Origin of the sequence: Bacillus sp. 105MF, assembly GCF_000374885.1 — a bacterium.
Classification (GTDB): Bacteria; Bacillota; Bacilli; order Bacillales; family Bacillaceae_G; genus Bacillus_A; species Bacillus_A pseudomycoides.
On the sequence record NZ_KB895591.1, the window covers coordinates 1 to 49164 of the forward strand.

The 49164-nt window shown below is 36.5% G+C and carries 50 protein-coding genes, 2 tRNA genes and 3 rRNA genes; 1 reads left to right on the forward strand and 54 read right to left on the reverse strand.

The features are described from left to right. The 43 genes from C564_RS0125350 to metG form a co-directional block, all read right to left on the reverse strand. A 16S ribosomal RNA gene (locus C564_RS0125350) occupies window positions 1-132 on the reverse strand; the annotation flags it as partial. A 383-nt stretch (window positions 133-515) separates the two neighbouring features. Next, on the reverse strand, window positions 516-2009 hold the full coding sequence (gene lysS / locus C564_RS0125355; protein WP_003194294.1) for a lysine--tRNA ligase: 1494 nt from the start codon (window positions 2007-2009) through the stop codon (window positions 516-518). Between the two features lie 163 nt (window positions 2010-2172). Then, window positions 2173-3171 (reverse strand): tRNA dihydrouridine synthase DusB, encoded by a 999-nt coding sequence (gene dusB / locus C564_RS0125360; protein ID WP_018767313.1) that lies wholly within the window; start codon window positions 3169-3171, stop codon window positions 2173-2175. A 23-nt stretch (window positions 3172-3194) separates the two neighbouring features. Continuing rightward, on the reverse strand, window positions 3195-3398 hold the full coding sequence (locus C564_RS0125365; RefSeq protein ID WP_000387032.1) for a helix-turn-helix domain-containing protein: 204 nt from the start codon (window positions 3396-3398) through the stop codon (window positions 3195-3197). Then, the gene (folK, locus tag C564_RS0125370) at window positions 3350-3865 is read right to left on the reverse strand and encodes a 2-amino-4-hydroxy-6-hydroxymethyldihydropteridine diphosphokinase (RefSeq protein WP_018767315.1); all 516 of its coding nucleotides are present in this window, start codon (window positions 3863-3865) and stop codon (window positions 3350-3352) included. Before folK ends, C564_RS0125365 begins: the two co-directional genes overlap by 49 nt. After that, window positions 3862-4224 carry a dihydroneopterin aldolase gene (gene folB / locus C564_RS0125375; RefSeq protein ID WP_003194288.1) on the reverse strand — a complete coding sequence of 121 codons (363 nt, stop codon included), beginning with the start codon at window positions 4222-4224 and terminating at the stop codon, window positions 3862-3864. The genes folK and folB overlap by 4 nt, the downstream gene beginning before the upstream one ends. Beyond that, a complete protein-coding gene (folP, locus tag C564_RS0125380; RefSeq protein ID WP_026008711.1) occupies window positions 4225-5085 on the reverse strand; it encodes a dihydropteroate synthase in 861 nt (286 codons plus the stop codon). Then, entirely contained in the window at window positions 5060-5932 is an 873-nt protein-coding gene (gene pabC, locus C564_RS0125385) for an aminodeoxychorismate lyase (protein ID WP_018767316.1), read from the reverse strand. The genes folP and pabC overlap by 26 nt, the downstream gene beginning before the upstream one ends. After that, a complete protein-coding gene (pabA, locus tag C564_RS0125390) occupies window positions 5926-6513 on the reverse strand; it encodes an aminodeoxychorismate/anthranilate synthase component II (protein ID WP_018767317.1) in 588 nt (195 codons plus the stop codon). Before pabA ends, pabC begins: the two co-directional genes overlap by 7 nt. 5 nt (window positions 6514-6518) lie before the next feature. After that, window positions 6519-7916: an anthranilate synthase component I gene (gene trpE / locus C564_RS0125395; RefSeq protein ID WP_018767318.1), complete on the reverse strand. Its 1398-nt coding sequence runs from the start codon at window positions 7914-7916 to the stop codon at window positions 6519-6521. Between the two features lie 211 nt (window positions 7917-8127). After that, window positions 8128-9051, reverse strand: coding sequence for a cysteine synthase A (gene cysK / locus C564_RS0125400; RefSeq protein WP_018767319.1), 924 nt, complete (start codon window positions 9049-9051; stop codon window positions 8128-8130). Window positions 9052-9170: 119 nt separating this feature from the next. Then, the gene (hslO, locus tag C564_RS0125405; RefSeq protein ID WP_003194276.1) at window positions 9171-10046 is read right to left on the reverse strand and encodes a redox-regulated molecular chaperone HslO; all 876 of its coding nucleotides are present in this window, start codon (window positions 10044-10046) and stop codon (window positions 9171-9173) included. A gap of 6 nt (window positions 10047-10052) precedes the next feature. Continuing rightward, on the reverse strand, window positions 10053-10841 hold the full coding sequence (locus C564_RS0125410; RefSeq protein ID WP_003194273.1) for a type III pantothenate kinase: 789 nt from the start codon (window positions 10839-10841) through the stop codon (window positions 10053-10055). A 225-nt stretch (window positions 10842-11066) separates the two neighbouring features. Continuing rightward, window positions 11067-12968 carry an ATP-dependent zinc metalloprotease FtsH gene (gene ftsH / locus C564_RS0125415; protein ID WP_018767320.1) on the reverse strand — a complete coding sequence of 634 codons (1902 nt, stop codon included), beginning with the start codon at window positions 12966-12968 and terminating at the stop codon, window positions 11067-11069. A gap of 85 nt (window positions 12969-13053) precedes the next feature. Beyond that, a complete protein-coding gene (gene hpt / locus C564_RS0125420; protein WP_000981837.1) occupies window positions 13054-13596 on the reverse strand; it encodes a hypoxanthine phosphoribosyltransferase in 543 nt (180 codons plus the stop codon). Further along, a complete protein-coding gene (tilS, locus tag C564_RS0125425; RefSeq protein ID WP_018767321.1) occupies window positions 13593-15023 on the reverse strand; it encodes a tRNA lysidine(34) synthetase TilS in 1431 nt (476 codons plus the stop codon). The genes hpt and tilS overlap by 4 nt, the downstream gene beginning before the upstream one ends. 227 nt (window positions 15024-15250) lie before the next feature. Then, entirely contained in the window at window positions 15251-17722 is a 2472-nt protein-coding gene (gene spoIIE, locus C564_RS0125430) for a stage II sporulation protein E (protein ID WP_006093081.1), read from the reverse strand. A 262-nt stretch (window positions 17723-17984) separates the two neighbouring features. Then, a tRNA-Glu gene (locus C564_RS0125435) sits at window positions 17985-18056 on the reverse strand. A gap of 13 nt (window positions 18057-18069) precedes the next feature. Beyond that, a tRNA-Met gene (locus C564_RS0125440) sits at window positions 18070-18143 on the reverse strand. Between the two features lie 169 nt (window positions 18144-18312). Then, window positions 18313-18813: a S1 domain-containing RNA-binding protein gene (locus C564_RS0125445; protein ID WP_003194257.1), complete on the reverse strand. Its 501-nt coding sequence runs from the start codon at window positions 18811-18813 to the stop codon at window positions 18313-18315. An 87-nt stretch (window positions 18814-18900) separates the two neighbouring features. Beyond that, the gene (divIC, locus tag C564_RS0125450; RefSeq protein WP_018767322.1) at window positions 18901-19260 is read right to left on the reverse strand and encodes a cell division protein DivIC; all 360 of its coding nucleotides are present in this window, start codon (window positions 19258-19260) and stop codon (window positions 18901-18903) included. After that, window positions 19257-19910 (reverse strand): spore cortex biosynthesis protein YabQ, encoded by a 654-nt coding sequence (yabQ, locus tag C564_RS0125455; RefSeq protein WP_018767323.1) that lies wholly within the window; start codon window positions 19908-19910, stop codon window positions 19257-19259. The genes divIC and yabQ overlap by 4 nt, the downstream gene beginning before the upstream one ends. Then, a complete protein-coding gene (gene yabP / locus C564_RS0125460; protein WP_003194251.1) occupies window positions 19907-20215 on the reverse strand; it encodes a sporulation protein YabP in 309 nt (102 codons plus the stop codon). Before yabP ends, yabQ begins: the two co-directional genes overlap by 4 nt. A 59-nt stretch (window positions 20216-20274) precedes the next feature. Then, complete coding sequence (locus tag C564_RS0125465; RefSeq protein WP_003194249.1) at window positions 20275-20550, reverse strand: RNA-binding S4 domain-containing protein; 276 nt, start codon at window positions 20548-20550, stop codon at window positions 20275-20277. A gap of 12 nt (window positions 20551-20562) precedes the next feature. Further along, window positions 20563-22026, reverse strand: a complete 1464-nt coding sequence (gene mazG / locus C564_RS0125470) for a nucleoside triphosphate pyrophosphohydrolase (protein WP_018767324.1) — start codon at window positions 22024-22026, stop codon at window positions 20563-20565. Window positions 22027-22038: 12 nt separating this feature from the next. Next, window positions 22039-23640: a putative polysaccharide biosynthesis protein gene (locus C564_RS0125475; protein WP_018767325.1), complete on the reverse strand. Its 1602-nt coding sequence runs from the start codon at window positions 23638-23640 to the stop codon at window positions 22039-22041. Between the two features lie 172 nt (window positions 23641-23812). After that, window positions 23813-24349 carry a stage V sporulation protein T gene (gene spoVT / locus C564_RS0125480; protein WP_006093076.1) on the reverse strand — a complete coding sequence of 179 codons (537 nt, stop codon included), beginning with the start codon at window positions 24347-24349 and terminating at the stop codon, window positions 23813-23815. 135 nt (window positions 24350-24484) lie between these two features. After that, entirely contained in the window at window positions 24485-28015 is a 3531-nt protein-coding gene (gene mfd, locus C564_RS0125485) for a transcription-repair coupling factor (protein ID WP_018767326.1), read from the reverse strand. A 106-nt stretch (window positions 28016-28121) separates the two neighbouring features. Continuing rightward, entirely contained in the window at window positions 28122-28346 is a 225-nt protein-coding gene (locus C564_RS0125490) for an anti-sigma-F factor Fin family protein (protein ID WP_003194238.1), read from the reverse strand. Window positions 28347-28416: 70 nt separating this feature from the next. After that, on the reverse strand, window positions 28417-28977 hold the full coding sequence (pth, locus tag C564_RS0125495; protein ID WP_018767327.1) for an aminoacyl-tRNA hydrolase: 561 nt from the start codon (window positions 28975-28977) through the stop codon (window positions 28417-28419). A gap of 72 nt (window positions 28978-29049) precedes the next feature. Further along, window positions 29050-30003, reverse strand: coding sequence for a ribose-phosphate diphosphokinase (locus tag C564_RS0125500; RefSeq protein WP_000107420.1), 954 nt, complete (start codon window positions 30001-30003; stop codon window positions 29050-29052). Between the two features lie 18 nt (window positions 30004-30021). Continuing rightward, entirely contained in the window at window positions 30022-31401 is a 1380-nt protein-coding gene (gene glmU / locus C564_RS0125505; protein WP_018767328.1) for a bifunctional UDP-N-acetylglucosamine diphosphorylase/glucosamine-1-phosphate N-acetyltransferase GlmU, read from the reverse strand. Window positions 31402-31910: 509 nt separating this feature from the next. Further along, window positions 31911-32204: a septation regulator SpoVG gene (gene spoVG / locus C564_RS0125510; protein WP_002174553.1), complete on the reverse strand. Its 294-nt coding sequence runs from the start codon at window positions 32202-32204 to the stop codon at window positions 31911-31913. A 152-nt stretch (window positions 32205-32356) separates the two neighbouring features. After that, window positions 32357-32731 carry a RidA family protein gene (locus C564_RS0125515; protein ID WP_018767329.1) on the reverse strand — a complete coding sequence of 125 codons (375 nt, stop codon included), beginning with the start codon at window positions 32729-32731 and terminating at the stop codon, window positions 32357-32359. A 204-nt stretch (window positions 32732-32935) separates the two neighbouring features. Next, window positions 32936-33784, reverse strand: coding sequence for a pur operon repressor (gene purR, locus C564_RS0125520; RefSeq protein WP_018767330.1), 849 nt, complete (start codon window positions 33782-33784; stop codon window positions 32936-32938). Between the two features lie 54 nt (window positions 33785-33838). Then, window positions 33839-34708 (reverse strand): 4-(cytidine 5'-diphospho)-2-C-methyl-D-erythritol kinase, encoded by an 870-nt coding sequence (gene ispE / locus C564_RS0125525; RefSeq protein WP_018767331.1) that lies wholly within the window; start codon window positions 34706-34708, stop codon window positions 33839-33841. Between the two features lie 196 nt (window positions 34709-34904). Then, window positions 34905-35084, reverse strand: a complete 180-nt coding sequence (sspF, locus tag C564_RS0125530; RefSeq protein ID WP_016116903.1) for an acid-soluble spore protein SspF — start codon at window positions 35082-35084, stop codon at window positions 34905-34907. 90 nt (window positions 35085-35174) lie between these two features. After that, window positions 35175-35438: a biofilm formation stimulator Veg gene (gene veg / locus C564_RS0125535; protein WP_018767332.1), complete on the reverse strand. Its 264-nt coding sequence runs from the start codon at window positions 35436-35438 to the stop codon at window positions 35175-35177. Window positions 35439-35715: 277 nt separating this feature from the next. After that, on the reverse strand, window positions 35716-36579 hold the full coding sequence (yabG, locus tag C564_RS0125540; RefSeq protein ID WP_003205440.1) for a sporulation peptidase YabG: 864 nt from the start codon (window positions 36577-36579) through the stop codon (window positions 35716-35718). 239 nt (window positions 36580-36818) lie between these two features. Then, window positions 36819-37700 (reverse strand): 16S rRNA (adenine(1518)-N(6)/adenine(1519)-N(6))-dimethyltransferase RsmA, encoded by an 882-nt coding sequence (rsmA, locus tag C564_RS0125545; RefSeq protein WP_016116901.1) that lies wholly within the window; start codon window positions 37698-37700, stop codon window positions 36819-36821. After that, window positions 37697-38254, reverse strand: a complete 558-nt coding sequence (gene rnmV, locus C564_RS0125550) for a ribonuclease M5 (RefSeq protein WP_018767333.1) — start codon at window positions 38252-38254, stop codon at window positions 37697-37699. The genes rsmA and rnmV overlap by 4 nt, the downstream gene beginning before the upstream one ends. Before the next feature lie 280 nt (window positions 38255-38534). Continuing rightward, on the reverse strand, window positions 38535-39302 hold the full coding sequence (locus C564_RS0125555; protein WP_018767334.1) for a TatD family hydrolase: 768 nt from the start codon (window positions 39300-39302) through the stop codon (window positions 38535-38537). A 177-nt stretch (window positions 39303-39479) separates the two neighbouring features. Beyond that, window positions 39480-41462: a methionine--tRNA ligase gene (metG, locus tag C564_RS0125560; RefSeq protein ID WP_018767335.1), complete on the reverse strand. Its 1983-nt coding sequence runs from the start codon at window positions 41460-41462 to the stop codon at window positions 39480-39482. 363 nt (window positions 41463-41825) lie between these two features. Here metG and C564_RS0125565 point away from each other — a divergent pair, with 363 nt between their 5' ends. After that, window positions 41826-42110, forward strand: coding sequence for an AbrB/MazE/SpoVT family DNA-binding domain-containing protein (locus tag C564_RS0125565; protein ID WP_003194210.1), 285 nt, complete (start codon window positions 41826-41828; stop codon window positions 42108-42110). Window positions 42111-42130: 20 nt separating this feature from the next. On the opposite strand, the gene rsmI is transcribed toward C564_RS0125565, so the two are convergent. The 11 genes from rsmI to C564_RS0125620 form a co-directional block, all read right to left on the reverse strand. Beyond that, the gene (gene rsmI / locus C564_RS0125570; RefSeq protein WP_018767336.1) at window positions 42131-43006 is read right to left on the reverse strand and encodes a 16S rRNA (cytidine(1402)-2'-O)-methyltransferase; all 876 of its coding nucleotides are present in this window, start codon (window positions 43004-43006) and stop codon (window positions 42131-42133) included. Beyond that, a complete protein-coding gene (locus tag C564_RS0125575; protein ID WP_018767337.1) occupies window positions 42975-43265 on the reverse strand; it encodes a GIY-YIG nuclease family protein in 291 nt (96 codons plus the stop codon). The genes rsmI and C564_RS0125575 overlap by 32 nt, the downstream gene beginning before the upstream one ends. Further along, the gene (locus C564_RS0125580) at window positions 43252-43992 is read right to left on the reverse strand and encodes a tRNA1(Val) (adenine(37)-N6)-methyltransferase (RefSeq protein ID WP_018767338.1); all 741 of its coding nucleotides are present in this window, start codon (window positions 43990-43992) and stop codon (window positions 43252-43254) included. The genes C564_RS0125575 and C564_RS0125580 overlap by 14 nt, the downstream gene beginning before the upstream one ends. Window positions 43993-44112: 120 nt before the next feature. After that, on the reverse strand, window positions 44113-44463 hold the full coding sequence (yabA, locus tag C564_RS0125585) for a DNA replication initiation control protein YabA (protein WP_016116893.1): 351 nt from the start codon (window positions 44461-44463) through the stop codon (window positions 44113-44115). 14 nt (window positions 44464-44477) lie between these two features. Continuing rightward, complete coding sequence (locus C564_RS0125590; RefSeq protein ID WP_003194202.1) at window positions 44478-45305, reverse strand: PSP1 domain-containing protein; 828 nt, start codon at window positions 45303-45305, stop codon at window positions 44478-44480. 5 nt (window positions 45306-45310) lie between these two features. Next, window positions 45311-46294 (reverse strand): DNA polymerase III subunit delta', encoded by a 984-nt coding sequence (holB, locus tag C564_RS0125595; protein ID WP_018767339.1) that lies wholly within the window; start codon window positions 46292-46294, stop codon window positions 45311-45313. A gap of 35 nt (window positions 46295-46329) precedes the next feature. After that, the gene (gene tmk / locus C564_RS0125600; RefSeq protein ID WP_018767340.1) at window positions 46330-46956 is read right to left on the reverse strand and encodes a dTMP kinase; all 627 of its coding nucleotides are present in this window, start codon (window positions 46954-46956) and stop codon (window positions 46330-46332) included. Window positions 46957-46964: 8 nt separating this feature from the next. Next, window positions 46965-48383 carry an aminotransferase class I/II-fold pyridoxal phosphate-dependent enzyme gene (locus C564_RS0125605; RefSeq protein ID WP_018767341.1) on the reverse strand — a complete coding sequence of 473 codons (1419 nt, stop codon included), beginning with the start codon at window positions 48381-48383 and terminating at the stop codon, window positions 46965-46967. Between the two features lie 82 nt (window positions 48384-48465). Continuing rightward, a complete protein-coding gene (locus tag C564_RS35435) occupies window positions 48466-48645 on the reverse strand; it encodes a sigma factor G inhibitor Gin (RefSeq protein WP_016116889.1) in 180 nt (59 codons plus the stop codon). 265 nt (window positions 48646-48910) lie between these two features. Further along, window positions 48911-49026 (reverse strand): 5S ribosomal RNA (gene rrf / locus C564_RS0125615). A 50-nt stretch (window positions 49027-49076) separates the two neighbouring features. After that, window positions 49077-49164, reverse strand: a 23S ribosomal RNA gene (locus tag C564_RS0125620); the annotation flags it as partial.

Below are 49164 nucleotides of genomic sequence, written 5' to 3' on the forward strand. Positions count from 1 at the left end.
AGGTTACCCACGTGTTACTCACCCGTCCGCCGCTAACTTCATAAGAGCAAGCTCTTAATCCATTCGCTCGACTTGCATGTATTAGGCACGCCGCCAGCGTTCATCCTGAGCCAGGATCAAACTCTCCAATAAAGTTAGTTTGTCTAGCATCTAAAATAAAAATTGACGTTTCACGTTGTTTGTTTCGTTCAGTTTTCAAAGAACTCATTTCCGCCGAAGCGACTTTATCAATATAACATTTTGTTATATTTTCGTCAACAACTTTTTTATCTTAAAAGTTGTTTTCGTTCGTTTTCTTTGTTGTCTTTCGTGACAACAGATACAAATATACCAGTTCATTTATTAAAATGCAATAGTTTTTTCAATAAAATTTTTAACCTAATCAAAAAGTATAAAAACAGTATCAATCCCCCTACATAAAGACACCTTTCTTCTATATAGTAAATGAATCATTTTAACTTCATTATATGACAAAAAGAAAAGCTTTGGAGAAATCTCCAAAGCTTAGATTAGTCTTACTTATGACGCATCGCTGGGAATAACAGCACGTCGCGAATAGATGGCGCATTTGTTAATAGCATAACAAGACGATCAATACCAATTCCAAGTCCACCTGTAGGAGGCATACCGTACTCAAGTGCTTCAATATAATCATCGTCCATCATATGCGCTTCATCATTACCTTGCTCACGCTCTTTTAATTGCGCTTCAAAACGTTCTTTTTGATCGATTGGATCATTTAATTCCGTAAATGCATTCGCATGCTCACGAGCAACAATGAATAACTCGAAACGATCTGTAAAGCGTGGATCTTCATCATTCTTTTTCGCAAGCGGAGAAATTTCCACTGGGTGTCCATAGATAAATGTAGGTTGAATTAACTTTTCTTCTACTTTTTGTTCGAAGAATTCATTGATAATATGACCAACTTCCATTGTATCTTTAATTTCCACACCATGTTCTTTCGCCAATGCACGTGCTTCTTCCACGCTCATCGGGCTCCAGAAATCTGCTCCAGAATATTGTTTAATTGCATCTACCATGTGGAGACGTGTCCATTCTGGCTCTAAATTAATTTCTTGCTCACCATACTGGATTGTTGTTGTACCTAGTACTTGTTTTGCGATATGAGCAATCATGTTTTCTGTTAGTTTCATAATATCTTTATAGTCAGCATATGCTTCATATAATTCGATCATTGTAAATTCAGGATTATGACGCGTTGACACACCTTCATTACGGAATACACGGCCGATTTCGTATACCTTCTCTAAGCCACCTACAATAAGGCGTTTTAAGTGTAACTCAATTGCAATACGCATATATAATTCCATATCTAACGCATTATGATGCGTAATGAATGGACGAGCAGAAGCACCACCCGCAATCGCGTGCATCATTGGTGTTTCCACTTCAAGGTAGCCATTATCATCTAAGTATCTTCTCATTTCACGAATGATTTTACTACGAGTAACAAATGTTTCACGACTCTCCATGCTCGTAATTAAATCTAGGTAACGTTGACGGTAACGTTGTTCAACATCTTTCAATCCATGGTATTTATCTGGAAGTGGACGAAGAGCTTTCGTTAATAACGTAAATCCTGTTGCTTTCACTGAAAGCTCACCTACGTTCGTTTTGAAAACTTTCCCTTCAATTCCTACTAAATCACCTAAGTCAGCTGTATTAAATAATTCATATTGCTCATCTCCAACAGCATCTTTACGAACATAGATTTGAACTTGTCCGTGTAAATCTTGGATATGTGCAAAGCCTGCTTTCCCTTTACCGCGCTTCGTCATAATACGGCCAGCAATAGAAACAGAGATTCCTTTCTCTTCTAATTCTTCTTTAGAGAACTCTCCATACAAGTTTAATAATTCTTCTGTTGAATTCGTACGTTCAAAACGTTTACCAAACGGATCGATCCCTTGTTCACGTAAGTTATGTAACTTCTCACGACGAACAAGCAATTGGTCATTTAATTCTTCGTGGTTCATGTTATCCATGGTATTGATATCACTCCAGCTCTATTAAATTTTACAATATATACAGTATATCATTTTCTACTCAACTAGAAAAACTGCCAGTAGCATACTGGCAGTTCTTCTTTCTTTCACGTAATTATAGGTAGTGAGAGAAGGAATGTCAAACGTTCTCTCTTTCCTCCTTTTAACCAACGTGAATTGTTTGTTGTTTTGCTTCTACTTCTTCTACAAATGCACCTAATAAAGAGGCAAGATCTTCACGAGTATCACAAGTATTAATTGCATTACGTACTCTCGCATTACCACGAACACCTTTTAAATACCAAGCTGCATGCTTTCTCATCTCTCTTACTGCAATATCTTCATTCTTTAAGTCAATAAGACGATCTAAGTGCAACATACATACATCCATTTTCTCACGCACTGTTGGTTCCGGCATTAATTCCCCTGTTTCTAAATATTTTACCGTACGATAAATCATCCATGGATCCCCAAGAGCTGCACGTCCAATCATAACGCCATCTACCCCTACTTCATCAAGCATACGTTTCGCATCTTGAGGAGTTTCTATGTCACCATTTCCAATAACAGGAATATTCACAGATTGTTTTACCTGTTTAATAATATCCCAATCCGCTTTCCCTTCATACATTTGAACACGTGTACGTCCATGAACCGCTACCGCTTGACCGCCTGCACGTTCCACAGCTCTAGCATTTTCAATTGCGAAAATGTGGTCTTCATCCCAGCCAATACGCATTTTAACTGTAACTGGTTTTTCAACAGCATCTACAACGGCCACTACCATTTCATATACTTTATCTGGATCTAATAACCACTTTGCACCAGCATCACACTTCGTAATTTTCGGAACTGGGCAACCCATATTGATATCGATAATATCCGCCGTTGTGTTTTTATCTACATATTTCGCAGCACCAACAAGCGTTTCTTTCTCACCGCCAAAAATTTGTAAACTTAGCGGCTTCTCTCTCTCATCGATATATAACATATCTAATGTTTTTTGGTTATTAAATAAAATCGCCTTATCACTTACCATTTCAGCACATACTAAACCTGCACCAAATTCTTTTACTGTTAAACGGAATGCAGAGTTACACACTCCCGCCATCGGTGCTAGTACAACTGGATTCTTCATCTCAATGTTTGCAATCTTTAACACTCTACTGTCTCCTTTCTTTACCCTCACTTTGGCATTAATTCATCTATTGAAATATTTAATGTCTTAGCAACTTCTACTACGAAATCTTGAGAAGGGGTTCTATTCCCTCTCTCTACTTCTCCTAAAACAGATACAGATACCCCTAATTCCTTTGCAAAACCTTCTTGCGTATAACCTTTCAACTTCCGAAAAGCACGAATGCGTCTTCCCCATTTTTCTGCTTCCATACCGTTACTCCCTCTCGCCTTTTCATTTCATCTACTTGCGAACGTGAAATGTTTTGTTTTATATCTTGATTGATCTCTAACAACGGAACGATAACAAAAGCTCTTTCGAACATCCGCGGATGCGGCACAATAAGATTCTCTGCTTCAATATTTTCTTGATTATAGAGCAAAATGTCAATGTCAATGGTTCGCGGACCCCATCTAATTTCCCTTTTTCTTCCTAAATCTATCTCAACCTTTTGCGTTACTTTCAACAATTCTTGCGGCAGTAAATTGGTAGAAATTTTTATAACTAAATTTAAAAAACGATTTTGATCTGTATATCCCACTGGATCTGTTTCATATACAGAAGAGACATCCTCCACTTGAATATGAGGATTTTTATTTAACAGCTCAATCGCTTGCAATAAATAAACATAACGATCACCAATATTTGATCCTAACGCAACGTATACTACATTTTTCATGGTCGGCCTCTCGTAATTTCTACCGCCACAGCACGATAGTGCCCTGGTATTGGTGGATCCGGTTTAACAACCTTTACTGTACATCGCAAAATACTTACGTACTGATTCAATATATTCGCCGCTATATTTTCCGCAATACTTTCTACAAGCTTATATGTTCGATCCTCTACCACTTGTCTACAAAGTTCAAAGAGCTCCCCGTAGTTTACCGAATGCTCTAAGTTATCACTTTCGCCCGCTTGTTTTAAATCCAGTTCCACTGTTAAATCCACTTTAAACCTTTGCCCCAATTTATTCTCTTCTGGAAATACGCCATGATAGCCATAAAACTCCATATCATGAATATAAATTTTATCCAATCATTTTACCCCCTTGCCAATCATTGCATCCATCATCTTTGCCATACGTGCCATTTCCTTCACATCATGAACACGAATCATTTCACAGCCTTTATCAATACCAAGACAAATCGATGCTCCCGTGCCCTCTACACGTTCCTCTACCGGCAAATCTAAAACATGACCGATAAACGATTTTCTCGAAGTTGCAAGAAGGACTGGATACCCTAACACATGTAATTTTTCTAGATTGCGCATGGCTTCTAAATTTTGTTCTGGCGTCTTCGCGAAACCGATACCCGGATCTAAAACGATATTCTCATCAGGTACACCTGCACCTTTTGCAATTTTAACACTCTCATATAGATCCGCAATCATATCCGCAATAAGATTACGGTAATTTGTGTTATCACGATTATGCATTAAAATTATCGGCACATTATAATGTGCCGCAACTTCTGCAATTTTCGGTTCTGCCTTCGCTCCCCAGATATCATTAATAATATGAGCACCCGCTTCAATTGCTTGCTTGGCTACTTCAGCTTTATACGTATCAATAGAAATAGGCACTTTCACTTCTTTCGAAACCGCTTGAATCATCGGGATTACGCGCCCTAATTCTTCTTCCACCGAAACTTTCGCGAAACCAGGACGAGTTGATTCTCCACCGATATCAATAATATCAGCTCCATTACTCACCATTTCTCTCGCATGACTTACAGCTGCGTTCATCTCATCGTAGTTTCCACCATCTGAGAATGAATCTGGTGTAACATTTAAAATCCCCATGATTAATGTCTTTGTATTTAAATCCAATGTATATTCGCCGCAGCGCAAATCATAATTCCACTTCACACTACACATCTCCTCTTCGCAGTTCATTTCGGCTCCAAAGATTTTCTCTATGCATTTCATATACATACATTAGAGACTTTGTAACCTTTCCTTCTTTACCAGAGAAATTAAATTCTCCAATCTGATTAAGCGGGACAATTTCTTGAATAGAATTCGTTACAAACACCTCATCAGCGGAAAGTAACTCCTTTTGTGTAAAGAAACCTTCTTCCACATGTACATCTAATATTTCAGCAATCCTTATAATAAACGCACGAGTGATTCCATTTAAAATCCCAGTTTCAAGTGAAGGTGTATATAAGATACCCTCCTTTACAAAAAAGAGATTCGAAACAATCCCCTCCGCTACGTGGCCTGCTTCAGTAAAAAAAATCCCTTCTTTGTTCACAACATTTCCAATTTCACGTTTTCCTAAAATGTTATTTAAATAATGATGGGACTTTAAACGAAATGCTCCTTCCGGCGTATTTCGTATTTGCTTCAAAATAACGCCTTCCTTTTCCATCACTACACCAGGGACCGCCAAAGGCTTTATAAACACAATAACAGAGGGCTCTTCATAAACCTCTGTTTGTAAACCTATTTCATCTATACCAGCCGATACATTAAAGCGCACATACGCATGGTCTATCCTATTCCTTACAAGTAACTCCTGTAAAATGCACAGCACATCATCTTTCGTCATCGTCCATTTGATTTGCAACGTAGAAAGAGCATCCATTAAACGTTCATAGTGGTCATCTAATAAAAACGGATGACCATTATAAATACGAAACGTCTCAAAAACACCTAACCCATATAAATACCCATGATCATATGGAGAGATTTTCGCTTCATCCGCTTCCACATACGTGCCATTCACATAAATTAACATGATGATATACTTGGACTATAATTCCGAATAAAGTTCTGCAGCAATTCTTTCCCATGTGAAGTCATAATGGATTCTGGATGAAACTGCACTCCTTCAATTGGCAATGTTTTATGACGAAGCGCCATAATCTCTCCCTCTTCTGTCCAAGATGTCACTTCTAAACATTCTGGCAATGTTTCTTTTTTTACAATAAGAGAATGATAACGCGTTGCTGTAAATGGATTTGGAATGTCTGCAAAAATCATTTTTCCATCATGATACATAAGAGAAGTTTTTCCATGCATTAAACGATCCGCACGAACAACATTGCCTCCGAAAACCTGTGCAATCGATTGATGACCTAGACACACACCAAAAATAGGAATCTTTCCTGCAAAATATTTAATGACATCCATACTTATACCAGCTTCATTCGGACTACAAGGACCTGGTGAAATCATAAGAAAGTCAGGTTTCATTTGTTCAATATCTGAAATTGTAATTTCATCATTGCGCTTGACGATAAGCTCTTGTCCAAGTTCTCCAAGAAATTGCACTAAATTAAATGTAAAAGAATCATAATTATCAATCATCAATATCATTTCTCTCACCTAACCGTTTCTTCGCTACTTTCTTTCGCACGCCACAGGGCGATTGCCTTTTTTAACGACTCTTTATATTCATTTTTCGGATTTGAGTCAATTACAATTCCCGCTCCAGCCTGCACATACGCTTGACCATCTTTTGCAAGAAGCGTCCGAATCACAATATTTAATTCCATATCTCCTGAGTAACCAATCCATCCAATTGAACCTGTATAAATCCCACGGCGAACAGGTTCTAATTCTTCTATAATTTCCATCGTACGTATTTTGGGTGCACCCGTAATCGTTCCACCTGGAAATACAGCTCGCACTAAATCGAAAGCATCCTTATCTCGTCCGACCTCACCACGAATGTTTGAAACGATATGCATAACATGCGAATATTTTTCGATAACCATAAATTCATCTACTTCTACAGTTCCATACTTACAAACTCGCCCTAAGTCATTACGCTCTAAATCCACAAGCATGACGTGCTCTGCACGTTCTTTTTCATTTCCAATTAATTCTTCCGCCAAACTCTCATCTTCTTGTTCATTTTTTCCACGAGAACGTGTACCAGCAATCGGACGGGTACTCACTTCATTCCCTTGCTTTTTAATTAACAATTCAGGTGAACCGCTAACAATTTGAAAATCTCCAAACTCTAAATATCCCATATATGGTGATGGATTAATTTCACGAAGACTCGTATAAATCTCCAGTGGGTGTGTTTGTAATGTTTTCTCTTGTCTTGTAGACAAATTCACTTGAAACACATCTCCAGCCCCAATATATTCTTGAATACGCTGAACAGCTTTCATAAATCCTTCTTCTGTAAAAGCTACCGCTTCATTTCTATTTTCAGGAAATTCTAATGGCACTTTAACTTCAGGAACTTCCTTCATCCAAAGGCTCTTCCATTCATTTAAACGACTTTCCGCTTCCTCACGTTCATCTATATAATGCGTAATAATCCACAACACTTTTTCTTGTTGATCATACACAAACACGTCATCAAATAATAAAAAGAATATGTCAGGTATATCCACATCATCCTCCGCAAGGGAAGGAAGTTTTTCAATATAACGGATACAGTCATAACTAAAATATCCGATTGCACCACCTTGAAATGGCGGATAGTCTGGATTATGATTCGTTCTCCATCGTTCCATATACCTTTGCATTAAATCTAACGGATTGCCTTTCTCTATTGTTTCCTTACCGCTTTCACTTATATGTAACGTTTCATCTTTCCCCTGAATCACCGCTACCGGATCGAGCCCCGCAATACTATAACGACCCCCACGTCCACTTTCTAACAAAATATGTTGACTCTTATTCTGAGAAAGAAACTTATATTGCTTAAAAAAATCTAAATGATATGGAACAGAAAGCGCTAAAGATTTTCTTCGCTGCATACCAACACCCCGTCTTCTTTTATCCCACTCCCTTAGACTAATCACCCCAAATTACAGATGGTTAATATGAAATAATCGTCCCTGAGAGCTAGTGAAAATATTTTAACTTTACTACTACTTATTTTACATGAAGTTTTCTAGTCATTCACTATTTTCAAACGAAAAAAGAAAAAGCATTCCTTTTCAGGAATGCTTTTTCTGGCCATACTAATTATGATTCAAATTGATAAAGCGGTGTACTTAAATAACGTTCACCATTACTTGGAATAATTACAAGAACCTTTTTCCCTTTACCAAGTTTTTTCGCAACTTCTGTCGCGGCATAAATGACAGCACCTGAAGAAATACCAACTAAAATACCTTCTTCACGAGCCACTCTTCTCGCATATTCAAATGCCTGTTCTGTCTTCACTTGAATAATTTCATCATATACTTCTACATCCAATGTTTCAGGAACGAATCCAGCCCCAATACCTTGAATCTTATGCGGACCTGGTTTCCCACCAGATAACACTGGAGAATCTGCAGGTTCTACTGCGTAAATTCTAATATCTTTATATATTTCTTTTAACACTTCACCAGCACCTGTAATTGTTCCACCAGTACCGATACCAGCGATAAATGCATCTAATTCATTACCCATTTGTTCAACAATTTCTGGCCCTGTCGTCAAACGGTGAATTTCTGGATTCGCCGGGTTTTGGAATTGTTGTGGTATAAAGTAACCATGCTCTTTCGCTAATTCAGTTGCCTTACGAATTGCGCCGCCCATTCCTTCTGGACCCGGAGTTAATACTAATTCAGCTCCATAAGCACGTAATAAGTTACGACGTTCAATACTCATTGTCTCCGGCATTACTAAAATTGCCTTATAGCCCTTTGCAGCCGCTACCATCGCTAAACCAATTCCTGTGTTACCACTCGTTGGTTCAATAATTGTATCGCCTTCTTGTAATAATCCCTTTTTTTCAGCAGCTTCGATCATAGATAATGCAATACGATCTTTTACGCTACTTCCAGGGTTCATGAATTCTAATTTTAAGTAAATGTCTGCACTGTCTTGCTCTACGATGCGGTTCAACTTAACGATCGGCGTTTTCCCGATTAATTCTGAAACTGATTGTGCCACTCGCATTCCTGTCACTCCTAACACCGAGTATTTTTATTGGTTTTATATACATTTCAATTTTGACAGAATTTTTCTTACTTGTCAATTTATTTAGATGATTTACAATTGCTAGAAAACCTTTCTGTTTACAAGCTTTCAATCAAGTTTGTAATATCTTCTTTAGAGAAATTATATCGCTCATTACAGAAATGACAATGCACTTCCGTTTCATCTTCTTCCTCACGAACTTGTTCTAATTCTTTTTTACCGAGACTAATTAATACACTCTCAATACGCTCACGAGAACATGTACAATTAAATTGAACGTCCATTGTTTCTAATACCTTCACTTTTTCTTTTCCTAGTACTTCGTATAATAATTCCTCTGGCGAAAGTCCTTGTTCAATTAATTTTGAAACAGGTGGGATTTTTTGCAGACGCTCTTCAATAAAGGAGATTGTCTCTTCCTGTGCTCCTGGCATAATTTGCAGGATAAATCCACCTGCAGCAAGTATGCTATCATCCCCATTTACAAGAACACCAATACCAACAGAAGAAGGTGTTTGCTCAGAAACAGCAAAATAATACGTGAAATCTTCCCCTAATTCTCCCGAAACAATTGGAGATTGCCCGATAAACGGTTCACGCATACCGATATCTTTAATTACTGTTAGAAACCCTTCTGTACCTACTGCTTGATATACACGCAATTTCCCTTGCTCTGTTGCTTCAAAATCAACGTGGGGATTCGTTACATATCCACGTACATCTCCATTCGCATGAGCATCCACTAAGATTGGGCCAAGTGGGCCATTTCCTTCCACCTTAATCGTCAGCTTCTGATCACCTTTTAACATAGCCCCCATCATTGCACCAGCTGTTAACGAACGCCCAAGTGCCGCTGAAGCGGTTCTCCATGTATCATGACGTCTTTGCGCCTCACTTACCATATTTGTTGTACGTACACTATACGCACGAACTTCTCCATCAAACGCTAACGCTTTTACTAAATAATCTTTCATACTTATTTATTCACCCTTCTCATGTTGTAAATTTGCATTACGTTCATATAGCATATGCAAGCCTTTTAATGTTAAAAACGGATCTACAACATCAATTACATTAGATTCTTCTGCAATTAATTTTGCTAATCCTCCAGTTGCAATAACTTTCGGTTCTTGTTTAGCTTCTTCTTTCATACGCTTCACAATACCTTCCACTTGTCCAACATACCCATAAAGAATGCCAGCTTGCATTGCACTTACTGTATTTTTCCCAACAATACTACTTGGTTTTGTAATTTCAATACGAGGAAGTTTAGCCGCTCTACTGTATAAAGCTTCTGCCGAAATCATAATACCTGGTGTAATTACCCCGCCCATATAATGCTTATTTTCGTTAATATAACAATATGTAGTAGCTGTTCCAAAATCGACAATAATAAGCGGGCTTCCGTATAATTGGATACCAGCTACAGCATTTACAATACGATCCGCTCCAACCTCACGCGGATTCTCATATTTAATATTTAAACCTGTTTTTATTCCTGGTCCCACTACAAGTGGTTTAATTTTGAAATATTTCTCACACATACGCTCTAAGGCAAACATAATTGGTGGTACAACCGAAGAAACAATAATTCCTTTCACATCTTGAAAAGAAAGGCCTTCATGTTCAAGTAACTGTTTCACTAACATACCATATTCATCTTCTGTTTTATGACGATCAGTCTCCATGCGCCAATGCTGACGAAGTTTCCCATCTTCAAATACACCAAGCACCGCATTTGTATTCCCTACATCCAATACAAAAATCATATTCTCACCACTTATCTTATTTAATCTATATTTGTGCAGTATGTACAAAACTGATAATGCCATCATATCATACATACCTATATAATCAGTTTTTCCATCTTCACCATTTTACAAAAAGATCGTTCACTATTTCAATTTTTAAAGCAAAGAAGCTTCAAATTTATATACAAGTACACAATTTTCTCAGCATAAAAAAAGGAGTGACTATTGTCACTCCTTCATTTCTTATTTATCTTCTGCGTTCTCGTCATCTTTTTTCATTGTGATATTCACTTTCACATCTTCAGAGGACTTTTTACGCTCAGGTAAAACTCCATAATCATATAAATGATTAATTTGCTCTGCATCTAACGTCTCCACTTCAAGTAACGTTTTTGCGATAATATCAAGCTTATCACGTTTTTCAGTAAGAATTTGTTTTGCACGAGCATAACATTCTTTCATAATCGTTTGCATTTCTACATCGATGTCATGTGCAATTGCATCACTGTAGTTTTGTTCTGAATGGAAATCTCTTCCTAAGAACACCTGACCACCTTGTGAGCTTCCAAACTGCATCGGTCCAAGCTTATCACTCATACCAAATTCCGTTACCATACGTCTTGCAATGCCAGTCGCACGTTGGAAGTCGTTATGAGCTCCTGTACTCACTTCACCAAATACAATTTCCTCAGCCACTCGGCCACCAAGTAAACCAGTGATTTTATCAAGTAATTCTGGTTTTGTCATGAAGTAACGATCTTCTTTTGGAAGCATTACCGCATACCCACCAGCTTGACCGCGAGGAACAATTGTTACTTTATGAACGATATCCGCCTCATCAAGCACGACACCAATTACAGTATGGCCCGCTTCATGGAATGCGACAATATTACGTTCTTTTTCAGAAATAACACGACTTTTCTTCGCAGGACCTGCAATAACACGATCCGTCGCTTCATCGATATCAGACATGTCAATTTTCTTTTTATCTTGACGCGCAGCTACTAATGCAGCTTCGTTTAATAAGTTCTCAAGATCTGCACCAGAGAATCCTGGTGTGCGAGTCGCAATTGCTCTTAAGTTAATATCATCATCAAGTGGTTTGTTACGAGCATGTACTTTTAGTACCGCTTCACGTCCATTTACATCTGGACGATCCACTGTGATTTGACGGTCAAAACGCCCTGGACGTAATAACGCTGGGTCAAGAATATCAGGACGGTTTGTTGCAGCGATGATAATAATACCTTCGTTTGCACCGAATCCATCCATTTCAACAAGAAGTTGGTTTAGCGTTTGTTCACGTTCATCGTGACCACCACCAAGACCTGCCCCACGTTGACGACCTACTGCATCAATCTCATCGATAAAGATGATACAAGGAGCATTTTTCTTCGCATTTTCAAACAAATCACGTACACGGGAAGCACCGACACCAACGAACATCTCTACGAAATCAGAACCACTAATAGAGAAGAAAGGAACGCCAGCTTCACCTGCAACAGCACGTGCAAGCAATGTTTTACCTGTACCTGGAGGTCCAACTAGCAGAACACCCTTAGGAATACGGGCACCAACTTCAGCAAACTTGCGAGGATCTTTTAAGAATTCTACTACCTCAACAAGTTCTTGTTTCTCTTCGTCTGCTCCAGCTACATCTCTGAAGCGCACTTTTTTCTTTTCATCATTGTATAACTTCGCCTTACTTTTCCCGAAATTCATAACACGGCTACCGCCGCCCTGAGCTTGGTTTAGTAAGAAGAAGAATAAGATGAAGATAATCACAAACGGAATGATAGAAGTAAAGAATGTCACCCAAGCACTCGTTTCCTCTGCTGGTTGATACTTCACTTCAGCACCTTGCGCTTTGTCATTAATTTTCTTTTGTAATTCTTCAGTATTTGGTGCATAAGTAACAAATTGTTCTTCCTGACTAGCATTGCTAAATTGTCCTTTTACCTCAAACACACCATTTTTTGGTTGAAGCTGCACATTACGCACTTCACCTTTTTCAAGTTTAGTAATGAATTTATCGTAGCTAACTGATGTTGTTTTTTGTGTTGAACCATTAAAATAGCTCACGATTCCAATCACTACTAAGAATATCAGTAAATAAAAGATGGTATTACGGAAGATACGATTCATTCCTAACCTCCTCTCACGGCATAAACACTATAGTAAATCGTAACATAGAAAAACTTTCCTATCCAATTTTAACGCCTGTATTTAATTAATTTGAGTAAACGCTTGGTTTCAATACTCCAACATAAGGAAGATTACGATATTGCTCCTTATAATCTAAGCCATATCCTACAACAAATTCATGAGGAACAGTAAATCCAACATAATCCGCTTTCAGATCGACTTTGCGACCAGTTGGCTTATCTAGTAGCGTAACAATCTTTACAGATTTCGCCTTACGATATTTGAATAGGTCCACTAAGTAACTTAATGTAAGGCCGCTATCAATAATATCTTCAACGATTAAAATATCGCGACCTTCTACAGAAGTATCAAGGTCTTTTAAAATTTTCACTTCACCTGTTGAAACTGTAGAATGACCGTAGCTAGAAACAGCCATAAAATCCATTTCAAGATATGTATCTGTTCTTTTCAATAAATCTGCCATAAATGGCATTGCACCCTTTAATACACCGATTGCAAGAGGTACTGTATTTTTGTAATCCTCTGCAATAATTGCACCTAGCTCATGCACCTTTTCTTGTATTTGTTCTTCGGAAATTAATACTTTTTCGATATCTTGATTCATCATTTCATTATCCTCCTGGAAGACTCCTTGCTTTTGTAGTGAATAATCATATATTTATCCTTATCTGCTGTTCCATGTGAAATAGCAACTGCAGATTGTTTCAACAACGGAACCCAAATAATGTTCCCGCTTGCATCACAAACAATCGGCCACTCTTCTCTCTTTTCTTTTGGTACTTTTTCCTCAATAAAAATAGCTTTTATCTTTTTCGTACCACTCATACCTTTTATTGACATGCGATCTCCATTTTCTCTAGAGCGGATAAGAAGAGGATATGATATATCATTATACTTAGCAACAAATACTGTTTCATTCATGTTACTTGGTAATTCCTCATTTACTTCTGCTACAAGTTCATCACCGTTTGCTAAAGTAACAGCACCCGGTACTGATAAAACTTGTGAAAAAGGGAAAACAATTTCTTGCTTAAATCGGAAACTACATTCTTCATATGTACGAACAATTTTTAGGCCACCAGGAAAATCAAGTGAGCCTGAAGGGTGTGTCCGCTTAAAAAATGCAATAACTTTGTCAATATGTATAGAAGAAAGCGAAGACGGAATCTTGTATTCATAAAGATAGTTTAATATTAGTTGAATCCCTCTCCTTTGTAAAGGCATAGACATGGATTCAAAGGCAGGAATTGATAAGACGATGTGTTTATCACTTTTTTTTGTAATTACTTTATTCATCTTTTCAAAAGCTAATTCCTGCAAATACGCCTCATCCTCTTGCATAAGCATACTAAAATTTTGAAATCGCTCATGCACATGCGGATTTTCCTCTTTTAAATAAGGTAGAACATACTTACGTAATCGATTCCTCGTATATACTTCCTTTTCGTTACTCGGATCCATACGTGGTGTAACCCCTAACCTTTTACAATAAGCATTAATCTCTTCCTTTGTTACCGCTAACAAAGGCCTAATTACATATCCACTATGGAAAGGGCGTTTCACAGCAATTCCAGCATAACCCTTCGGAGTGCTCCCGCGGACGAGACGCATTAAAATCGTCTCCATCTGATCATCTCCATGATGCCCAAGAGCTACATATCGCGCATCATATTTCTTCATTATTCTTTCCAAAAATGCATATCGGCATTCCCTAGCAGCCACCTGTGCATTCATTCCATATTGCTGTTGATATTGCGATACATTAATTCTTATCGTTTCGCAAATAACCCCAATCTTCCGGCAAAGATTTTCTACAAATTGTAAGTCTTCATAGGATTCATCTCCTCTAAACATGTGATCCACATGCGCGACTACAATCTTCAATTTCTTCTCTTCCCTTTTCTCTAATAAATAATATAAAAGAGCTAAAGAATCAGGGCCTCCAGAAACTCCTACAACAATTGTCGAATGTTCCTCTAATACATCATGCTGCTTTGCAAACTCATCTACTTTTTCAACAAATGTATCTTTCAACTCCGCAATCACCTTTCGTTAAAACCAAACAATAACATACTTTTTACCTTACCTATAATGGTACAACTTTTACAAACTTTGTGCAAAAAAAAGATGTACAAAATTCACATTTTTATCTTACATCCCTTCCCTATCTTCATAGAAATAATACAGCTACTTTCTCCTATAAAAAAAGGCCTAGGTATCAACCTAGACCTCATAACCAAACTGAAGAGATTTCCGCTCCCCTATTGCGCTTGTTTACCCATAATTGGAATCGTAGCCCACTTTGGCATATTCTTCTTTACCTTCGCAACGACAATCGTCATATCATCATTGATATATCCATCACTAGATCGAATGACCTCTTCCATAATAATATCAGCAATTTCTTGTGGATCATCGGTTTGTAGTTCTTTAATTTTACGTTTCATCCACAATTCATGGTTTTCCACATGCTGCGCCCCTTCAAAAATCCCATCACTCATCATAATTAGAATGTCCTCTGTTTTTAATTGTTCACCAACAACATCCACCTCAACATCCTCAATGATTCCCATTGGCAAGTTGCTTGCTTCTATTTGTAAAACGTTATTTCCACGTTTTACAAAACTTGGGGTTGAACCAATTTTTAAAAACTTAGCACTTGCATCACGTAAATCTACCATAGCTAAATCAAGCGTTGTAAACATTTCTTCTGTCGTCCTCAATGAAAGAATTGAATTAATAGACTTAATAGCAATTTCTTCATCAATACCGGATTGCAATATTTTTTGTAACAATTTTACCGTTTCCTTACTTTCCATATGTGCCCTTTGTCCATTGCCCATTCCGTCACTAATGGCAAGAGCATATTTCCCAACACTTAAATCCATCATCGCATACGAATCTCCTGATACAAATCCGCCTCCTTTTGCCGCTGTAGCAAGCCCTGTATCAAGAGAAAATGTTTTCGCTGATCCAAAAGATATCATGCTATGACCATTTGGATAAGCAGAAGGTTCTTCATGTTTAACGATAATATTTTCTTTTAAAACATCCGAAAGCATCGGCGCAACTAATTTGTCACATTCCCCATGTTGATTAGATGCTGCTGGAATCATCATTTCAATATCAATATTCCCTCTATCTAAACAATAGATATCAACATGTTCCACCTCGACACCAAAGTCACGAAACGCTTGTAAAATTTGTTCTTCCTGTACCTGATGATTTTCCCGTTCACGCTGAATTTCTTTCGCAAAATCTTCCATTACTTTTGAAACACCTAATAATTGTTCTGCAACAATTCTACGATTCTCCTTCATTTGTTTTCGTAACTTTTGCCCCTCATAGAAATGACTTAATTCTCCTGCCATTAAATCTGTTACCTTTTTTCCTCTTACGCAGTGCTTTTCCCATTCACGAACCAACTTACGGTTATGCTGAAGCGTTCCTTCTTCTGTTTCATTCATAATTTGTTTCATATAGTCATATGTTTTATCAAAATTCACTACCCAGCATTGATCCTTTTTAAAACACGATTGACACGTCTTTGCTGTAATTGTACTTAAAAATAAATCAGCTTCTGTTTCCTCATCCTCTTCCTCCACATATCCATATACCGAAAAGCTATTAGATAATGCAGAGAATACATTTGCAAATTGATTAATTTTATTCGCTGTCACATCACGCATTCTTCGTAAATATTGTTGTTGATCCTGAGAATGTTCTTGTGTTCCTGGCATAAATTTAGCAAGCCGATCGATAATTGCCTGTGGTGTTAGTAAAAAGAATCCTATCGCCACTCCAGATTCTATTAAAGTTGTTATAATATTTACTTGTTTGTCGACGTATAATGTGATTAGACTTGTACCAATTAGCAACCCTAAACTAACGCCCAAACGCTTCCCTTCTTTTAATAATCCACCAAGTAACCCCGAAAAAGCCAATAGACTAAGTTGAGATAAGCTACCTACATTCGCTAAACTCAATATCAATCCTGTAACAACCCCTACTGTTGAACCAGTAGCTGCCCCTGCAACAAAAGCAAATAATAACACTAAATATCTCGTGAAAATATGTTGAACTGAAGCGTCGTAAATAAACCAATCTGTTGTACCCGTTAACACAGATGCAAGTAGTATAATTAAACAAACAATTTCTTCCGTTTCTAACGCTTGTTGCTTTCCCTTTCTTTCTGTCAATAACGGTACACTTTGTAGAAAAATCATTGTTAAAACAAAACTAAGCCCTGCTTCAATAGTACTTACAAGTAAATCATACATAGTGACGGTTTGCTGCGCGAAGTAAACAACAGCGAGATGTGCGGTTAATGCGGAGATAAATACTTGAAATGGTACAAGTCCAACAATTTTACGTGTAAATCGACTAAAGAAGATATTGTAAATGAAGAAAGTAAAAATAGATGCAAAGGCAAAAAGTAAATTATCTAGTGAAACGGAAAGCGCACCACCCATAAGAGCAAGAAATGCGAGTGCCATCTTATCACGCTTCATTACATAAACAGCAGCAAAAAACGGTAGTGCAAACGGTAAAATGTTCGTTAATATATATGCTCTTCCTAAAAGAAAACCGATTACAGCAATAACGAATCCCCATCTAAAGAAAACTTGCTCCAACTTCACTTTCAACTTGCTTGTCCATGTTATTGATCTGAGTTGTCCATCATTCATAGCCAGTGTACTTGTGTTCACAGTATTCCTTCCTGCTTTTGGCATATTTTTAACACCACCTGCATAGTTTAATTACTGTCATTATAAAAGATGATTATTGGGATTTTTGTCAAAACAACAGTTCACACTTACATAATCGTTCGACTTTTTATTCGAAATAAACCTATATATATACAAGTTGTTAAAAATAAGCACCTTAAAAGAACAGAAAATTCAAAAAATATAGGGTGTTTTTGTAGAAGCTTTGCACTTATTTATAATTTCTTAATAAAAAAAAGATCATGCTATCTGCATGATCTTTTCTAGATGACCCGTACGGGATTCGAACCCGTGTTACCGCCGTGAAAGGGCGGTGTCTTAACCACTTGACCAACGGGCCGTTAAAATAAATATAGCGGCGGAGGGGATCGAACCCCCGACCTCACGGGTATGAACCGTACGCTCTAGCCAGCTGAGCTACACCGCCATGTCGTCTTATTTAACGGACAATTAGTATCTTATATCAGATTCACTTTAAAGTCAACATGTTTCAAAAAGTTTTTTATTCTTTTTTTAATATACTCATTTACATAAAAAAGCACCCCGAGTGACTTACTCCGGGCACCTCTCTATATGTTAAGAATAAAACGTTCGTTTTATCCGCGACGAGCGCCACGGCCACCACGTTTAGATTCTGTATTACGCTTTAAAGAAGTTAGACGATCTTCACTGTCTTTTAAAAAGCGTGCCATCTTTTGCTCAAACGTTTCCTTTTGATTGCCACCATTATCACGGCCACCACGGTTATCTCTGTTAAAAGAACGATTGCGTTGTGGACGCCCAGAACGTTGTTGATCACCACCACGTTGATCACCACCACGTTGATATTCACTGCGTGGACGATCTCCTTCTGGTTTTACACGTTCTTTCGCTTTTTTAATAGATAGACCGATTTTTCCATCTTTTTCAACATTAATAACTTTTACTTCTACTTGGTCGCCTACTTTTAAGTGATCATTAATATCCTTCACATAATTATCAGCAACTTCACTAATATGAACAAGACCCGTTAAGCCTTCTGGCAGCTCCACAAAAGCCCCAAAATTTGTAATACCTGTTACTTTACCTTGTAACTTGCTGCCTACCTCGATTGACATAAAAAAAATGCTCCTCCTTAGTGGTTAAAAAGTCAAATTTTACTTTATTATATATAATCCTAAAATATAGTGTCAATAAGACACGACCTACTTAGAAACAGGAAAAATTATCTCCCCTTTTCCAGAGAAGAAATAATCCCTCCTAGCAATCTTTAAAACATACTCTTCATCATTCAACTTTTGAACATCATCTTGTAATTTTTTTTCTTTCTTTGTTAATGAACCCAATTCTTTTTTCATCTCTTCAACCTTTACTTCTTTTGCTTTAATGGAACTATTTTGTTGATAAAACGTTACACTAATGCTCGCAATAATTGTAAAAGCAAAGACAAGAAAAACTGCTAAACGGCGATATAATCGCCTCCTGTTTTCATTTGTTTGTATTATATGTTCTCTTACAGAATTTGGATTCTGCTCTTCAATCAATCTTTGCCTCAGTTCCCTCATTTCCGAGGTCCCCCTAACTTCTTTTTTATACGCTCCCAAATTTGAAAGATATATTTCTTCAATTTCCTTGTATGTTGCAGTAATTCCACATATCTCTTTATAAAAAGTTTAACACGGTTAGGGAGAAGTTTCCATATGAGCAAAGTAAGAAATCGAACAGGCCAGAAAAAAACTTTCCATACAAAAAGTAATATCCATACGGTACACTTCCACAACACATGCCCAATTGAAAATAGTATACGAAATAAAAATAAAATAAAAGCAATAATAAGCTGCGCTATAATAATAACAGGTTTTATCATAAGTAGCTGTACAATTTGGATAAAAAATTGTATCGTTTGTACAAAAATATAAATGAGAAAATTCAATACTCGCATATACACTGCTTTCAATAAGCTTTGATATGCAGCAAAACCACAAAACAAAGCTACAAAAACATATATACGTAATTCAGCTTCATTTACAAGCAGCAATACGTAAAAGACAAACAGTGCTTGGACAATCCAAAACAGTATATCATATATAAATACAATCCAACGCTTACGCCGCGGTCGCTGTAAAAAGCGTTGGTATGTATCTAACGCCGCTCCAATCCAAGCACCCATTCCAATCATAGAAAGCATTGTATACAGTTGAATCGTTAAACTCATTTAAACAACTTACTAAAGAATCCTTTAGCTTTCTCCCCTTGATTTTCATCAATGTACAACATCTCATGAATTTTCCCTTTAATGGATACAATACCTTTTTCTACATCTAAATTTTTCATCTGTAAGTTTTGACCGCGAATTGTTAAAAAACCCATTACAGTTTCTAATAAAAACTCTTCACTATCAAAACTCTCTACTTGCTTTACGCCAGTAATATCTATTACACGTCTACCACGCATAATAATATCATGCTCTACAGAAACATTCTGTTGATTAGAAGACGCAACTGAGTAGCCCTTATTCACGTCAATCCCCCCATAGCTTTATACTATCTAGTAAATAATGTATGAGGAGAGAAAATAATTTAGAACAAGCCTTCTTCTGCTTTCACTTTCTCTTCACGAACTACCGTATACATATTAGCTGCATCTTCTTTTTTCGTTGTTTCTTTTAATTCATTTACTTTTACAGTTACTACCTTTTGTCCAAAACGAATTGTTAGTTCATCTTCTACTTTCACAACAGAGCTCGCCTTTGCAGCTTGCCCATTAATCGCAATTCTTCCTTGATCAGCTACTTCCTTTGCTAATGTTCTCCTTTTAATTAGACGCGATACTTTCAAAAATTTATCTAAGCGCATCTCATTTCCCCCCTATCGATTCTCTATCTGCTTCGCTTCTTCCCATAAAGCATCCATTTGCTCTAACGTTAACTCCTGCATTTCCTTATTCATTTCAGCTACTTTGGCTTCCATGTATATAAATCGGCGCATGAATTTCTCATTTGTGGTACGAAGTGCCTCTTCTGGATCCAATTTATAGTAGCGAGCAATATTAACAAAGGCGAATAGTAAATCCCCAAATTCACCTAACATTTTTTCTTTATCCATCTTTGCAACTTCCTGCTCAAACTCTTTCAATTCTTCAAAAGCTTTATCCATCATTGGCTGTACATCATCCCAATCAAAACCAACTTTTCCTGCTTTTTTCTGAATTTCATACGCACGCATTAATTGTGGTAAACTTTTTGGAATTCCCGTTAAAGCAGACTCCCTTACATGCCCTTTTTCTTGTTTTTTAATTTCTTCCCAGTTTAAAACAACTTCTTCCGCGCTCTCTACATCTATATCTCCGAACACATGTGGATGACGACGTACCATTTTTTCAGATAGCGTTCGGATGATATCATCAACTGAGAACCAGCCCTCATCTTCTCCAATTTGAGCATGAAGCATAACTTGTAACAACACATCACCAAGTTCTTCAATCAAGTGGTCATCATCTTCTTCATCAATTGCCTCTAACACTTCATATGCCTCTTCAATTAAATATTTCTTTAAAGACTGATGTGTTTGCTTTTTATCCCATGGACAGCCATTTGGTCCACGAAGCTCAGCAATAATTTCTCGGAGCACATCAAATTGTTGATATAAAGAAGCTCGCTCAGTAACAGGCGGTACATATACGCTTGTTAAATTGTTCAACTCTGTTTCATGATCCAACATATAGAGCGGCACTTTTTTCACTTGCTCAAAAGATGTTCCTGCAGCTGTTACAATATATACTTCATACTCATCAGGCAACATTTCCATTAATGTCAACTTAACCTCAGATGCAACAAACGCATCATATACTTGGCAAAAAATTAAGTGTTGGCGTAATTCTAATTGACTTCTTTCAAATGAAGTTGCATCAATAAGTTGGAATCCTTCAATTGGATCTATTTTTAAACTAGCAAACATCGGATCCAAAAAGCTTTGTCCACCTTCAATTCGCACCTCAATCTGCTTCGTTTCCCCTTTTTGCAAGAGTAATTGAACAGTTCGTTCCGCAACAAGCGGATGACCTGGTACAGCATATATAATATCCGCACCTTGCGCTTGTTCTATTAACGTATTCGCAATTGTTTCATACACGATTTCAAATGTATCGTGCGACTCATATACATCATCAAAAGCCGTGTACTTTACACCTTCCTTTTCTAACTCTTCAATAACAGGATGCTCTTTCGTACGCACATACATATGATCTGCTTCTTTTATTTTTCGGTATACACCCATTGTCAGCTGATCTAATTCACCAGCACCTAATCCTAAAATCGTGATTACTCTACTCACAACCATTCACCTCTATCCACTCTTCTTCAATGAAGCTTGTACCTTCTCTTGCTTCATAACAGTCCCTAATTCTTTTTTTGTAAAAACACTTAACTTCGTAATTAAAAACAGATATACCAATCCGCCAATCGCTACGCCTAGCAACGCTTCAATTACAGCTAATCCTCTATACCCTTCATCACTTGCTAGTCCCAATCCTTCATAAATACGCATAAATAACATTAATATAACGACCATTCCTAATCCGCTGATCGTTACTCCAAATATGCCTTGTTTATGAATGAGTGGTTCTTCTACAATTCGAATAAGGAAAGCACTATTTAACAAAGCGATAACCATGAGCGAAATTAACGTTGCGACTGCCGCCCCAGTTACACCAAATTGCGGCATTAACATATAATTAAGCAATAATTTTAGACACCCTCCAAATATAACAAACAATGCCGGCTTTACAGTTTGACCAAGCCCTTGCAGAATAGAAGCCGTTGTAATGGATAAGGAACTAAATAAAATAGAAACAGCTAAAATAGCTAATACACCTGAGCCCTCACTATTTTCAAACAACATAATATTTATCGGCTTAATAATACACGCTAATCCTAATGCTGCCGCAACTCCAATCACAAAAGTTATCTTCATCGCTAACTGCACCTTTTGTTGAATAAACAGACGATCTCCTCGTTCTTTTGCTGAAGTAATAATTGGAATAAGCGAAAGTGAAAATGAAGTCGTCACAACTGTACCAAGCTGCATAAGCGGGATACTTCTGTCATAAACACCCTTTAATACTTTTGCAATTTCCGCCGGTTCTCCTGCCTGAATAAGCAATGTGTAAAACGAAACTGAATCTGCCATTTGTATAAAAATTAACACTAAATTACTAACACAAATAGCCATTCCTTGCCAAAAAAGGATTCGAATGATTTTCTTTTTATTGTGTATCCTCTTCCATCCTTGTAAGAAAATAGAGCGAAAGTTATGCCGCATATAAAATAAAAGTACGAGTATACCAATAAACCCGCCTGCAATCGACCCCAACATCGCTCCTGCTCCAACTGTATATAAATCAAATTCATGTGCGATGAGGAACAACGATAAGAACACAATAATTGACACACGAACCGTTTGTTCAATCACTTGCGATATAGCTGTCGGTATCATATTGTTAAACCCTTGAAAGTGCCCTCGTGCAACAGATAAAAAGGGCATTAACAAGAATGAAAATGAAATAACTCTTATCAGTTTATCTAAATTTGCATCGCCCATGACTGATGCAATCGTGTGAGCTCCTAAAAACAACGTAAAGAAACCTATACAACCGATTCCTAATAAAAACCAAAAAGAAACACAAATAATTCCCTCTGCCTCTTCCTGTTTTCCTTGTTCTAAACACTCTGCTACCATCTTAGAAATAATGATAGGAAAACCATAAGTAGCTAAAATTAAACAAAATCCATAAAACGGATAAATTTGTTGATAAATATAAAAACCAACATCCCCCGCTATATTTTGATATGGAATACGGTAAAAAGCGCTTAATACTTTCGTAACAAAACTTGCAATCGTTAATATAATAGCCCCGCGCCAAAAAGCTTGATACTTCTTCGCTTCCATACGAGAAAACTCCTTTTCCTATTCTCATCCCTCGTATTATATCACAAAGAAAAAACAGGATTCCTTTTAGATTTATACAATAAAAAAGGTAGCAAGACGCTACCTTTAAATGAAATACAATCCTACTTTCCGAAAAAAACCTTTTATAAAGAAATATTATGATTAAGAAGAATTACTGTTCCATTTGTTTTGCTAAAAAACTTGCAGCAGTATTTACTGCCTTATGCTCTACCTCACTTATAATTGCTTCTTTTGAAAAGATGATAACAGCTCCAATCGGATCTCCATTTGCAACGATTGGGCCAACTGTATAAGAGCTAACCTTTTCAGTTACACCATCGATAATCGAAATTTCACTTTCATCTGTCATAACAACAGATTTTCGATCTTCCATCGTTTTTTCGATTAAATCGCCAACACTTTTATTTAAGTATTCTTTTTTAGATACCCCCGCTACGGCGATAATGGAATCGCGATCACATACGAGTACGTTATGTCCTAAACTATCGTATAAAGCTTCTGCATATTCTTTTGCAAAATCACCTAATTCACTAATTGGAGAATATTTTTTCAAAATCACTTCTCCATCGCGATCCACAAAAATTTCTAGCGGATCTCCTTCTCGGATACGAAGGGTTCTACGAATTTCTTTCGGAATTACTACCCTACCTAAATCATCAATTCGACGTACAATTCCAGTTGCTTTCATTCTAATGCTGCCTCACTTTCTACTGATGATGAAAGTGGTGAATTTACCTGTTCATGTAAAAATCACCAACTGTTAGACATAGTATTTTACACATTAGTTCTTCTATGCACGTCGAATTGCATTTTTTATTTTGTTTTAGGCATTTATTACTTCTTTTTTCACGTCAGACAAACCTTTTAATAAATTTTCGGCGATTGTTAACCATTTTGATGTCTCTAATCCATTCGTTTTCATAACAATTTTCAAACGAGAACCTTCCATACCAAGACCAATCATACGACCAAAACTATTACCAAGCATAAATAATTTTCCACCATCAATATTTTGGCTTGATTGCTCTGAGAATAAAAACGTCACTTCAAATTTTGTTTGCTTAATTAGCTCAATCTGTTCTTTCGTTGCTAATACTTTAATATTTGCAATTTGTAATAAATATCCAACTTCTTGCGGATAATCTCCAAAACGATCAATCATTTCTTCTTGTAATTCCTCAATATCTTCTATCGCAGAGACACCTCTAAATTGTTTATACATCATAATTTTTTGTTTACTATCTGAAATATAAGCGTCTGGCAAGTAAGCATCCACTTCTAAATCAATTTCAACATCAATCGTATTTTCAATTCCTTGTGTTCCTTGACGTTGTTCAATCGCATCTTTTAACATTTGAGAATATAGATCAAATCCGACAGAATCGATGAATCCATGCTGCTCAGCCCCTAACAAGTTACCAGCACCACGAATGGATAAATCTCGCATTGCAATTTTAAATCCTGATCCAAGTTCTGTGAATTCTTTAATTGCTTGTAAACGCTTCTCAGCGACTTCTGACAACACTTTATCACGCTTATATGCAAAGTATGCATAAGCAACACGGTTTGAACGACCAACGCGCCCACGAAGCTGATAAAGCTGTGATAATCCCATACGATCTGCATCAAATACAATTAATGTATTTACATTAGGAATATCAACACCTGTTTCAATAATCGTTGTACTTACAAGAACATCATGCTGCCCATCTAAAAATGATAGCATGACAGACTCTAGTTCACTCTCGTTCATTTTCCCATGTGCATACGTCACACGCGCCTCTGGGACTAACATGGAGATTTCATCTGCTTTTCTTTCAATATCTTCAACACGGTTATACAAGAAATAAATTTGACCGCCCCTTGCAAGTTCCCGTTCTATCGCCTCTCGAATTAACCCTGGATTATACTCAACCACATATGTTTGTACCGGGAAACGATTTTCTGGTGGCGTCTCAATAACAGATAAATCTCGTACACCGAGCATAGACATATGGAGCGTACGCGGAATTGGCGTTGCCGTTAATGTTAATACATCAACATTCGCTTTCAATTGTTTAATCTTTTCTTTATGCGTAACACCAAATCTTTGTTCTTCATCGATAATTAGTAAGCCTAAATCTTTATAGGTTACATCTTTAGATAAAATGCGATGTGTTCCAATAACAATATCAACTGTCCCATCTTTTAAACCTTTAATTGTTTCATTTTGTTGTTTTCTAGTACGGAATCTACTTAACAATCCAATATTAATTGGGTAGTCTTGAAAACGTTCTCGAATCGTTTCATAGTGTTGTTGTGCAAGAATCGTTGTCGGTACTAAAATTGCAACTTGCTTTTCATCCATAATTGCTTTAAACGCTGCACGAATTGCAACTTCCGTTTTACCATATCCAACATCACCACATAGAAGTCGATCCATCGGACGCCCACGTTCCATATCTTTCTTAATTTCTTCAATAGAACGCAACTGATCTTCTGTCTCCTGGTACGGGAAAGATGATTCAAATTCCTGCTGCTCTGCAGTGTCCGGCGTATACGCATATCCCTTTGAAGCCTCACGCTCTGCATACAATTTAATTAAGTCATCTGCAATATCTTGTACAGATTTTTCCACCTTCGTTTTGACCTTTTTCCAATCGTTTCCGCCTAGTTTGTAAACTTTCGGATTCTTACCTTCTGATCCTACATACTTTTGTACTTGATCAATTTGTTCGATTGGCACATATAACTTATCATTACCTTGATATTTAATGTTCAAATAATCTTTATGGACACCATTAATTTCTAACGTTTCAATTCCTAAAAATTTACCGATACCATGATTTACATGAACAACATAGTCGTCAACTTTTAACTCTGAATAACTTTTAATACGCTCTGCATTCGATAGTTTTTGCTTACGTTGTGATTTTTTCACTTTTTTATGGAACAGTTCTTTTTCTGTAATCACAACAAGCTTTTGTATTGGCATTTCAAATCCTGCATGTAAATCACCTACAGCAATTTGAAGGCGACCAGGAAGCAATATATCTGTAGATTCTATAATGTCTGCTTCAATATCATAATCACTTAAAATATATTGTAATTTTTTTGCGCGTTCTTCATCTGTTCCTAATACAACAGTCGTGAAGTCCCCTTCAGTCCATCTATCAATTTCTGTTTTTAACAATTGCATTTGCCCATGAAAGTCCTGCATTGTTTTACACGTTACATTAACAATATTTTGCGGGTGCGTATGTGCAATATGGCGTAAAAATAATGTTAAATATACAAAGTTTCTCTTTTTATGGTGTAGAAATTCTTCAAATTGGTGTGAGAACACCAAATCTTGAATAATTGCCCCTTCACTTAGAAGCGATGTATACCATTCTGCTTCTTCTGTCTCAAGATGTGATGCCGTTTCTTGAATACGCGAAATTTCATCTAAGATAACGACACCATTCTCAGGTAAATAGTCTATTAGACTAGCATGTTCTTTGTAAAAAATAGATAAATATTTAAACATTTGCTCTATAGTCTGTCCGTTTTTCAATATTTCTATCTCGTGACTAACTGTTTCAAGTACTGCTGTCTTGATTTTATCATCAGAGAGCTTCTGCATCGTCTTCATTAAACCTTCCTCAAGACGCTCCACTCCTAATTTCAGTTCATCTTTTGAAAATAAAAATTCTGTCGCAGGACCGAATTTCACGCTTTCTCTTTTATCTTGAGAGCGTTGTTCTTCTACATCAAATGAGCGGATAGAATCTACTTCCGTATCAAAGAACTCTATACGAAACGGTAATTCTTCAGTTAACGGATAAATATCCAGTATACCCCCGCGCAAACTAAATTCTCCAGGTGCCTCTACCATTGACTTACGTTCATATCCAATATGATGCAATGTATGAAGCAATACATCTAAATCAATCTCTTGCCCTAGACTAATTTCGATTTGCTTTTGCTTCCATAATTCTTTTATTGGTAAAAATCTACGTAATCCAGCAACTGGAACAACAATAATGCCCTGCTCGCCCATCGCTAAACGATTTAATACTTCAATACGCTGCGCTTTCAGTTCTGGGCTTGCAACCCCTATTTCTGACGCAATTAATTCATTAACCGGATATAACCATACATCCTGCTCACCAAGTAGTGATACTAAATCCTCATATACTTTTTGCGCTTGAAATAAGTTGTGTGTAACAACAAGTTGTGACTGCTTTGTTTTTTTATATAAAGCAGCCATTAATAAAGAACGAGAAGAAGTTGCCATACCTGATACAAGCTGTTCTTTCAATCCTTCTTCTAGTCCATTAATAATGGATTGTATTTCTTTATTTTTATAAAATTGCTCTAATAACCCTATCATTTTCAAAACTCCTCTCAACATAAAGAGCAAGTTAATATATTTTTATGCAAATATTTTGGAAAAAGAAAACAGAAAAATGCTTTGGACACGCCAAAGCGACAACATTTTATTGCAAAAATTTTTCATACTCATAATACTCCGGATAAGATGAGAGCGTTTCTTGGCACGACTCACAGATTGTTTTTATATATATATTTCCATTTTCATGAAAATGAATCATATCCAATCGTTCTTGCTCTGTTAGTTGAAATAAAACTTTGTTGTATACCTTTTCTGCGGTAATGGAACCTACGTTACAACCACAATGTCTACAGTAATAATGTCCTTCCATACTATCCTCCTAAGTGTACAATTACTACTAGTATGGATAAAAACATTATAAAATATTCCAATTCAGAACATTAACCGTTAAAAGTATTCATAATTTGAAGAAATGGTTTCTTCAACCACTCTTCACATGCGTCCGTAGCTTTTTCAATAGATTGATTTACCTCTGGTAGTTCTTCTGCTGTGAAACGCCCCAATACATAATCCACAACTTTTATGCCATTTTTTGGACGATCAATCCCCATACGAATACGTTGGAACTCTTGCGTTCCTAAATGAGAAATTGTCGATTTCACACCGTTATGACCGCCTGCACTACCTTTCATACGAAGACGCAATTTACCCACTGGAATATCTAAATCGTCATACATGACAACAAAATCTTCTACATCAATTTTATAGTAATCCATAAGTGGACGAATGCTTTCTCCAGATAAATTCATATACGTAAGCGGCTTTAATAAAATTACTTTTTCACCATTAACAAAACCTGAACCATACATGCCTTTAAACTTTTGTTCACTTAAAGAAATGCCCCATCGTTTCGCAAGCTCATCAATTCCCATAAATCCGATATTATGCCTTGTTAATTCATATTCTCTACCCGGGTTCCCAAGTCCTACTATTAATTTCACTCTTGTACCACTACTTTCTTTTTACGATACGAAAAGACGTAACCAAATTTGGTTACGTCTCATTCTATCCAATTAATTGAATAATACACTCACTGATTCTTCTTCATAAACACGAATGATCGCTTCTCCGATTAATGGAGCAACAGAAAGCTCGTGTACTTTATCAATTTTCTTCTCTTCCGGTAATACAATAGAGTTTGTTACAACTAACTCTTTAATATTTGAGTTTTGGATACGCTCAATTGCTGGACCAGATAAAACTGGGTGTGTACAGCAAGCATATACTTCAGAAGCACCGTTCTCAACAAGAGCGTTTGCTGCTAATGTAATTGTACCAGCTGTATCAATGATGTCATCAATTAAGATTGCTGTCTTACCTTCGATGTTACCGATGATATTCATAACTTCCGACACATTCGGACGTGGGCGACGTTTATCAATAATAGCAATTGGCGCTTTTAGGCGGTCTGCCATTTTTCTTGCACGTGTTACACCACCGTGGTCAGGAGATACGATTACGATATCTTTAAGACCTTTTGTCTCAAAGTAATCAGAAAGAATCGGTACACCCATTAAGTGGTCGATTGGGATATCAAAGAACCCTTGAATTTGTGGAGCATGTAAATCTAGAGTGATTACACGAGTTGCACCTGCTGTTTCAAGTAAGTTTGCTACAAGTTTCGATGTAATTGGTTCACGAGAACGCGCTTTACGGTCTTGACGCGCATAACCATAATAAGGAATAACGATATTAATTGTTTTTGCAGATGCACGTTTTAATGCATCAATCATAATAAGTAATTCCATGATATGTTCATTTACTGGGAAGCTTGTAGATTGAATAATGAATACATCGCAACCACGAATACTTTCTTCAATGTTAATTTGAACTTCTCCATCACTAAAACGGTCAACAGAACATTTCCCTAACCCTACTCCAATATGCTTTGCAATTTGCTCAGCAAGTTCCTTATTAGAGTTTAAAGAGAATACTTTCAAATTAGAATTTAGATATTGAGTCGACATCTAGATTAACCCTCCACATTATGATTTTTTCTTATTCAGCAATTGATCAACATAGTCTTCTTTGTTAACTTGACGTGCACGTGCAATTGATAATGCTTTTGATGGAACACTCTCTGTAATTGTAGAGCCTGCCGCAACATAAGCACCATCTTCAACTGTTACAGGAGCAACAAGGTTTGAATTACAACCAATAAATACGCCGTTTCCAATAACTGTTTTAAATTTATTCTTGCCATCATAGTTCACCGTAATTGAACCACAACCAAGATTCACGTCTTCTCCAACTTGTGCATCCCCGATATAACTTAAGTGTGAAGCTTTACTTCTATTACCAAAAACAGTCTTTTTGATTTCCACGAAGTTTCCAACGCGTACTTCGTCACCAATAACTGAATCTGGACGGATATGTGCAAATGGACCGACTGAAACTTCCATACCAATCTTACTGTCATGTACAGTAGATTGACGAATTGTCGTACGATCTCCAATTTCACTATCACGTACTACTGTATGTGGACCAATTTCACAATCAGAACCAATTACAGTTTTGCCTTCAATAACTGTTCCCGGATAAAGAACTGTATCACTACCAATGATTGCATCAGCAGAAATGTATGTGTTATTTGGATCAATAATTGTAACACCATTTACCATGTTCTTTTGGTTAATACGCTTTTTCATAATAATTTCCGCTTGCGATAGAGCGACTCTGTCATTAACACCTAATGTTTCATCGAAATGCTCTGTTTGATAAGCTGATACAATATGACCTTCACTTTTCAAAATCTCAATAACATCTGGAAGGTAATATTCACCTTGAACATTATCGTTTGAAACTTTAGAAAGTGAAGCAAATAGTGCCTTATTATCAAAACAATACGTACCTGTATTAATTTCTTTAATAGCTCGCTCTACTTCATTTGCATCTTTATGCTCAACGATTTTTTCAACATGACCACTTTCATTACGAACAATGCGTCCATATCCAGCAGGCTCTTCTATGTACGCTGTTAACACCGTCGCTTTCGCTCCTGCTTCTTCATGATGCTTTAACAATGCTTCCATTGTTCCTGCAGTTATAAGGGGCGTATCACCACAAATAACTAAAGTTGTTCCCTCTTCATTTGCAAGTACATCGGCAGCTTGATCAACAGCATGTGCTGTACCAAGTTGTTCTGCTTGCAATGCAAACTCACTTACGTTCCCTAGTTGTTCTTGTACTTTTTCAGCACCATGTCCAACTACCGTTACAAGTTTCTGCAATCCTAATTGAGATACTTGATCAACTACATGCTGTACCATTGGTTTTCCGCATACAGGATGAAGCACTTTGTATAGCTTGGACTTCATACGTGTGCCTTTACCTGCAGCTAAAATCACTGCAAATCTGTTTGACATATAGACCCTCCATCGCAACCTATTTATCCATTAAAGATATTATCCTAAATCATTATATATTTCAAGAAACACAGCATAACTATTAAATTTTACCATACTTCTTATAAGATGTTTTATTCTTTAATATCTTTTTTTAGGAAATGAGATATACTATTTCGAATGATTTTAAAGAAATTAGAAGTTTACATATAACGAGGACAATAAAGTGAGGCTTTAATTAGCGGAAAATTTCATTCAAAATAAATACTTTATAAGTACAAAACCGTTCTTTTTAGGCGGGAGAGAGCGCCCGGCCTCGCACAGAAGCGGTCAGGGCTTTTTTGCCTCCATGCCAAGGGAAGACAAAAGGAGATAACGAGTTCAGATCTTCTTTTATTTTCATAGCCGGAACTTAGGTGCCAATAAATCAAAATGGATTTACAAATTAAAAAACAAACCCCTGTAAGGGTTTACAGGAGTTTGTTACAAAATTATAGAGCTCCTTTATTAGAGCCCTTTTTATTCGAATTTTACGAAGCTCCCGCTTCTTCAAACTCAACTTCTTCTAACTCGCCTAAACGGTGATACTCAGCTAAAACCGCATCTTGAATTTTTGAGCGTGTGTTAGAATTAATTGGATGCGCAATATCACGGAACTCCCCATCTGGAGTACGTTTACTTGGCATTGCTACAAATAATCCATTATTGCCATCAATTACACGAATATCATGAACAACAAACTCATGGTCTAATGTAATAGAGGCAATCGCTCTCATACGGCCTTCTGTGTTTACGCGGCGTAATCTTACGTCAGTCACTTCCATCTTGTGTTCACCACCCTTTTCTAAATAAGCGATATGTTTGTATAAATTCCACAAATTTTCTATTTTCCCTTTAATTTTTTAAAAATTTTTAAGATAAAAATTTTTATTTTAACGGAATATAAGAATTAATGGACGTTATCGCTTACAAATTTTCATTTTACAAGGGCAATAACTTCAATTTCGATGGAAACATCTTTCGGTAATTTTGCAACTTGTACACAAGAACGAGCTGGTTTATGTGCAGAAAAATATGTTCCATATACTTCGTTTACATCATTAAAATCATCCATATCTTTTAAAAATACAGTTGTTTTTACAACCGTATCAAATGATGCTCCTGCCTCTTCTAACACAGCTTGTAAATTTCGAAATACTTGTTCGGTTTGTATTTTCACATCACCTGTTACAAGTTCTCCACCTGCCGTTAATGGCATTTGTCCTGAGCTATAAAACATGTTATTTACGATAATTCCTTGTGAATATGGACCAATCGCTTGTGGTGCTTGATTTGTTTGAACTACTTTCATATTTTCTCACCCTTTTATTATTTTATTTTCCTTAAATAAAAACTCCTAGAAAACTTTCTTCCCATATAAACTCAGTTCATCCTATCTAAAATAATTAGGATACCCTGTGCTAGCGGGCGGTAAGACTTTCACAATACAAGAAAAGACTTAACGCCCACTAGCACTTTCATTTACAAAAAAAGATAAAGCTTCTGCTTTACCTTTTTATTCAGCTTCTACAAGCCCTTCGTCAAATGGCACAAGTGAATAATTCCCTTTTTCCACTTGAATTGTTTTCTCTTTAATATCTACTTCTGATAAGCGGATTAAAGAAACAAAGTTATTAATAAGTCTTTCTTCAATATCTGTCGATTCTACTAATACGCCGATTCCAACAACATTGGCATTAAACTCTTCTAGCATGCTAATCATGCCTTGAATTGTTCCTCCAGCCTTCATAAAATCATCAACGATTAAAACATTGGCACCTTCCGGAAGACTACGTTTTGCTAAAGTCATTGTTTGAATACGCTTAGATGAACCTGATACATAGTTAATACTAACTGTTGGTCCTTCTGTTACCTTATTATCTTTTCTTGCAATTACCACAGGTACATCTAAATAATTCGCTACCGCATATGCAAGCGGAATCCCTTTTGTTGCTACCGTCATAACCGCATCAATCGGCTGCCTCGCAAATACAGAAGCAAATAGGCGACCTGCCCCGTTGATATAGCGTGGATTACTCAAAAGATCCGTCATATATAAGTATCCACCTGGAAGAATACGATCTGGATTCTCAAATAAGCCACAAAGCTCATTAATGATCAGATTTGCTTCCTCTTCACTTATATATGGAATATATTTCACTCCTCCTGCTGCCCCTGGTATCGTTTGCAATGTGCCGACCCCTTGTTGTTCAAACGTTTGCTTAATAATAACTAAATCTTCACTAATGGAAGACTTAGCTGATTGATACCGTTCAGCAAAAAAAGTGAGAGAAACTAACTGACGAGGATTTTGCAATAAATAGTAAGTCATATCAACTAGTCTTGTACTCCGTCTAATTTTCACATTCTCACCCCAAATCACGAATATTCTAAACAAATCATAACTTATTATACGTCTTTATTCAAGCGTTTCTCGCTCTCCTAATAGACGGACTGCGTATACTTGTTCACAAAATCCTTTTAAACCATTATAAATACGGTGCATACGCGAATCATGATGCACAAGCCCAAACACAGTTGGACCACTGCCACTCATTAAAACTGCATCTGCGCCAAAGCGCTTCATCTGTGCTTTAATACGTGCAACTTCAGGATGCATCGCAAATGTCACATCTTCTAATACATTTCCAACTGCATTGCATATTCCTTTATAGTCACCTTGATTGATAACTTCAACCATTTTATCTACGTCTGGATGTGTAACACGATTTAATTGTAAATTTCCATATACGTCAGCAGTAGATACACCGATATGAGGCTTCGCTAAAATAACCCAACAAGAAGGAGGTGTCTTTATATGCTCAACCTTTTCTCCTCTTCCTGTCGCAATCGCTGTTCCGCCATATACACAAAAGGATACGTCAGATCCAATTTCTGCTCCAAGTTCCGCTAATTCACCTATTGTAAGACCTAAATTCCATAGCTTATTAAGACCACGTAATGTAGCAGCCGCATCACTGCTTCCACCTGCTAATCCTGCTGCTACTGGAATTGTTTTTTCAATAGCAATAGATACACCTTGTTTTACCTTAAATTTCTCTTTTAATAATTTCGCTGCTTGATAAGCTAAATTACGCTGGTCGTCTGGGACATACCGATTATGGGATACAATTTCAATACGGTCTTCTGATAACTCCGTTAACTCTAAACGATCTGCTAAATCGATTGTTGTCATAATCATTTTCACTTCATGATAACCGTCTTGTCTTTTCCCTAGTACATCTAACGACAGATTAATCTTTGCTGGTGCTTTCACTAGTAGCTTCAATCTATTCACCCACTCTATGTACTCAATCTTTTATCGTTTATTTTACCATAAATTTATAGTAAGACGATGACACTTCCCTAATTATAACGAAAAGCATTCAGAATGAAACTACTTATGCAAAATGATGATACCTTTTGGCGTGCAAAAAGCCGAGGAATTTCTCCTCGGCTACCGTAGCATAGAAGTTATTTTGCAACTACTGGTTTTGTTTCATTAATTGCTGCTGTGCAATTTCAATAGCACGTTTCACCATATTACCAGCATCTTTCGCACGAATTCCGCCCCATCCTTCTTTCTGAACAACATCATAAAATCCAAGCTCTTTTGCAAGCTCTTCTTTAAACTGATTTGACATGACTCCTCTTCGTCTACTCAATGCAGGTCCCTCCTTATTTTGCTACGGTATAATTAGTATGCAAAAAAATGTCTTTTTTATTTATGGGAATATATGTAACAAATTAGACAATTACCCTAAAATAACCTCGTTCTGAGGATCATCATAAAACGTTAATTCCACCGTTTCTGTTAAAACATCTGCATAGCTATAGGAAACACGCTGCAATGTATCTTCTTGTTGATCTAACTGTACAACAAAAACAGAACGATAAGTTTCTGCTAGTACGCCTGATTGCTCCACTGTTTTTCTTCTTCCACTATTCGCCTTTAACATAAGGCGCTTCCCAAGATGATGATCTAATTCACTTTTAATTTCATCTAAACGTTTTGACATATACTTTGCTACACCTCGCTGTAATTTAGAGTGAATACATAAATACATGATATATCTATCCCAATCATTGCCTATACATAACAAGCAATATCTTCGCAAGAACCTAATGCGTTCGAATAGATAGAAGAATTACTATATTGTAAAAGTATTATTGTATAGTCTGTACGTTCTTATCTTTTTTTATCCAAGCACCTACAAATCCTTGTTTATGGTACATCTTTCACCAAACAAACTGATACTTTTCCCATAAGAAAAACAAGGTACATATATACCTTGCTTACTCTTCATAATATTGAAAAGGTAATCCTGTTCGTAAAAGTCCTCGGGTCTCAATACCACCAAGGCCTTTTTGCCCAGTAATAGTATTTCGAACAACATCCCATACATTTACGCGTTCCATAAATGAAGTAAAACTAATCTTCCCCACTACATATACTGGATCCAATGCATGAATATTAATACGCGATGGTGAACTAGCAAAATTAGCACCAGCTCGAATTAATGCTTCAAAATGGGACTGACATGCCCCTGCAAAAATAACAAGTTGATCTAAAGAAGGGTATTTTTTTCGTACTTCCCGAACGGCCTGTACAAAGTGCCGAGAATGACGATAAGCTGCTAAGTCTCCCATAACTCCTTTAGATTTTGTATATGCATCATGACCTGTAATGACCAAAATGTCTGGACGAAAATGATCGATTAAATCAACTACCTTTTCATGCATTTCTGTTTCTTTACAATGTACCCCTTGAACTGGAACACCTATCTTTGTATATAAATCTAAACATTTCCGTAAATATAATGGGTCTCCATCTATATGCAAAACCCTACCTGGCATTTGAAAATAATTGACTTCACTCGTATATCCTCCTGTAGAATTATGCTCGTGACGTTGCTTCATCAAAACATAGTCTTGTTGAAATAGGCGATATGTTCGCTCCATCGTTTCCTTCTCACGCTTTTCCCTTTTCTTATACTCTCTCTGATCAATGCTAATTAAATCTTCAAGCGGTGCATCTGCCACAAGTCTGACTTCTTCTCCAAATAATATTGCAATTTCACCTTTTATTTCTGTAATGCGAAAAAGAATGTCTCGGTTATAAGACTGTCGTTCCACTAAATCTCCAACATGTACAGCCATTATCCTACCTCCAAATTCATTAGGCCATCTCACTAACCATGTTCTGTTTTTAACGTATGAATTTAGAGTGAAAAGGGTGACAAAAAGGACAGCTCGAATTGAGCTGTCCTTTTATTGTTTATCCCGCTATTTGCGACCAGTAAGATCCCCACCTCAAAATTCAGCGAAAGTAAAGAAGTTAGGTAGGGGATTAACTGCCCATAAAAGCCCGATTGGTTCAACTAATAATCAGTGGGGGATTAAAGTTTCACTTTATGAGAGACTAATGCATTACTCAGTGCTGCAAATTCTTCGATTGATAATGTTTCGCCTCTTCGCTTTGGATCAATGCCTACTTCCGTTAAAATACGATCTAATAACTCTTTATCTTTCGGGAAACCATTTAGATTATTTGATAAGTTATTCATCAACGTTTTACGACGTTGTGCAAAGCTTGCTCGTACTACTTCGAAGAAAAACTTCTCATCTTTCACTTCAACAATTGGTTTTGGACGTTTTAAAAGACGAATAACTGCGGAATCTACATTTGGTTGTGGGACAAATACGGTGCGCGGAACAGTCATAACTGTTTCTACCTCCGTATAATATTGAATTGCAATAGATAGAGAACCGTAGTCTTTCGTTCCGGGTTTAGCCGCTAAGCGATCTCCCACTTCTTTTTGCATCATAACAACAAACCCACGAACTGGTAATTGTTCTTCTAGCAATTTAAATAAAATTGGTGTTGTAACGTAGTATGGTAAATTTGCTACTACCATTACGTCTTGTCCTTTTTCGAACTGCTCTCCGAATACTTCATGTACATCTGCTTTTAAAATATCTTTATTAATTACAGTTACGTTGCTATAAGGAGCTAATGTTTCATCTAGAATTGGTAATAGTCGTTGATCGATTTCAAAAGCGACTACTTTCTTAGCACGTTTTGCTAACTGCTCCGTTAACGCTCCAATACCAGGACCAATTTCAATTGCTCCGCTCTCTGGGCCGATTTCTGCATAATCCACAATACGATTTAATACGTTTGTATCAATTAAGAAATTTTGACCTAAACTCTTTTTGAATGAAAACCCGTACTTTTCAACAATGTCTTTCGTACGATTCGGTGTTGCGATATCCTTCATTTCTTTTCCTCCTGTAATACTTGTTTATATGCTTCCGCAAATGCTTCTTTTGAAACTTGAAACATTTGTAAACGTTTATGTAGCTGCTTCGCATTTGTATAACCAATCTTTAATAGTTTACCCATTTTTTCTCTACGACTTTTTGCCTGTTCTCCGCCTACTAGTCCAGCATCTACTAAGTCACTCCAACTAATTTCGCTCGTATAGGCTTCCATTTCTTCGTGAACATTTTCTAAAGCACGGCGAATGGATTCATTGGAAGCATGTTCAATTCCGACTCCTTTTTTTCTCTTGGCAAGTGCCTCTTCTTTCGGTAAGAAAGCATGCTTACAACCCGGAACCTTCTCAGAAATAATTTTCCGAATACGCTCTCCCGGGTAATCAGGATCCGTCAAAATAATAACGCCTCGTTTTTGCTGTGCCAATTTTACTTGCTCAATGACATGTTCACCGATTGCTGAACCGTTCGTTTCAATTGTATCTGCATCAACAGCACGCTTAATTGCAACTGTATCATCTTTACCTTCTACAACGATAATCTCTTTAATTTTCATGACTGCCTCCACACTGATTTCGTCTCTACTTAGTAAAACAAAAAAACGAATACTTTTCCATTATTATTTTCCCACTGATACAATTTAAAAAGCAGAGGAGAAAAAATCCTCTGCCTACTCTTCTTATTGTAACACTTTAACCTCACTTGTTTTCTTCCCTACAAATATATCCGTTAGTTAGCTAGCTTGTATTGCCTTCTGGGTATTGTTGGTGTCTCTTCATTGGGAGGTAACAATAGAGGCAGGATAAAAGAAAAAGAATGGAATTCACCATTCTTTCTTATTCAACACCAAATAAAGCTTTTGCATTTTCTGTAGTTACCTTTGCGACCTCTTCGTATGAAATACCTTTTAAGTTAGCAATTTCTTCTGCCACAAGTTTCACATAACTTGGCTCATTTCGTTTACCACGAAATGGATGTGGCGTTAAGTATGGACAATCCGTTTCTATTAGCAGCCTTTCCATTGGAATTTCCATTGCAACTTCTTTCGGTTTCTTTGCATTTTTGAAAGTTACTGGCCCACCCAATGAAATTAAAAAATTCATATCAATACATTGTTTTGCCACCTCTACACTACCACTAAAGCAATGCATAATGCCGCCTACTTCAGCTGCATTTTCTTCTTCTAGAATATCTACAATATCTTGCGTTGCATCACGGTTATGTATAATAATAGGCAATTTCACTTTCTTTGCTAACTGAATTTGTTTACGAAATACTTCTTTCTGTACTTCCTTCGGAGACTTGTCCCAATGATAGTCCAACCCCATTTCACCAAGAGCAACTACTTTTGGGTGTGCAGCTAACTCTTCTAACCAAACTAAATGTCCTTCTGTCATATCAATGGCATCAACGGGATGCCAACCAACCGCTGCATAAATAAAGTCATACGTTTCTGCGAGCTCAATTGCTTTTTTTATTGTTACCTCATCAAAACCAACAACAACTGTATACGAAACCCTAGCTTCTTTCATTCTTGCAATAACTTCCTGTAAATCTTCTTCAAATTGCTCTGCATTTAAATGTGAATGTGTATCAAACAACATAACAAATAACTCCTTTTATTTGAAATAAATTCTATCATAGTAAAAAATCTCTTCCCTAAAAACGTAATAACAGTAGTACAATCTTAATACAAAAAAGGAATTTTTAAAAAGATTCCTAACAAGAAAAAAAGATGCTCCACGAATGTTACACGTGAAACATCTCTTATTTTGTCAAGATTACTTGATTTTTGTACCATTTGATAAATTTTGATCAATTGTTGCTAAAGACAATACTCCGTTTTCTTCGCCTGCTAAAATCATACCTTGTGATAATTCACCACGTAATTTCACTGGTTTTAAATTTGTTACACAAATAACTTTTTTCCCTTTTAATTCTTCTGGTGTGTAAAATTTAGCAATTCCAGAAACAACTTGTCGCTTTTCTGTGCCTAAATCAAGTTGAATCTTTAACAGTTTGTCTGCTTTTTTTACAGGCTCTGCTTCTATTACTTCCGCTACACGCAATTCAACTTTAAAGAAATCATCAATTGTAATTTCTTCTGCCTTCGGTTCCTCTTCCTTTTTCTCTTCTACTTTAGGAGCAGAACCTTTCATTTGTTCTTTGATATATTCAACTTCAACTTCTACCTCTAAGCGTGGGAAAATTGGTTGTCCTTTGACTACCTTCGTGCTAGCTGGAATACAACCAATCGTAGAAAGGCTATCCCAAGATTGATAAGCTTCATCAGTAAGGCCAAGTTGTGTAAAGATTTTACTTGGTGTTGCTGTCAAGAATGGCATAAGCATAATACCCATTTGGCGAAGCATTTCTGCAAGGTGTGCCATTACGGACGCAAGTTTATCACGATCATTCTCATCTTTCGCTAATACCCAAGGTTGTGTTTCATCAATATATTTATTAGTACGGCTAACCAGTTGCCAAATAGAACTCAATGCTACTGAAAACTCCATGTTTTCCATTGCTTCCTCTACTTTTTTCAATGTATCCTGTGCAAACGTTACTAATGTTTCATCAAACTCAGTTACATTTTCTTTAAAAGCAGGAATTTCTCCATTAAAGTACTTATCAATCATCGCTACTGTACGATTTAATAAGTTTCCTAAGTCATTTGCAAGGTCAAAATTAATTCGCTCAACAAAACCTTCTGGCGTAAATACACCGTCTGATCCAAATGGAACCTCACGAAGTAAATAGTAACGCAGTGCATCCAATCCATAACGATCAATTAACGTAACTGGATCAACTACATTACCTTTTGATTTACTCATTTTTCCGTCTTTCATTAAGATCCAACCATGAGCAAATACCTTTTTCGGCAGTGGTAAATCTAGTGCCATTAAAATAATCGGCCAATAAATTGTATGGAAACGAACAATTTCTTTTCCTACTAAGTGAACATCTGCTGGCCAATACTTTTTATATTTCTCTTCATTACCTGTTCCATATCCTAGTGCTGTAATGTAATTAGATAATGCATCTACCCATACGTAAATAACGTGTTTGGGGTTACCTGGCACACGAATTCCCCAGTCAAAAGAAGTACGAGAAACTGCTAAATCTTCTAGACCTGGTTTAATGAAGTTATTAATCATTTCATTTTTACGAGATTCAGGTTGAATGAAGTGTGGATTTTCTTCATAAAATTGTAGTAGTCGATCTACATATTTACCCATTCTAAAGAAGTAAGATTCTTCGCGAACAAGTTCTACAGCATGGCCACTATCTGGACTTTTTCCTCCGACTACTTTATCGTCTTCCATAATCGGATCAACAAGTTGATGTTCTGTGTAGAATGTTTCATCCTGTACAGAATACCATCCTTCATATTCATCAAGATAAATATCACCTTGATCAACAAGTTGTTTAAAAATCTTTTCAACAACTTCTTTATGACGATCTTCGGTTGTCCGAATAAAGTCATCGTAAGAAATGTCCATTTTCTCCCACAATTCTTTAATTCCTGCTACAATGTTATCAACATATGCTTGTGGTGTAACTTGTAGTTCTTCTGCTTTCTTTTGAATCTTTTGTCCATGCTCATCAGTACCTGTTAAATAATGAACATCATATCCTTGCATGCGCTTGTAGCGTGCCATTGCATCTCCTGCTACCGTTGTATAAGCATGTCCAATATGAAGCTTTCCGCTTGGATAATAAATTGGAGTAGTGATATAAAAGGTCTTATTTTCCTCTGTCATTGTTTTGAACCTCCCAAATGACCTCATATGTATTTATAAACAGTATATCAAAAACTGACGCATAAAAACGAATTAATGCTCGATTATCTTTATCATCTATTACTCATATTCAAAAAAAATATACAGTAATTTATCTGAAATATTGATAAAATTTAAAAATACAGTAAAATACTTGTGTAATTCTTTCATTTTCTATTATATATAAGAAGTATAAAAATCTACAATTCTTTCATAAAATATAAAATTTATGAATTGACGGAAATGTAAATGATTGGTATCATATGTTCATAGGGTATTTTGTCGAAAAATGACGAATTAAAATATAGACTCGCAAACTTACAGAATATGAGGAGGATAACGAATATGAAATCTACTGGTATCGTTCGTAAAGTTGATGAATTAGGCCGTGTTGTAATTCCGATTGAATTACGTCGTACATTAGGTATTGCTGAAAAGGATGCTCTTGAAATTTACGTTGATGACGAAAAAATCATCCTAAAAAAATATAAGCCTAACATGACTTGCCAAGTAACTGGTGAAGTGTCTGATGGTAACCTTTCTTTAGCTGAAGGTAAAATTATCTTAAGCAAAGAAGGCGCTGAACAGATCTTAAACGAACTTCAACAATATATTCAAGCAGTAAAATAAGCTTCTCAATTATGAGAAGCTTATTTTTTATCAACATGATAGATTTGATAGACGTCTCGTTTCGACAAATCTCGATCTTTGGCCGCCTTTTTAATTGCATCCTTTGAAGACATTCCTTGCTCGTTTATGTAATGTTCGATATGATCGTATACTGATATAGCTTCCCACCACTGTTCCTCTGAAGCAGCTTCCTCTTTTGACCCGGATACTAATATACAAAATTCACCACGAACCTCATTTTGCTTTGTCCATTCAATCGCTTCTTCTACCGAACCACGAATAAATTCTTCAAATTTTTTCGTTAGTTCTCGGCACAATACAATTTCTCTATTTCCAAGTACTTCTTTCATAGAAATTAGTGTATCATCTAACCGATGCGGCGCTTCATAGAACATCATCGTAGTTGGAACATAACGAAGCTTTTCTAATTCCGCCTTACGTTCTTTTTTATTTCTGTGCAAAAATCCGTAAAAATAAAAATGTCTCGTTTCTAACCCTGATGCAATTAGCGCTGTAAGAGCAGCATTTGCCCCTGGAAGTGGAATAACATGATATTGTTTCTCTACAGCTTCTACAACAATGTCGTAGCCTGGATCAGAAATACAAGGCATACCTGCATCACTTACAAGAGCTACTGTTTTTCCATCTTCTAGCTTATCTAAAATTTTCTGTCCACTTACTTCCTTATTATGCTCATGATAACTCATAACTGGTGTTTCAATTTCAAAATAGTTACAAAGCTTTTTCGTCTGCCGCGTATCTTCAGCAGCAATGATATCAGCCTCTTTCAATATCCGAATCGAACGAAACGTCATATCTTCTAAATTACCAATCGGCGTTGGGACTAAATATAAGGCTCCCTTTTCATTTGCTTGAAAACTTTTTTGCTGCCACATAGTGTTCTCCTTTTTGCATATATTCTTCTTTTTCTTTTCGCTTTAACTGTTTAAAATGATATTCAGCTTGCATCGCTGTAGTTTTATCTCCATGAACCTCTACGTATTTTAAAACAACAGGAAGCCTAGCACGAGTATAACGTGCTCCCTTCCCACTATTATGAGTTTGAATTCGTTTCTCTAAATTATTTGTATACCCTGCATAATAACTCCTATCTGAACATTCTACTACATAAAAATAATGTTTATTCTTCTCCATATAAGATTGAACGAAGCTCCTTTGTATACTCATTATTTTCCTCATATACAAAAAGGGGTGGCAAAATTTTCAAATCTGCATTTCCATCTTTAATTCCTTCTATTAGTAGCGTATTTGCTTCTTTACCCGCCTTTGGATATACAAACTGCACACGTTTTGGTTCAATCTTATACTTTCTCATTAGTGTTACAATATCAAGTAATCGACCTGGACGATGAACAAATGCTACCTTACCACCTTGCTTTACAAGCTGACTACTAGCATATACGACATCCTCTAATGTACACATAATTTCATGACGAGCTATAGCTAAATGCTCGTTAATGTTTTTCTCAGATGCCTTTGGCGTTTGAAAATACGGCGGATTACATGTTACAACATCGTATTGATGACGCCCAAGCTGCTCTGGCATATCCTTTAAGTCTCCATGAATTAACTGGATTCTTTCTTCTAACTTGTTATACTGGATGCTTCTTACTCCCATATCATACAAGCGTTCTTGAATTTCTACCCCTGTAATATTCCCTTTCGTTCTCGTGCTTAACAAAAGCGGAATAACAGCATTTCCTGTACATAAATCAAGCAAATTTCCCTTTTGAATCGGAACCCATGCAAAATTCGCAAGTAACACTGCGTCTAAAGAAAAATTAAACACAGATGGACTTTGAATAATTTCCATTTCTTCCGCTAGTAAATAATCTAAACGTTCATCTTCATATAAGTGCATATACGATTTCCTTTCTTATACTTAGCCTACCCTATTTGAACGTAAAACTAAGACCTATTTCATCTTATCTTTACTCTCATGTATAAAAAATTACCTTTCCAATATATTGGAAAGGTAATTTCATTTTTTATTTAAAAATGACAGACAGAATAAACAATCCCCTTCTTTACGTACACTTCCATAATGTAAATTACAGATATGGAAACCTTCTTGATATAGGCGTGCTAGGTTATCGTAGCCTTCACCAATATCCGTTTTAGGCTTCATTTCTTTTCGTTTTTGAGTTTTTTGTTTTTCCTTATTCTGTATTTCTTCAAAACGACGTCGCAAATTTTCATTTTCCATTTTAATATGTTGGTTTTCTTCAAGTAACTCTGCAAGATGTTGCTTTAATTCTCCCAACTGCTTATATAAATGTCCAATTTGCTCTTCCATACTGGAAACCGCTGCAAAAATATCCTTTTTCTCCACAAGCACCCACCTCATTAATCTGTGGTTTGACTCGAAACGACCCCTTCATTAATTAATTCATCTAACGTATATTCTACTATCCGTTCCTTGTCTACTAATTCCACTTGAATTAATCTTTCTAAAATATTTAATCCGATAACGCGTCCAAGACCATGCGGTGTTTGTATACGTTGATCTAAATCAGGAAGTTGCTCTTTTGCCGCTTCATACTCGTCATTCTCATATTTTAAGCAACACATTAATCGGCCACATAAGCCAGAAATTTTCGCAGGATTTAATGATAAATTTTGATCCTTTGCCATTTTAATGGATACAGGTTCAAAATCACCTAAAAATGTAGAACAACAAAGCATACGGCCGCATGGACCAATACCACCAAGCATTTTTGCTTCATCGCGAACACCAATTTGTCTTAGCTCAATTCTTGTCCGAAAAATTGCAGCTAAGTCTTTTACAAGTTCACGAAAGTCAATACGACCATCCGCTGTAAAATAGAAAATAATCTTATTACGATCAAACGTATATTCTACGTCTACAAGCTTCATATCAAGTTTATGTTCCCCTACCTTTTGTTGACAAACTTGATATGCTTCTTTTGCAGCATGTTTGTTCTCTTCAACAATTGTCCGATCATTTTCATTTGCAATGCGAATGACTTTCTTTAGCGGTAGTACCACATCATTTTCATCAACTTGCTTTTTTGTAATAACTACTTTCCCATATTCAATACCTCGTACAGTTTCCACGATCACAAATTCATTTTCCGAGATATCGAATTGATTCGGGTCAAAGTAATACACTTTTCCGGCCTTCTTAAAGCGAACACCTACTACATCATACAAAACGGTCATCCCTCCTGCAACCGCAACACTAACTGTTCGAACACAAGCTGCGCATTTACATTAGCGTTGATTCTATTTTTTGCTTCTAATATATTAAAAAGAGCTGATACAATGCGCTTCTGAGCGTAAGAGAAAGAATGAAACATCTCCTTTTGATCTTGAAAGATAAGACGATCTTCCTCTCCTAATTGAACATATAATAAATCCCTATAAATAAGGAGTAAAATATCTAAACCTTGTTGTAATTGTTCCTTCTCTCCAAAGTGTTTCCCCCACTTTTCTTGTACAAAAAAAAGAGAGGTTGTATCTTTTTCGAGCGCTTCACATAATTTTATCACTAAAGCTCGTGCTTGTGCAAACCATTCATCATTACACAGTAATAACGCTTCCTCAAAACTATTCGTAAGCTGTGCAGCAAGGGTAGATAAAGAAACTGCAATTCCATCCCCCTGCAGTCTCTCAATTAAAGATTCTGTAGACAAAGGTCTAAATGTCACAACTTGGCAACGAGATAAAATAGTATTTAAAATTTGATGACTTTGTTCAGTAAGTAAAATAGCTGTTGTATTGCTGCTTGGTTCTTCTAAAAATTTTAATAAGGTATTAGCAGCATTTGCTGTCATTCGATTTGCATGCTCAATAATATATACCTTTTTATTTGCCTCTAAACCCGTTTTTGAAAACTCTTCCTGTAAATCATGAATTTGTTGTTTTTTAATAGATAACCCATCTGGTCTTACAATATGTAAATTAGGATGGTTACCTGAATCAATCCGGCGGCAATTCGTACATGTATGACACGGCTCTACACCGTTTCTTTGTTTACAAAGAAAACTTTTTGCCATTTGAATTGCCGTTTCATATTTTCCAGTTCCTTTTGCACCTTCTAACAAATAAGCGTGGGATATACGCCCTTTTGCAATACTATTCATCAACATCTTTACACCAATGGGCTGTATAGCAGAAAGCTGCTCCCACGTCCTCGTCATAATGCATACCTCACTTGTTTTATACTTTCCTTCTATTATAACAATTTATCTTCTATAAGCTGAATAACTTCTTCCACAATCTTTTCTATTGGCTGATCTGCGTTCACAACGACTATGCGATCTAAGAAGCGATCTACAACCTGTAAATAACCATCACGTACGCACTTATGGAATTCAATACTTTCCATATCTAAACGATTCACTTCACGATTAGCATCCTTTTCGATGCGATCTAAGCCTGCTTCAGGTTCAATATCTAGATAGATTGTCAAATTAGGCATACAATCTTCAGTCGCAAACCGATTAATTTCAAATACCTTATCAATCCCTAGACCTCTTGCATAACCTTGATAAGCAAGAGAGCTGTCAATAAAGCGATCACATAATACAAGATAGTTTTTCTCCAAAGCTGGCATAACTTTTTCTACTAAATGTTGTCTGCGTGCTGCAGCATATAATAATGCCTCCGTACGTGCTTCCATCATCGTATACTCTTGGTTATGTAAGATTGCTCGGATCTCTTCTGAAATCGCTATACCACCTGGTTCTCGCGTTGCTATGACTTTTTGTTCTTTCTTTTCAAAGTACGGTAATAACTTTGTAATTAATGTCGATTTACCTGAACCCTCTGGTCCTTCAATTGTTACAAATAATCCCTTCATCCTAAAACCTACTTTCTTCCTATATCATACACATTCATATATTTTACATTCCCTTGAAAACGAGCACCCGTTTCTTCTAAATAAGAAATTTGTTCGATGTGTTCTGTCGTAATTTCTTCTCCATACATCAGTAATGGAATACCCGGTGGATACGGAATAACCATATCCGCTGCAATCATCCCCGCAGCTTCTTGTAAAGGTACAATTTTTTTCTTATACTTTCCTAATTGCTTATAAGTAAATGGTAAAGAAGAGAATCCCTCTCTGTAAGTATACCGAATAGATGGTATCTTGTCTGTTACCGTATAATTACGTAATGCTGACCGTATTACTTCTATGGCCTTCATATACTGCTCATTCACTTGTAATGGTAAAATAAATAGAACATTATATGGATCTGCCATTTCTGCGTATATACCTATCTTTTCAAATATAGATTGTAATTCATATCCAGACAGCTCACAGCGTGTTTGTACCGTAACTTTTAACTCATCCTGCAAAGGATACTGTAAAACAGCAATTTGTGGAATACCCTGCAATTCCTCCCTAAATCGCCTCACAAACTCCACGATTTTATGACAGCCCTTCTCCTTCATATTTGCTAATGTAAACCGAGCCACATCTAATGAAGCCATAATCGGATAAGACGGACTGCTAGATTGTAACATATTTAAATAAGAAGAAACTTTTTCTTCATGTACTAAATTACTATTGATATGTAAATAAGACCCCATAGTCATAGCGGGTAATGTTTTATGCGCTGAGTGTACAACTATATCAGCACCGTATTCTAATGCTGACTTAGGAAATGGCTCTCCTATACAAAAATGAGCTCCATGTGCCTCATCTACTAAAACAGGAATTTTATGTGCGTGTGCGCACATAATACTTTTCTTTAAGTCAACTCCCATACCATAATAATTGGGATGTGTTAAAATCAATGCCTTTGCTTCTGGATATCGTTCAATAGCTCCTTTAATGACCTCATGCTCAACTCCAACTGGTATACCATACAATTCATCAATCCAAGGCTCTAAAAATACTGGATTCGCTCCAGCTAACTTCAGGCCATTAATAATAGACTTGTGGCAATTTCTTTGTACAAGAACAATATCATGCTCCTTGCAGCATGATAAAATCATTGCCAAATTTCCAACTGTAGAACCATTAATTAAAAAATAACTCTTTTTTACATTATATACATCAGCCAATAATTGCTGTGCTTCATCTATACATTCAAACGGACTATGCAAATCATCTAATCCTGTTAATTCCGTTACATCAATAGAAAGCACATCAATAAAACCTGCTTGTGCCTGCTCCGGAAAATTCAAACCATTTTTATGTCCTGGAACATGTAAAGATAAAGGCTTTTTATTTTTAAACTGGAGTAACGTCTCATATAATGGTATTCGATTTTGATTCATGTTTATCTCTTCCTTACTTTTCATTCTCTATCTATTATACAGAGATATTAGGGCAAAAAAAATAATAGGCATGTGCGCCTATTTATGAATATGATATTTGGATCTTTCGCAGTTGTTCTAAATAGTATATATATTTAGGATCATTCGTTTCAGTTTCTACCATGTCCCGTTCACAAGCATCACATATAAAACTTGTGTGTACATGTATACCATCATCTTTCCTATTCCCACATACAATGCAAACCTCATGTTTTATTTTCATATCTTTATCCTAATCATTTTTCTCTAAATGAAAACGATGTAGGATATTCCTCCCCTCTATTTTGAATTAAAATATACTTACTTCTATTCCTTGACACTTTTCCGGAAAATATACATCGTTTCGTTATATATGTATGATATGAATCCTATTTGGGCAGTGTGTTTGTCACACACATGATGAAATTAAACTTTCTTCCACAGTACTTTTATTATCTTTTCACCTGAAAATATAAAAAAGCATGAGTCAATTGACTCATGCTTTAATTGCTTGGCGACGTCCTACTCTCACAGGGACAAGGTCCCAACTACCATCGGCGCTAGAGAGCTTAACTTCCGTGTTCGGTATGGGAACGGGTGTGACCTCTCTGCCATCATCACCAAACTATTGAAGGCATATTCCTTCAAAACTAGATAACATTTGCTTCATATTATATGGTTAAGTCCTCGATCTATTAGTATTCGTCAGCTCCACATGTCACCATGCTTCCACCTCGAACCTATCAACCTGATCATCTTTCAG

What these genes read in the sequence shown, in the direction of transcription:
- lysS (WP_003194294.1), bottom strand. Translation starts at nt 2,009, where the DNA reads ATGGATAACATGAACCACGAAGAATTAAATGACCAATTGCTTGTTCGT.
- C564_RS0125365 (WP_000387032.1), bottom strand. Translation starts at nt 3,398, where the DNA reads ATGGAAGCAGAAAAATGGGGAAGACGCATTCGTGCTTTTCGGAAGTTG.
- folK (WP_018767315.1), bottom strand. Translation starts at nt 3,865, where the DNA reads ATGAAAAATGTAGTATACGTTGCGTTAGGATCAAATATTGGTGATCGT.
- folP (WP_026008711.1), bottom strand. Translation starts at nt 5,085, where the DNA reads ATGAACTGCGAAGAGGAGATGTGTAGTGTGAAGTGGAATTATGATTTG.
- pabC (WP_018767316.1), bottom strand. Translation starts at nt 5,932, where the DNA reads ATGTTAATTTATGTGAATGGCACGTATGTGGAAGCGGATGAAGCGAAA.
- pabA (WP_018767317.1), bottom strand. Translation starts at nt 6,513, where the DNA reads ATGATATTGATGATTGATAATTATGATTCTTTTACATTTAATTTAGTG.
- trpE (WP_018767318.1), bottom strand. Translation starts at nt 7,916, where the DNA reads ATGCAGCGAAGAAAATCTTTAGCGCTTTCTGTTCCATATCATTTAGAT.
- cysK (WP_018767319.1), bottom strand. Translation starts at nt 9,051, where the DNA reads ATGCGAGTGGCACAATCAGTTTCAGAATTAATCGGGAAAACGCCGATC.
- hslO (WP_003194276.1), bottom strand. Translation starts at nt 10,046, where the DNA reads ATGAAAGATTATTTAGTAAAAGCGTTAGCGTTTGATGGAGAAGTTCGT.
- C564_RS0125410 (WP_003194273.1), bottom strand. Translation starts at nt 10,841, where the DNA reads ATGATTTTTGTATTGGATGTAGGGAATACAAATGCGGTGCTTGGTGTA.
- ftsH (WP_018767320.1), bottom strand. Translation starts at nt 12,968, where the DNA reads ATGAATCGTATCTTCCGTAATACCATCTTTTATTTACTGATATTCTTA.
- hpt (WP_000981837.1), bottom strand. Translation starts at nt 13,596, where the DNA reads ATGATGAATCAAGATATCGAAAAAGTATTAATTTCCGAAGAACAAATA.
- spoIIE (WP_006093081.1), bottom strand. Translation starts at nt 17,722, where the DNA reads ATGCCAAAAGCAGGAAGGAATACTGTGAACACAAGTACACTGGCTATG.
- C564_RS0125445 (WP_003194257.1), bottom strand. Translation starts at nt 18,813, where the DNA reads ATGTCAATCGAGGTAGGCAGCAAGTTACAAGGTAAAGTAACAGGTATT.
- divIC (WP_018767322.1), bottom strand. Translation starts at nt 19,260, where the DNA reads ATGAGGGAACTGAGGCAAAGATTGATTGAAGAGCAGAATCCAAATTCT.
- yabQ (WP_018767323.1), bottom strand. Translation starts at nt 19,910, where the DNA reads ATGAGTTTAACGATTCAACTGTATACAATGCTTTCTATGATTGGAATG.
- C564_RS0125465 (WP_003194249.1), bottom strand. Translation starts at nt 20,550, where the DNA reads ATGCGCTTAGATAAATTTTTGAAAGTATCGCGTCTAATTAAAAGGAGA.
- C564_RS0125475 (WP_018767325.1), bottom strand. Translation starts at nt 23,640, where the DNA reads ATGGAAGCGAAGAAGTATCAAGCTTTTTGGCGCGGGGCTATTATATTA.
- spoVT (WP_006093076.1), bottom strand. Translation starts at nt 24,349, where the DNA reads ATGAAAGCAACTGGAATTGTACGTCGAATTGATGATTTAGGTAGGGTA.
- mfd (WP_018767326.1), bottom strand. Translation starts at nt 28,015, where the DNA reads ATGATAGGGTTATTAGAGCAATTTTATAAAAATAAAGAAATACAATCC.
- C564_RS0125490 (WP_003194238.1), bottom strand. Translation starts at nt 28,346, where the DNA reads ATGGAAGGACATTATTACTGTAGACATTGTGGTTGTAACGTAGGTTCC.
- C564_RS0125500 (WP_000107420.1), bottom strand. Translation starts at nt 30,003, where the DNA reads ATGTCGACTCAATATCTAAATTCTAATTTGAAAGTATTCTCTTTAAAC.
- glmU (WP_018767328.1), bottom strand. Translation starts at nt 31,401, where the DNA reads ATGTCAAACAGATTTGCAGTGATTTTAGCTGCAGGTAAAGGCACACGT.
- spoVG (WP_002174553.1), bottom strand. Translation starts at nt 32,204, where the DNA reads ATGGAAGTGACTGACGTAAGATTACGCCGCGTAAACACAGAAGGCCGT.
- C564_RS0125515 (WP_018767329.1), bottom strand. Translation starts at nt 32,731, where the DNA reads ATGAAAGTAGTTCAAACAAATCAAGCACCACAAGCGATTGGTCCATAT.
- veg (WP_018767332.1), bottom strand. Translation starts at nt 35,438, where the DNA reads ATGTCAAAACGTTTAGATGAAATTAAAAGTGAATTAGATCATCATCTT.
- yabG (WP_003205440.1), bottom strand. Translation starts at nt 36,579, where the DNA reads ATGGCTGTACATGTTGGAGATTTAGTGGAACGACAGTCTTATAACCGA.
- rsmA (WP_016116901.1), bottom strand. Translation starts at nt 37,700, where the DNA reads ATGAAGGATATCGCAACACCGAATCGTACGAAAGACATTGTTGAAAAG.
- rnmV (WP_018767333.1), bottom strand. Translation starts at nt 38,254, where the DNA reads ATGAAAATTAAAGAGATTATCGTTGTAGAAGGTAAAGATGATACAGTT.
- C564_RS0125555 (WP_018767334.1), bottom strand. Translation starts at nt 39,302, where the DNA reads ATGTTGTTTGATACACATTCACATTTAAATGCAGAGCAATTTGAAGAA.
- metG (WP_018767335.1), bottom strand. Translation starts at nt 41,462, where the DNA reads ATGACAGAGGAAAATAAGACCTTTTATATCACTACTCCAATTTATTAT.
- C564_RS0125565 (WP_003194210.1), top strand. Translation starts at nt 41,826, where the DNA reads ATGAAATCTACTGGTATCGTTCGTAAAGTTGATGAATTAGGCCGTGTT.
- rsmI (WP_018767336.1), bottom strand. Translation starts at nt 43,006, where the DNA reads ATGTGGCAGCAAAAAAGTTTTCAAGCAAATGAAAAGGGAGCCTTATAT.
- C564_RS0125575 (WP_018767337.1), bottom strand. Translation starts at nt 43,265, where the DNA reads ATGGAGAAGAATAAACATTATTTTTATGTAGTAGAATGTTCAGATAGG.
- C564_RS0125580 (WP_018767338.1), bottom strand. Translation starts at nt 43,992, where the DNA reads ATGCACTTATATGAAGATGAACGTTTAGATTATTTACTAGCGGAAGAA.
- holB (WP_018767339.1), bottom strand. Translation starts at nt 46,294, where the DNA reads ATGACGAGGACGTGGGAGCAGCTTTCTGCTATACAGCCCATTGGTGTA.
- tmk (WP_018767340.1), bottom strand. Translation starts at nt 46,956, where the DNA reads ATGAAGGGATTATTTGTAACAATTGAAGGACCAGAGGGTTCAGGTAAA.
- C564_RS0125605 (WP_018767341.1), bottom strand. Translation starts at nt 48,383, where the DNA reads ATGAATCAAAATCGAATACCATTATATGAGACGTTACTCCAGTTTAAA.
- C564_RS35435 (WP_016116889.1), bottom strand. Translation starts at nt 48,645, where the DNA reads ATGAAAATAAAACATGAGGTTTGCATTGTATGTGGGAATAGGAAAGAT.